The 57671-nt window shown below is 69.5% G+C and carries 49 protein-coding genes, 1 tRNA gene and 1 pseudogene (1 of these 51 running past the window's edge); 21 read left to right on the top strand and 30 right to left on the bottom strand.

Translation table 11 applies throughout. The features are described from left to right. A protein-coding gene (locus ACTWPT_RS08485) for an aldehyde dehydrogenase (RefSeq protein ID WP_443176710.1) crosses the window boundary here: on the bottom strand, positions 1-615 show its 5' end (the start). The gene continues 819 nt to the left of window position 1, outside the view; 615 of the gene's 1434 nt are visible here — the first part of the coding sequence; the start codon lies at positions 613-615; its stop codon lies beyond the left edge, outside the window. Between the two features lie 125 nt (positions 616-740). Next, entirely contained in the window at positions 741-3767 is a 3027-nt protein-coding gene (locus ACTWPT_RS08480; protein WP_443176709.1) for a M14 family zinc carboxypeptidase, read from the bottom strand. Positions 3768-3970: 203 nt separating this feature from the next. Here ACTWPT_RS08480 and ACTWPT_RS08475 point away from each other — a divergent pair, with 203 nt between their 5' ends. Further along, entirely contained in the window at positions 3971-4867 is an 897-nt protein-coding gene (locus ACTWPT_RS08475) for a coiled-coil domain-containing protein (protein WP_443176708.1), read from the top strand. Here the strand turns inward: ACTWPT_RS08475 and ACTWPT_RS08470 are convergent. Further along, on the bottom strand, positions 4849-6150 hold the full coding sequence (locus ACTWPT_RS08470; RefSeq protein WP_443176707.1) for a GH1 family beta-glucosidase: 1302 nt from the start codon (positions 6148-6150) through the stop codon (positions 4849-4851). The genes ACTWPT_RS08475 and ACTWPT_RS08470 overlap by 19 nt on opposite strands. A 90-nt stretch (positions 6151-6240) precedes the next feature. Here ACTWPT_RS08470 and ACTWPT_RS08465 point away from each other — a divergent pair, with 90 nt between their 5' ends. Continuing rightward, a complete protein-coding gene (locus ACTWPT_RS08465) occupies positions 6241-6879 on the top strand; it encodes a TetR family transcriptional regulator (protein ID WP_443176706.1) in 639 nt (212 codons plus the stop codon). A 79-nt stretch (positions 6880-6958) separates the two neighbouring features. Here the strand turns inward: ACTWPT_RS08465 and ACTWPT_RS08460 are convergent, their stop codons facing one another. Further along, positions 6959-7882: an aldo/keto reductase gene (locus ACTWPT_RS08460; RefSeq protein WP_443176705.1), complete on the bottom strand. Its 924-nt coding sequence runs from the start codon at positions 7880-7882 to the stop codon at positions 6959-6961. 150 nt (positions 7883-8032) lie between these two features. On the opposite strand from ACTWPT_RS08460, the gene ACTWPT_RS08455 reads away from it, so the two are divergent. Together ACTWPT_RS08455 and ACTWPT_RS08450 are read left to right on the top strand one after the other, a co-directional pair. Beyond that, the gene (locus ACTWPT_RS08455) at positions 8033-8392 is read left to right on the top strand and encodes a MerR family transcriptional regulator (protein ID WP_443176704.1); all 360 of its coding nucleotides are present in this window, start codon (positions 8033-8035) and stop codon (positions 8390-8392) included. A gap of 36 nt (positions 8393-8428) precedes the next feature. Continuing rightward, entirely contained in the window at positions 8429-9880 is a 1452-nt protein-coding gene (locus ACTWPT_RS08450) for a penicillin-binding transpeptidase domain-containing protein (protein WP_443176703.1), read from the top strand. A 41-nt stretch (positions 9881-9921) separates the two neighbouring features. On the opposite strand, the gene ACTWPT_RS08445 is transcribed toward ACTWPT_RS08450, so the two are convergent. Continuing rightward, positions 9922-11784: an ABC transporter ATP-binding protein gene (locus ACTWPT_RS08445; protein ID WP_443176702.1), complete on the bottom strand. Its 1863-nt coding sequence runs from the start codon at positions 11782-11784 to the stop codon at positions 9922-9924. Between the two features lie 333 nt (positions 11785-12117). Between ACTWPT_RS08445 and ACTWPT_RS08440 the strand changes: the two genes are divergently transcribed. After that, entirely contained in the window at positions 12118-12885 is a 768-nt protein-coding gene (locus ACTWPT_RS08440; RefSeq protein WP_443176701.1) for an AMP-binding protein, read from the top strand. A gap of 48 nt (positions 12886-12933) precedes the next feature. Here ACTWPT_RS08440 and ACTWPT_RS08435 read toward each other — a convergent pair whose 3' ends face one another. The 9 genes from ACTWPT_RS08435 to ACTWPT_RS08395 all read right to left on the bottom strand — a co-directional run bounded on the left by ACTWPT_RS08435 (position 12934) and on the right by ACTWPT_RS08395 (position 23101). Beyond that, a complete protein-coding gene (locus tag ACTWPT_RS08435; protein WP_443176700.1) occupies positions 12934-13938 on the bottom strand; it encodes a 2-hydroxyacid dehydrogenase in 1005 nt (334 codons plus the stop codon). Continuing rightward, on the bottom strand, positions 13935-14570 hold the full coding sequence (locus tag ACTWPT_RS08430; protein ID WP_443176699.1) for a histidine phosphatase family protein: 636 nt from the start codon (positions 14568-14570) through the stop codon (positions 13935-13937). The genes ACTWPT_RS08435 and ACTWPT_RS08430 overlap by 4 nt, the downstream gene beginning before the upstream one ends. Continuing rightward, on the bottom strand, positions 14567-16042 hold the full coding sequence (locus tag ACTWPT_RS08425) for an FGGY-family carbohydrate kinase (protein ID WP_443176698.1): 1476 nt from the start codon (positions 16040-16042) through the stop codon (positions 14567-14569). Before ACTWPT_RS08425 ends, ACTWPT_RS08430 begins: the two co-directional genes overlap by 4 nt. After that, entirely contained in the window at positions 16039-17508 is a 1470-nt protein-coding gene (locus ACTWPT_RS08420) for an FGGY family carbohydrate kinase (protein ID WP_443176697.1), read from the bottom strand. The genes ACTWPT_RS08425 and ACTWPT_RS08420 overlap by 4 nt, the downstream gene beginning before the upstream one ends. Further along, positions 17508-18740: a sugar ABC transporter permease gene (locus tag ACTWPT_RS08415; RefSeq protein WP_443176696.1), complete on the bottom strand. Its 1233-nt coding sequence runs from the start codon at positions 18738-18740 to the stop codon at positions 17508-17510. Before ACTWPT_RS08415 ends, ACTWPT_RS08420 begins: the two co-directional genes overlap by 1 nt. Further along, on the bottom strand, positions 18737-19603 hold the full coding sequence (locus ACTWPT_RS08410; protein WP_443176695.1) for an ATP-binding cassette domain-containing protein: 867 nt from the start codon (positions 19601-19603) through the stop codon (positions 18737-18739). The genes ACTWPT_RS08415 and ACTWPT_RS08410 overlap by 4 nt, the downstream gene beginning before the upstream one ends. A gap of 4 nt (positions 19604-19607) precedes the next feature. Then, the gene (locus ACTWPT_RS08405; RefSeq protein WP_443176694.1) at positions 19608-20702 is read right to left on the bottom strand and encodes an ABC transporter substrate-binding protein; all 1095 of its coding nucleotides are present in this window, start codon (positions 20700-20702) and stop codon (positions 19608-19610) included. A 144-nt stretch (positions 20703-20846) separates the two neighbouring features. Then, on the bottom strand, positions 20847-21815 hold the full coding sequence (locus tag ACTWPT_RS08400; protein WP_443176693.1) for a sugar-binding transcriptional regulator: 969 nt from the start codon (positions 21813-21815) through the stop codon (positions 20847-20849). A gap of 92 nt (positions 21816-21907) precedes the next feature. Next, the gene (locus ACTWPT_RS08395) at positions 21908-23101 is read right to left on the bottom strand and encodes an MFS transporter (RefSeq protein WP_443176692.1); all 1194 of its coding nucleotides are present in this window, start codon (positions 23099-23101) and stop codon (positions 21908-21910) included. Positions 23102-23165: 64 nt separating this feature from the next. Between ACTWPT_RS08395 and ACTWPT_RS08390 the strand changes: the two genes are divergently transcribed. Further along, positions 23166-24155, top strand: coding sequence for a winged helix-turn-helix domain-containing protein (locus ACTWPT_RS08390; RefSeq protein WP_443176691.1), 990 nt, complete (start codon positions 23166-23168; stop codon positions 24153-24155). On the opposite strand, the gene ACTWPT_RS08385 is transcribed toward ACTWPT_RS08390, so the two are convergent. Beyond that, positions 24124-25101 (bottom strand): LacI family DNA-binding transcriptional regulator, encoded by a 978-nt coding sequence (locus tag ACTWPT_RS08385; protein WP_443176690.1) that lies wholly within the window; start codon positions 25099-25101, stop codon positions 24124-24126. The genes ACTWPT_RS08390 and ACTWPT_RS08385 overlap by 32 nt on opposite strands. A gap of 71 nt (positions 25102-25172) precedes the next feature. Here ACTWPT_RS08385 and ACTWPT_RS08380 point away from each other — a divergent pair, with 71 nt between their 5' ends. Together ACTWPT_RS08380 and ACTWPT_RS08375 are read left to right on the top strand one after the other, a co-directional pair. After that, the gene (locus tag ACTWPT_RS08380) at positions 25173-26345 is read left to right on the top strand and encodes a CynX/NimT family MFS transporter (RefSeq protein ID WP_443176689.1); all 1173 of its coding nucleotides are present in this window, start codon (positions 25173-25175) and stop codon (positions 26343-26345) included. Positions 26346-26361: 16 nt separating this feature from the next. Then, entirely contained in the window at positions 26362-27036 is a 675-nt protein-coding gene (locus tag ACTWPT_RS08375; RefSeq protein ID WP_443176688.1) for a hypothetical protein, read from the top strand. Here the strand turns inward: ACTWPT_RS08375 and ACTWPT_RS08370 are convergent. Both ACTWPT_RS08370 and ACTWPT_RS08365 read right to left on the bottom strand, forming a co-directional pair. Next, the gene (locus ACTWPT_RS08370; protein WP_443176687.1) at positions 27008-27538 is read right to left on the bottom strand and encodes a cysteine dioxygenase; all 531 of its coding nucleotides are present in this window, start codon (positions 27536-27538) and stop codon (positions 27008-27010) included. The genes ACTWPT_RS08375 and ACTWPT_RS08370 overlap by 29 nt on opposite strands. Further along, entirely contained in the window at positions 27535-28461 is a 927-nt protein-coding gene (locus tag ACTWPT_RS08365) for an amidohydrolase (protein ID WP_443176686.1), read from the bottom strand. The genes ACTWPT_RS08370 and ACTWPT_RS08365 overlap by 4 nt, the downstream gene beginning before the upstream one ends. Before the next feature lie 297 nt (positions 28462-28758). Between ACTWPT_RS08365 and ACTWPT_RS08360 the strand changes: the two genes are divergently transcribed. After that, positions 28759-29748: a LacI family DNA-binding transcriptional regulator gene (locus ACTWPT_RS08360; protein ID WP_443176685.1), complete on the top strand. Its 990-nt coding sequence runs from the start codon at positions 28759-28761 to the stop codon at positions 29746-29748. 249 nt (positions 29749-29997) lie between these two features. Here the strand turns inward: ACTWPT_RS08360 and ACTWPT_RS08355 are convergent, their stop codons facing one another. Beyond that, on the bottom strand, positions 29998-31377 hold the full coding sequence (locus ACTWPT_RS08355; protein ID WP_443176684.1) for an aromatic amino acid ammonia-lyase: 1380 nt from the start codon (positions 31375-31377) through the stop codon (positions 29998-30000). Positions 31378-31383: 6 nt separating this feature from the next. Further along, positions 31384-31764, bottom strand: coding sequence for a phage holin family protein (locus tag ACTWPT_RS08350; protein WP_443176683.1), 381 nt, complete (start codon positions 31762-31764; stop codon positions 31384-31386). 134 nt (positions 31765-31898) lie between these two features. Between ACTWPT_RS08350 and ACTWPT_RS08345 the strand changes: the two genes are divergently transcribed. Next, positions 31899-32168, top strand: coding sequence for a hypothetical protein (locus ACTWPT_RS08345; RefSeq protein WP_443176682.1), 270 nt, complete (start codon positions 31899-31901; stop codon positions 32166-32168). On the opposite strand, the gene ACTWPT_RS08340 is transcribed toward ACTWPT_RS08345, so the two are convergent. Together ACTWPT_RS08340 and ACTWPT_RS08335 are read right to left on the bottom strand one after the other, a co-directional pair. Further along, positions 32165-32941: an FAD:protein FMN transferase gene (locus ACTWPT_RS08340; protein ID WP_443176681.1), complete on the bottom strand. Its 777-nt coding sequence runs from the start codon at positions 32939-32941 to the stop codon at positions 32165-32167. The genes ACTWPT_RS08345 and ACTWPT_RS08340 overlap by 4 nt on opposite strands. A 58-nt stretch (positions 32942-32999) precedes the next feature. After that, positions 33000-33692, bottom strand: a complete 693-nt coding sequence (locus tag ACTWPT_RS08335; RefSeq protein ID WP_443176680.1) for a hypothetical protein — start codon at positions 33690-33692, stop codon at positions 33000-33002. A 52-nt stretch (positions 33693-33744) separates the two neighbouring features. On the opposite strand from ACTWPT_RS08335, the gene ACTWPT_RS08330 reads away from it, so the two are divergent. From ACTWPT_RS08330 to ACTWPT_RS08320, 3 genes are all read left to right on the top strand, one after another. Further along, positions 33745-34161, top strand: a complete 417-nt coding sequence (locus ACTWPT_RS08330) for an OsmC family protein (RefSeq protein WP_443176679.1) — start codon at positions 33745-33747, stop codon at positions 34159-34161. Between the two features lie 240 nt (positions 34162-34401). After that, positions 34402-35328, top strand: coding sequence for a nucleoside hydrolase (locus tag ACTWPT_RS08325; RefSeq protein ID WP_443176678.1), 927 nt, complete (start codon positions 34402-34404; stop codon positions 35326-35328). A gap of 42 nt (positions 35329-35370) precedes the next feature. After that, positions 35371-35444, top strand: a tRNA-Lys gene (locus ACTWPT_RS08320). A 63-nt stretch (positions 35445-35507) separates the two neighbouring features. On the opposite strand, the gene ACTWPT_RS08315 is transcribed toward ACTWPT_RS08320, so the two are convergent. The 4 genes from ACTWPT_RS08315 to ACTWPT_RS08300 all read right to left on the bottom strand — a co-directional run bounded on the left by ACTWPT_RS08315 (position 35508) and on the right by ACTWPT_RS08300 (position 40293). Beyond that, complete coding sequence (locus ACTWPT_RS08315) at positions 35508-36503, bottom strand: endonuclease/exonuclease/phosphatase family protein (RefSeq protein ID WP_443176677.1); 996 nt, start codon at positions 36501-36503, stop codon at positions 35508-35510. 29 nt (positions 36504-36532) lie between these two features. Continuing rightward, positions 36533-38335, bottom strand: a complete 1803-nt coding sequence (locus tag ACTWPT_RS08310) for a metallophosphoesterase (RefSeq protein WP_443176676.1) — start codon at positions 38333-38335, stop codon at positions 36533-36535. Between the two features lie 8 nt (positions 38336-38343). Next, positions 38344-39381, bottom strand: coding sequence for an endonuclease/exonuclease/phosphatase family protein (locus ACTWPT_RS08305; protein WP_443176675.1), 1038 nt, complete (start codon positions 39379-39381; stop codon positions 38344-38346). Between the two features lie 141 nt (positions 39382-39522). Continuing rightward, positions 39523-40293 carry a GntR family transcriptional regulator gene (locus ACTWPT_RS08300; protein WP_443176674.1) on the bottom strand — a complete coding sequence of 257 codons (771 nt, stop codon included), beginning with the start codon at positions 40291-40293 and terminating at the stop codon, positions 39523-39525. Between the two features lie 146 nt (positions 40294-40439). Between ACTWPT_RS08300 and ACTWPT_RS08295 the strand changes: the two genes are divergently transcribed. Genes ACTWPT_RS08295 through ACTWPT_RS08270 form a run of 6 tightly spaced genes read left to right on the top strand, consistent with a single transcriptional unit; the run spans position 40440 to position 46411 of the window. After that, complete coding sequence (locus ACTWPT_RS08295; RefSeq protein WP_443176673.1) at positions 40440-41729, top strand: ABC transporter substrate-binding protein; 1290 nt, start codon at positions 40440-40442, stop codon at positions 41727-41729. Then, positions 41708-42673 carry a carbohydrate ABC transporter permease gene (locus tag ACTWPT_RS08290; RefSeq protein ID WP_443176672.1) on the top strand — a complete coding sequence of 322 codons (966 nt, stop codon included), beginning with the start codon at positions 41708-41710 and terminating at the stop codon, positions 42671-42673. The genes ACTWPT_RS08295 and ACTWPT_RS08290 overlap by 22 nt, the downstream gene beginning before the upstream one ends. Then, entirely contained in the window at positions 42670-43515 is an 846-nt protein-coding gene (locus tag ACTWPT_RS08285; RefSeq protein WP_443176671.1) for a carbohydrate ABC transporter permease, read from the top strand. The genes ACTWPT_RS08290 and ACTWPT_RS08285 overlap by 4 nt, the downstream gene beginning before the upstream one ends. Further along, positions 43512-44441, top strand: coding sequence for an N-acetylglucosamine kinase (locus tag ACTWPT_RS08280; RefSeq protein ID WP_443176670.1), 930 nt, complete (start codon positions 43512-43514; stop codon positions 44439-44441). The genes ACTWPT_RS08285 and ACTWPT_RS08280 overlap by 4 nt, the downstream gene beginning before the upstream one ends. Before the next feature lie 7 nt (positions 44442-44448). Beyond that, positions 44449-45675: a hypothetical protein gene (locus ACTWPT_RS08275; protein ID WP_443176669.1), complete on the top strand. Its 1227-nt coding sequence runs from the start codon at positions 44449-44451 to the stop codon at positions 45673-45675. Next, a complete protein-coding gene (locus ACTWPT_RS08270; protein WP_443176668.1) occupies positions 45662-46411 on the top strand; it encodes a sugar isomerase domain-containing protein in 750 nt (249 codons plus the stop codon). The genes ACTWPT_RS08275 and ACTWPT_RS08270 overlap by 14 nt, the downstream gene beginning before the upstream one ends. A gap of 98 nt (positions 46412-46509) precedes the next feature. On the opposite strand, the gene ACTWPT_RS08265 is transcribed toward ACTWPT_RS08270, so the two are convergent. From ACTWPT_RS08265 to ACTWPT_RS08245, 5 genes and pseudogenes are all read right to left on the bottom strand, one after another. Next, positions 46510-47037, bottom strand: a complete 528-nt coding sequence (locus ACTWPT_RS08265; protein ID WP_443176667.1) for a phospholipase — start codon at positions 47035-47037, stop codon at positions 46510-46512. A gap of 61 nt (positions 47038-47098) precedes the next feature. Further along, positions 47099-47725 (bottom strand): DUF4429 domain-containing protein, encoded by a 627-nt coding sequence (locus ACTWPT_RS08260; protein WP_443176997.1) that lies wholly within the window; start codon positions 47723-47725, stop codon positions 47099-47101. Next, positions 47702-47893 (bottom strand): annotated as a pseudogene (locus ACTWPT_RS08255) (DUF4429 domain-containing protein); the annotation flags it as partial. The gene ACTWPT_RS08260 and the pseudogene ACTWPT_RS08255, both read right to left, overlap by 24 nt. 68 nt (positions 47894-47961) lie before the next feature. Beyond that, positions 47962-48438: a flavin reductase family protein gene (locus ACTWPT_RS08250; RefSeq protein ID WP_443176666.1), complete on the bottom strand. Its 477-nt coding sequence runs from the start codon at positions 48436-48438 to the stop codon at positions 47962-47964. Continuing rightward, positions 48438-49478 carry an LLM class flavin-dependent oxidoreductase gene (locus ACTWPT_RS08245; RefSeq protein ID WP_443176665.1) on the bottom strand — a complete coding sequence of 347 codons (1041 nt, stop codon included), beginning with the start codon at positions 49476-49478 and terminating at the stop codon, positions 48438-48440. The genes ACTWPT_RS08250 and ACTWPT_RS08245 overlap by 1 nt, the downstream gene beginning before the upstream one ends. 340 nt (positions 49479-49818) lie before the next feature. Here ACTWPT_RS08245 and ACTWPT_RS08240 point away from each other — a divergent pair, with 340 nt between their 5' ends. Then, positions 49819-50568, top strand: coding sequence for a thioesterase II family protein (locus tag ACTWPT_RS08240; RefSeq protein ID WP_397123130.1), 750 nt, complete (start codon positions 49819-49821; stop codon positions 50566-50568). 37 nt (positions 50569-50605) lie between these two features. Beyond that, on the top strand, positions 50606-57671 hold a 7066-nt coding region (locus ACTWPT_RS08235; protein ID WP_443176664.1), incomplete at its 3' end, for a type I polyketide synthase.

Genomic DNA, 57671 nt, shown 5'->3' with positions numbered 1-57671 from the left:
CACGATGTTGAGCACCCCGGCGGGCACGCCCGCCTCGGCCACCCACTCGGCCAGCAGGTACGCGTCCAGTGGCGTCTCCGGCGCCGGCTTGAGCACCACCGTGCAGCCGGCCAGCAGCGCGGGGGCCAGCTTCGTCATCGTGACGAACTGGGGCACGTTCCACGGCACCACGGCCGCCACCACGCCCACGGGTTCGCGCCGCACCGTGACGGGGCCGAACAGTCCGGGCCGCTGCTCCTCCTGCTCGTACGTCTTGCCCAGCTCCGCGTAGTACTGGAGCATGCCGAGCGGCTGCGGGGCCTGCGCGAGGTTGGAGAACGTGATCGGCGAGCCCATCTCCTCGGTGATGAGCGCGGCCATCTCGCCCTGCCGCTCGTTATAGATCGCGGCCAGCCTGCCGATCACCTCGGCCCGCTCGGCGAACGTCATCCGCGGCCACGGCCCGTGGTCGAACGCCTCGCGGGCGGCCGCAACCGCGCGTTCCATGTCCGCGGCCGTGCCCTCCGGCACCCGGCCGACGACCTCCTCGGTATGCGGTGAGACGATGTCGATCGTTCCCGTGCCCGCCGGGGCCACCCATTCGCCCCCGATGAACAGCGTGTCGTGCTGGCGCATGTCGTGAGCCTCCTGCTGACCTAATGCTTGCTTGCCCGAGCAATGTCCCATGCCGACCGAACCATGTTCTGTGGGTGCACGCAAGAGGGGCGCGGCACCAGCGTGCCGCGCCCCTCAAAGCAGGCTCAGCGAGGATCGCCGAGCAGGTGCAGCATGGACCGCGTGATCAGGTCCGTACGTGCCGCCTGGTCGGTGATGCTCTCCGCGCCGAATCCGAGGTAGACGGTGTCCTTGGTGACGATGCCGCCGCCTTCCTCGAAGATCTGGTCCGTACGGAACCAGTTGTTGACCGACGACGAGGAGCCCTCAGGCGCCGCCCCGATGGTCCAGCCGCTGAGGTCGGACTCGAACGAGGTCTCCTCGGCCGTCGCGCCGTCCAGCGTGACCTTGAAGTCGTCGAGGAAGACGCCCGCGCCCTGGGTGCCCCAGTCGCTGATGTAGGAGATGGACAGCTCGACCTGCTTGCCCGCGTACGGAGTCAGGTCGATCTTCCACTGCTGCCAGCCGGCCGAGTTGCCCGAGGCGGCGTGCCACGAGCCGGAGGTGCCGGTCGGCTCGCAGTTCGGGCCCTGGTAACGCTGGGTGAACGGATGGATGGTCCGCCAGCCGTCGCCGCCGCTCGGCGGGTCGCAGCTGCTGCCGGTGACCTGCGAGGTGTGGCCGTTGGCGTCGGGCAGCGTCGTCCAGTCGTCGCCGCCGGCCGTGCGGGCCTCCACGGTCAGGAAGTCCCACTCGGTCTCGGTGTCGTACGACGTCCAGAACGACAGGTCGCCGCTCGTCTTGCCGGTCAGGTCGATGGTCTTGGTCAGCCGCTTCCACGAGACGTCGGCGATGCCGCTGTAGACGTCCCACGCGCCGGTGTGCGGGTCGAACGGGCCGCCCGGGCGTGCCCACTTGACCTGCGCGGAGCTCTCGAACAACGGGAACTGCTGCGCGGGCAGGATGGCCGAGGTGGCCACGAACGAGTTGGTGTGGCTCGGCTCCAGTGTGGCGTTGAAGCCGTCGAACCTGCCACCGTTGCCGGCCAGCGCGAACGGCTGCCCGGTGTCATGATCGGTGCCCGCGTCGTCGAAGAAGACGTAGGCGCCCAGGTAGTACTGCTGGAAGTCGTTGAACACCGGGATGCACGGCGGGTCGTCGTCGACCGGGCACTCGGGTTGTGCGGGGTAGTCCGGCTCGTAGTAGTACGCGCCGTTGTTGTTGGCCGCGTACGACGGGAACTTGCCGGCGTGCAGCAGCTTGCCGCCCTCGTTGAGGTAGTCGCGCACGGCCAGCTCGGTCTCCACGCCGCCCTTCGACGTGGTGCCGGGCACCTGGCCGGTCGACCTCGGGATGATGTCGTCGCCGGTCTCCCACACCACGGCCTTGTAGTGGCTGAGCACACCCAGCGGGTGCGGGGCCTTGCGGCCCATCTTGTCCATGTCGTACACGTCCGAGGTGTATCCGGCTGCCGTCAGCGCGCCGGCGTACTCGTCGGCGTACTTGGCCTCGCTCACGCCCTGGACGGGGCTGATGCCGGTGACGTCCTCGGTGGCCAGGACCAGCACCTTGCCGCCGATGTCGGCGGCGACGGTGTAGGTGAAGTCGGTGCTCTTCTTGCCGATCGAGGAGAACCAGACCTTCACCTGGTCACCGGGCTTGGTGCCAGTGATCTTGCCGCGCATCCAGTGGTAGTAGCGGTTGTAGCCCTTGCCGTAGCGCTCGCCGCCCTTCCACTCCCCGGTCAGGACGGTCTTGGTACGACCATCGTTGACCTGGTAGTTCAGGAACACCGGGCCGAGCTTGCGCTTGGCGTTGACCTGGACGACCTGGTCCTTGCCATGGCTGACCTCGAACGGGTCGAGCACGAAATCGGGGGTCTTGTTGCCCAGGTGGCTCACCGGCTCGGCCGGGTTGACCGCCGACTTCGCGACGTCGAGCGCGAACGGCACGTTCTTCTCGAACTCCGCCTGCACCAGGGCCTCGTCGTCGGGGAAGACGAAGCCGCAGCCGTCGCAGCCCTCGTTCAGCTCCGGCGTCCACGACAGCGTGCCGTACTGGAAGTGCGCCTGGTCGTTGGTGTCGCCGTTCGTGGTGTAGAGCTCGGCGCCCAGGTCGGGGTCGAAGCCGGGGACGGCCGGTTTGTCGTCGGTCCCGGTGAGCGCCTCGTAGATCGGGTTGTCGGCCGTCTCCGTGGCGATCTGCACGCCGATCGGGTAGAGCAGCAGCGGGCCGTAGGAGTGGTAGTTCAGCTGCATCTCGAACCCGACGCGCTTGAGCAGGCCGTCCATGGCCTTGGTCTCCGGCTCGCTGGCCGGGCCGGGGCCGCGGTAGGTGTCGCTGCTCGGGATGCTAGACGAGCCCTCTTCGTCGTAGTGGAAGTTCGTGGGGAAGTTCCTGTTCGGGTCGACGCCGTCGCCGACCGTGATCTTGCTGTCGCCGTTGTTGTCGCGCAGGTTCTTACGCCACAGCCGGTTGCCCTCGGTGAAGGTGAAGTCGTAGCCGTCGGGGTTGGCCACCGGCACGAACCACAACTCGGTCTTGTTGAGCAGGTCCTTGAGCGTGCTCTTGTTCGCGATCACGTACTTCAGCAGCCGCATGTCGATCTCGGTCGAGATCCACTCGCGGGCGTGCTGCGTGGCCGAGAAGAGGGTGGACGGCTTGAGGCCGTCGGGCAGCAGCCGCGCGCCGGTGCTCACCTTGGCGGCCAGGATGTCCTGGCCCTGCAGGGACTTGCCGATGGACTGGAGCTTGACGATGTCCTTGTTGGCGTTCGCGATGGCTTTGAGCTGGTCGGCGATGCCGCCGGGCTCGGAGTAGGACTTCCAGACGGTGTAGCCGCCGGCCGCCTGTGCCTTGGTGGCCTGCAGCTGGGTCTGGCCCTGCGGGTTGCGTACGGGCTCCGGCTTGTAGCCGAGCTTCCTCAGTCCGGTCAGGTCCGCCTGGGCGGCGGTCAGTTCCACGTGCTCCTTGTCGCCCTTGGCGTCATGCTGGACGACGTCGAAGCCTTTCTCTCTGAGCGTCTGGCCGGTGCCTGGCGTGCTTTCGAGCTGGTAGAGCTCGATCTGGTCGCTGGGCGGCAACGGGTCCGCGGAGACTTGGGTGGGGACGGCTACGAGTGAGGTGCCTAAGCCGAGGATTACGGCCGCGGCGAGGGTCGTTGATCGAGACAACGGTCTGCCCCTTCGCAGAGACGAGTTCGATCGCCATCTCAGACCGTTGGAGCGATCTAGGCAAGACCTAAAGTTTTAGATCCGCGTTAATTACGGCAAAGTGTCTCAAACCTCGCCAAAGGTGCGGCAGTTCGGTCGTTCGGATGACAGACATCAAGATCATCTTCTATAGTTTCGGTCCGTCTATGAGGGGAGGGACGGGTGTGAGAATCTGGCGGTTCGCCGTTCTTGTCGCCGTCCTCTCCGGGCTGCTCGGGCTCCACTCGCCGCAGCCTGCGTCGGCCGATCCCAGTCCCGCTGAGCTGCGCAAACTCACCAAGCAGGCAGCCCGGCTCAACGAGCTCTACCGCGGCCAGATCCAGAGCCTGGAGGAGATCAGGATCCAGGCCAAGCGGGCCACCGACACCTCGGGCGACCTGCAGGCCAGGCTCGCGGACGCGCGGGCGGACGTGGGGCGCATCGCCCAGACCGCGTACATGATCGGCCCGATCGACGGCATCCAGCTCTTCGGCATGAAGGCCGAGCCACACCAGGTGCTCGGACAGGCGGCCAACATGACCTACATGGCCACCGAGCGGACCGAACGCGTCAAGGGCATCCAGAAGCTGATCGAGGAGTCCAAAGAGGCGAAGCTCAACGCCAACGACAAGATCGATAAGCTGAAGAAAGAGATCAAGAAGCTGCAGAGCAAGCGCGACGACATCCATCGCCTGCTCAACAAGTACGGCTTCCAGCAGCCCGGCGGCGCGGACAACCTGACCCCGCGCATGATCTCGATACGCGCGGAGATCATGGCGAACTTTCCCATGAAGTACGGCGTGGGTTGTTTTCGCGCCGGCGACCCCGGCGAGCACGGCAAGGGCCGGGCCTGCGACTTCATGATGTCCCGAGGCGGCACCATGGCCGCCGGGGCCGACGCCGCCAACGGCGACGCCCTGGCCGACTGGCTCATCAAGAACGGCCCCAGGCTCGGCGTGATGTACATCATCTGGAAGCAGCGCTACTACGACATCCGCTCAGGGGGCGGCTGGGATCCGATGTCGGACCGCGGCGGGGTCACCGCCAACCACTACGATCACGTTCACGTGTCGGTGTTCTGACGCCGCAGGAAGTCCCTCAGCCACGCATAGGACGCCTTCGGGGTGCGGCGCTGGGTGGCGAAGTCCACGTGGACCAGGCCGAAGCGCTGGTGGTAGCCCTCGGCCCACTCGAAGTTGTCCAGCAGCGACCAGACGAAGTAGCCGCGGACGTCCACGCCCTCGGCCATGGCCTGCCGCATCGCCGCGATGTGGCCCTCCAGGAACGCGATGCGGGCCGCGTCGTCGAGCGTGACCGTGTCGTCGTTGGAGCAGCCGTTCTCGGTGATGAGGATGGGCGGGAGCGCGGCGCCGTACCTGGTCCTGAGTCCGGTGAGGAGCTCCCGCAGGCCGTCGGGGACGATCGGCCAGCCGAACGCCGTCGTGGGGTAGCCGGTGATGCCGGCGTCGGTGAACGGGAGGCCTTCGGAGGTCGGTGCGGCTATGCGGGTGGGGTTGTAGTAGTTGATGCCCAGGGCGTCCAGGGGTGTGGCGATGACGTCGAGGTCTCCGTCGCGGACGAAGTCGAGAGCCGGAACATAGGCCGACAGATCCGGATATTTGCCCAGAAGGAGGGGGTCGTTGAACAGGCGGTTGTGCAGGATGTCGTAGGCGTCGGCCGCCTTCAGATCGGGCTCCTGCTGGGAGGACGGCCAGACCGGGGTGCAGTTGTTCGTGATGGCCACCTGGCCTGCTCCCGCGGCCCGCAGGGCCCGCACGGCCAGGCCGTGGGCCAGGAGCTGGTGGTGTGCGGCCGGGAGGGCGCCGGTCAGCAGGGCCTGGCCGGGGGCGTGCACGCCCATGGCGTAGCCGAAGGCCATGTGCACGAACGGCTCGTTCAGGGTGATCCACAGGGGGACGCGGTCGGCGAGGCGGTGGGCGACGGTGGCGGCGTATTCGGCGAACATTTCCGATATTTCGCGATTCAGCCACCCGCCGCGGTCCTCCAGGGCCTGTGGCAGGTCCCAGTGGAACAACGTGGGCACCGGCTGGATGCCCGCCTCCAGCAGGGCGTCCACGAGCCGTTCGTAGAAGTCGAGGCCCTTGGCGTTGGCCGGACCCGAGCCGAGCGGCTGGACGCGCGGCCAGGCGATCGAGAACCGGTAGGCATTCACGCCGAGACCGGACAAGAGGGCGACGTCCTCGCGCCAGCGGTGGTAGTGGTCGCACGCCACGTCGCCAGTGTGGCCGTCCCTGGTGCGGCCGGGCTCGTGGCTGAAGGTGTCCCAGATGGAAGCGCCTCTGCCGTCCTCGGCGGCGGCGCCCTCGATCTGGTAAGCGGCGGTGGCCGTACCCCAAAGGAACATGTCACGCTCCCGGTAGATGCGAGTAGGGCTCATGTTATCTGAAGCCCAAGTGACTCCCTTTACTTCCTGGTAATACGCCAGGATGGGGGCATGACGAGTATCTTGCGCCGCCGTCCCGCCCAGCGCCGCAGCGTGGAGCGGGTGGAGCGGATGCTCGACGAGTGCGCGTTGCTGCTCGACGAGGTCGGATATGAGGCGCTGACGACGAAAGAGGTGGCGCGCCGGGCCGAGGTGCCGATCGGCACCTTCTACCAGTTCTTCCGCGACAAACAGGGGCTGGTACGAGCGCTGGCGCTGCGTAACCTGGACGCCTTCCTCGAGCGGATCACCGAGCGTATCGCCACGGCCGATCTCGGGCACTGGACCGACCTGGTCGACCTGGCCATCGACGAGTTCGTCGACATGAAGCGCACCACGCCGGGGTTCGCGGTCATGGACTTCGGTGAGGTGCTGACCGCGCCAGGTGGGCCCGCGGTCCCGGGGACCGATCGGGTGCTCGACAAGTCGAAGGACAACAACGCGATCGTGGCCGACCGGCTGCGTGCCCTCACGACGGAGGTGCTGGGCGTCCCTGTGGGGCGGGGGCTCGATCGGGCGCTGGTGGTGGCGGTCGAGGCGACGGACGCGGTGCTCAAGCTCGCCTTTCGCGTCGACCCCCGAGGCGACGCGGCGCTGATCACCGAGTGCAAACAACTGGTCCGCCGCTACCTCTCCGACCACCTCCCGTAACCACCACCGGCACCCGGCAGCCCTGCCCCGGGACCGGGTCGCCCCGTGGCCCGACGGCGACGGCGCAACGCCACGTAGCTCAGCACGGGGCGTCCAGGCGGGCGCGCAGGTCCGGGTCCAGCTTGAGGTCCGCGGCGCCGATGGCCTCCTCCACCTGCGCCATCGTCGACACGCCCACGATCGGGACGATGCCGTCGGCCATCAGCCAGGCCAGGACCACCTGGTTCGGGGTGGCGCCCAGCTCGTTCGCCACCTCTTGGAGCACGGCGAGCCGGCCGGTGGTGCCCGAATGGTCGTAGATCTCGGAGATCGGCCGGTCGGGACGCGTGTAGGCGCCGAACATCAGCGTGTTGTACGCCCACAACGTCATGTCCGGCTCGGCGGCCAGGTAGTCGAGCAGCTCGTCCGTCACCAGCGTGTGCCCCGCCTCCGCGGGCTTGGTGAGCGGTCGCGGCCGCAGGTACGTGTGCCGCAGCTGCACGTACGTGTACGGCATCCACCCGCGTGCCGCCGAGACGTTCCTGGCCCGCTCCAGGCGCCAGGTGGCCACGTTGCTCGCCCCCAGGGCGCGGACCTTGCCCTGCGCGGCGAGCTCGTTGAACGCCCCCAGAGTCTCCTCCAGCGGCACGGACCGGTCCTCGATGTGCGCCCAGTACAGGTCGATGTAGTCCGTCCCCAGCCTCCGGAGGCTGCCCTCCGCGGCCCTGGCGATGACGGGCGCCGACAGGCCCTCGGCGGAGTCCAGGGTTCTGTCGCCGGGGACGGTGGGCCGCGCCCCGGCCTTCGTGCTGATGAAGATCTCGTCCCGGTTGCCGCGGGCCGCCAGCCAGGCGCCGATGGCCTGCTCGCTCTCGTCGCCCGTGCAGCCCTCCACCCAGAACGGGTAGTTGTTGGCGGTGTCGAGCATGGTTCCGCCCGCCTCGTGGAACCGGTCCAGGATGGCGAAGGTGTCCCGCAGGTCGACGCCGGTGCCGAAGTGAATCGTGCCGAGTGCGATGTTCATGGCCTCGACTGTGGGACCTGGAGTGCACTCCATGTCAACCGGTTGACCTGGAGTGCACTCCAGGTGGGAAACTTAGGCCGTGAGCGAGCGTAGCGAGCGAACCAATAGACACAGCACGGACACCGTCATGCGGCCTCCGCAGGAGGTCGCATGACGGTGTACACGCCTGCGGAAGCGGTCGAGGAGACCGGCTTCAGTCTTGACACTCTGCGTTACTACGAGAAGATCGGCCTGCTGGAGCGTGTCAGCAGGAACGCGTCCGGCCAGCGCAGGTTCACTCAGGACGACATCGGCTGGCTGGGCATGCTTCGCTGCCTGCGCGACACGGGCATGCCGATCGCCACGATGCTGCGCTTCGCCGAGCTCGTCCGCACGGGAGACCACACGATCCCGGATCGGATCAAGCTGCTGGAGGAGCACGACCGGCAGGTCCAGGCGCAGATCGCCAACCTGGCCGAGCGCCAGCGCTACATCCACAACAAGATTTCCTACTACCGCAGCGTCATGTAGTCCTGCCTTTGCCGTCCGGCCGGTAAACCAAGATCCATGGCCGGAGCGAGGGTCGGGCGGATCAACATGTCGCTGCGCCGCGTCGCCATGATGGGCGCGGCGATGTTGTTCCTCCTGCTGGGCCACATCACGATCGTGCAAGCGTTCTGCTCCCAGGCGCTCAACGCCGACCGCAGGAACGAGCGGCCGCTGATCGCCAGGTTCGGCCATCCACGCGGCGACATCCTCACCTACGACGGCACGGCCATCGCCACGAGCCGCCCGGCCGGCGATGGCCCGTACCTCTACCAGCGGGTCTACCGGCACGGCAAGCTCTACGCGGCGGTCACCGGGCACCTGTCGCTGTACCGCTCCACCGGCATCGAGCACGCACAGGACGCGGTGCTGTCCGGTGACGACGCCAAGGTCAAGGTTCGCTCGCTGGTCAGGGACGGCGCCGTCGAGGGGGCCGACGTTCGGCTGACGATCAGCGATCGGGCGCAGTGGGCGGCGTACCAGAGCCTCAAGGCGACGGGCGTGCCCGGGGCAGTGGTGGCGATCGACCCGGCGACGGGCGCCATCCTGGCGCTGACCTCGTACCCGTCGTACGATCCGAACGCCCTCACCACCTTCGACCGCGCCCGGCTCACCGAGACGGCGCGGCGGATGCGGCAGGCGCCCGGGCAGCCGCTGCTCAACCGGGCGCTGCACCGGGCGTACCCGCCTGGCTCCACGTTCAAGCTGGTCACCACGGCCGCGGCGCTGGGCTCCGGCGAGTACAACCCGGCCAGCCGGGTCACCGCGCCAGCGCGGCTGCCGCTGCCGGGAAGTTCCGCGTACGTCCGCAACGATCCCGGCTGCCGCGACCCGCGCCCCACGCTCATGTACGCCTTCCAGGTCTCCTGCGACACGGCGTTCGCCACCATCGGGCTGCAGCTCGGCCAGGACATCCTGCGGGACCAGGCGGAGGCGTTCGGATTCAACGCGGAGGGCCTGGCGATCCCGGTGACCACGACGCCGAGCAGGTTTCCTTCCGCGATGAACCGGGCCCAGACGGCCCTGGCGGCCATCGGGTACCACGACGACAGGGCCACGCCATTGATGATCGCCATGCTCTCGGCCGCCGTGGCCAACGACGGGGTGCTGATGCGGCCGTACCTGGTGGAGGAGGTACGTCTGGCGGACGGCTCGGTCATCAACCGGGCTGGCCCCACGTCGTACCGCACGGCGGTGCCGGCCACGCTGGCCAAGCACCTGGCGGCGATGATGACCACGGTGACGCACAGGGGCGGCACCGGAACGGGCGTGGCCATCCCCGGCGTGGAGGTGGCCGCCGAGGCCGCCATGTCGCGGACCGTCTCAGGAGCGGAGGAACACGCGCTGGTCACCGCCTTCGCGCCCGCGGACAAACCCGAGGTGGCGGTGGGGGTGGTGCTGGAGCACCCGGGCTCCAGGGCCGCCGACGTGGCCTCGATTGCGCGGGCCGTGATCCAGGCAGCCCTGGCCTGAGCGCGGGTCAGCGGTAGGCCCTGGCCTGGCGTGGGCGCCGGTCAGCGGTAGGCCCTGGCCTGGAGGGAGTAGAGGTCGGCGTAGAGGCCGTCGAGTGCCATGAGCGCGTCGTGGTCGCCTTGTTCGGTGACTTTGCCGTGGTCGAGGACGTAGATGCGGTCGGCGTAGCGGACGCTGGCCAGGCGGTGGGTGATGAGCAGGACGGTGCGGCCGTCGGAGTGGGTGCGGATGCGTTCGAAGAGGGCGTGTTCGGCTCGGGCGTCGAGTGCGGCGGTGGGTTCGTCGCAGATGAGCAGGTCGGCGTCGCGGTGGAAGCCGCGGGCCACGGCGATGCGCTGCCATTGGCCGCCGGACAGCTCGTGGCCGTCCTTGAAGCGCCGGTCGAGCAGTGTGCGGTAGCCGTGGGGGAGATCGGCGATGACCTCATCGGCGCCCGCCACCCCCGCGGCCGCGTGTAAGGCCTCGTCCCCTTTGTCGGTGCCCATCGTGATGTTGTAGCGGGCGGTCAGCGGCCAGCGGGTGTGGTCCTGGGCGATCACGGCCGTACGCAGGCGCAGGTCTTCCGGGTTGACCTGTTTCAGGTCGGTGTCGTCCCACAAGACCGCCCCGGAGTCCGGCTCGTAGAGGCCCGAGAGGATCTTGGCGAGGGTGGTCTTGCCGGAGCCGTTCTCGCCGACGAAGGCGATCACCTCGCCCTGCTTGATCTCGATGGTCACGTCGCGCAGGGCCGGCTCTTCCGCGCCGGGGTAGGTGAACGTCACCTCTCTGGCGGTGATGCGCTGGAAGCCCGGCGGTAGCGCGGCCGGTCGACTCCCGGACACGCGGTGCTCGGCATCGGCGCAGAACTCCAGGAAGTCGGTGAAGTAGAGGCCCTCCTCGTAGAGGCGGTTGGTGGCGTACATCAGATTGCCCAGCGACTGCTGGGCGGACCTGATCGCCAGGACCGCCGTGCCCGCCACGGCCAGCGGGATCGCGCCGATCGCCAGGAGCACGCCCAGTGCGACGTAGACCAGGCCGGTGCCGAGGCCGCCGAGCGCCTCGCCGGCGAGCCTGGCGAACGTCTGCCGCTTGGCCAGCTTGAGCATGACGTCCTGCTCGGCCTTGGCCACCGCGTCGTACATGCGCAGCAGGAAGCCGCGCATCGTGAACGAGCGAACCTCTGCCGCCGGCTCGCGGTTGGCCAGCAACTCGCCGATGATCCACTTGCGGCGGTTGGCGGGGATGAGGGCATAGAGGGTGGCGTAGCGCATCCTGGCGCTGCGGACCATGGCCCACGCGTCCGGCAGCACCGCCAGCAGGAGCAGCGGGAGCAGCACCGGGTGCAGGACGCCCAGCACGCCGGCCACGGCGGCGATGCCGACGGCGGCGGTCAGCACGTCGACGGCCGCGGACACCACCTGGTCCGCCATGGCCACGCCGCGCAGCCTGGCCCGCTGCAACGCGTCGTGGAAGTCCGGGTCGTCGTAGGCGACCAGGTCGACGCGGCTGGTCAGGCCGTAGAGCCGCTCCTCGGTCTGACGGCTGACCTGCGGGTCCAAGCGTGACTGCGCCCAGCCTGCGCCGGCCTGCACCGCCGTGCGCAGCGCCGCGGCAGTGGCCACCAGGGCCAGGCTGGGCAGCGCGGCCACGACGCGGTCCGGGGTCGGGCCCTCGCTGAAGAGCGCGGTGAGCACGCCGGTCGTGGCCAGCAGCCCGAACGCGGTGAACACACCACCGAGCAGGTTGAGCACGACTGCGGCCACGGTGTCGCGCGGGCTTGCCCGCCACGCCATGCGCATCGCCTGGGCCACCAGCGACGGCAGCCGCCTGGCGATGGTCAGGAAACCCACGTCCGTCAGCTTGTCCGTGTGCGCGTGCCAATCGGAGAAGGAGATCTCGCCGAGCTCCAGCGGCTCATCGGGCATGACTTGAGTGTGCCTACGGGCACCGACAGTTCTCCATAGGTTATCCTCCGTAGTGGATCGTATACTTACGGTAATGTCAGCCGGGTCTACACATTGTCTTCTGCATCGTCGTATGGCCATGTCAACGCATGTGCCGCCCCCTTCCGCGGCTCTACGGTGGGGACGCCGCGCAGCCGAGCGGGCCGGACGTCTTCGGAGGGGTGGGAGTCCGGCTCCGGGCGTGCGGCAGCGGGCTCGGGCCGCGCAAGGCTCGGGCCCGCCCGCCAGAATGCACATGGGCCTACATAGATCGGTGGATGCTGTGCCGCCCGAGGCGGTCGTACGTTGGCGGACATGCAGCCCGACGCCTCGGCCACCGTGATCAACGAGGTGTTCCACCGGGCCTATGAGCGCGGCGACCGGCCGGCGCTCGTCGACCTGCGCGGCGGCCATGTCTACGGCTATCGGCGGCTGGTGACCGAGGTGACCAGGGCGGCGTCCGGGCTGGTGCACAGAGGCGCCAGGCGCGACGAGGTCGTGGGCGTGCACGTTTCGACGGCGGGGGCGCAGACGCTGGCTGTGCACACGGTGCTGGCGGCCGGAGGGGTGGCGGCGCCCATCGACCCCGCGCTCGGCACCGAGGAAATGGCCGCCTGGCTGCGGGCCTGCGACGCACGCACGGTGATCGCCACTCCCGACCTGGCCGAGACGGCGATGTCGGCGGCGCGCGGATCCCAGGTACGACAGGTCGTCTCGCTCGGCGCGGCACACGACGCGATCGACTTCCGCACCCTGCTCACGCTGGAGCCCACCGCGCTGCCCGCGCTCGACGCCGAGCACCAGGACGCCTTGCTGCTGGCGGACGGCCGCCGCATGTCGCACACGGCGCTCCTGGCCAGGATGGCCGAGCTCGACCTGCCCGTACGCCTGGCCGAGTCCGACGTGGTGCTGACCACGTGGCGGCCCGACGGCGGCTGCGACCTGCTGGCGCTGGTCGGCCTCGGCATGTCGAAGGGGGCGCTCGTGGTGGTGTCAGGAGACGGCGGTCTTCCCGTGGACGGCCACGAGTTCGACGTCACCGTGGTGACCGGCCCGCAGCGCACGCTGGAACGCGTGCGCTGAGTATGCGGAGCGGTTACCGATGATCTCTCGGGCTCATGGCCGGGGCGCTCAAGGGGTAGCCGGATGTGCGAGTGGCTCGCCGCGTATGTAGCGGGCCACGTCCGCGGCCACGATCGCGGCCGCCTTCATCGCCGTCTCCTTACTGGCCCCGGCCAGGTGCGGGGTCATCACCAGGTTCGGTGTCGTGAGCAGGCGCGAGCCATGGGGGATCGGCTCCTCGGGGAAGACGTCCATCGCGGCGCCGAACAGCTGGCCCGAGTCCAGCGCGTCGCACAGGGCGTCGTAGTCGAGCAACGCGCCGCGGGCACAGTTGACCAGGACCGAGCCGCGCGGCATGGCGGCGAGCTGCGCCGCGCCGATCATGCCGGCCGTCTCCGGGGTGGCGCGGGCGTGCAGGGAGACGAAGCGGGAGCGGCGCAGGAGCTCCTCCAGTCCCACCTTCCCGTGAACGTCGACGTACGGGTCGTGGACGAGCACGCTCGCGCCGAAGCCCTCCAGCATGCGGGCCACGCGGCGGCCGATCGCCCCGTAGCCGATCAGGCCGACCGTGCTGCCGTCCAGCTCGGGGCCGACGTTGTCGTACTTGTAGTAGTCGCCCCGCCACACGCCCCCGGCCAGGTCGGCGTGCGTCTGCGGGATCCTGCGGGTGGCGGCCAGCAACATGGCGAGCGTGTGCTCGGCGGTGGCGACGGCGTTGCGGCCGGGCGCGTACGTCACCGCGACGCCTGCCCGCGCCGCCGCCTCCAGGTTCGCGTTCACCGGGCCGCCCCGGCTTACGCAGAACAGCCGCAGGTCGGGAGAGGCGTCCAGGACCCGCTTGGTCAGGGGAGCCATCTGCGTCACGCAGACCTCAACGCCGCGCAGCGCCTCGATCAGCTCGTCCTCCACGTCCGACGCCTCGTCCACCTCGCCCACCCGGCCGAACGGCTCCACCGGCCACGGCAGCGTCAGCTCGCGGATGTCCACCTCGCCGGGGACCTCGCGCCTGAGCGCGTCGACGAGCAGGCTGTTCTGGACGAAGTGATCGCCTGCGACAAGGACTCGGGTGGTCAACGAACGGCTCCAATCGGGGAGTTGTACTGCAGCAACGCGGCCCGTCCGCCCTCATCACGCAGACGCAGCTCGGTCAGCGCGCAGTTGTCCAGGCGCGGGAACAACCGCCGGTACTCGCCGAGCGGCACGCCGATCAGCCGGCACAGGGCCAGCCTGATCGCGGTCGTGTGCGCGACCACCAGCACCCGGCCACCTCCCCGCCCGTCCCCCCTCTGCTCGGCGGCGATGTCGTGCAGGGCCGCGACGAAGCGGGCGGCGGCCTCGTGCGGGTCCTCCCCGCCGGGGAGCGGGTGCCCGGCGGGATCGGCTTCGAAGGCGGCGCGTGCCTCGGGAAAACGCTCCGTCATCTCGGCCGCGGTCAGGCCGTCCGCCTGGCCGAAGTCCAGCTCCCGCAGCCGGGGGTCGGTCCGGACCGGCACGCCTGCCTTGGCAGCGCTCGCCTCGGCGGTGATCCTGGCGCGGCTGAGCGTGGAGGCCCACACCGCCGTCAGGTTCGCATGCGCGGCCCATTCGGCGAGCAGGGCGGCCTGGGCGTGGCCGCGCGGGGTGAGCTCGATGTCGCTGATGCCGGCGTAGCGGTTCTCGGCGTGCCAGACGGTCTCGCCGTGGCGGACGAGCACGAGGTCGGTCATCGGGCGGTCCTCTCACGGGCGTGTCGCGCGGCCTGTTCTCGAAGCCAGCCGCGTTGCTCCAGCTCGGCGACGAAGCGCAGGTACGGCTCACGCAGGTCGGTGTGCGACGGCTCCACCGTCGCGCGGGTCCTGATCATCCGGCTGGGGTCGCCGCCGGCCAGGACCGCCATGCCCAGGGCGGGCTCGGCGTTCTCGCGCAGCGTCACGGGACGTCCCAGGACGTCCGCCCTGAGCTGGGTCCAGAACGGGCTGCGGGTGGCGCCGCCGGTGAGGATGATCTCACCGTCTACGGGGGCGCCGATCAGGTCGAGGTAATCGAAGCAGAGCCGCTCGACGAAGGCGGCGCCCAGGAGGATCGCCGCATAACGCTCGACGTCGTCGGCCGGCTCGCCGAGCGTGAAGGTCTCGGCGTCGGGCGCGTCGAACGGGAAGCGCTCGCCGCGCGACACCAGCGGGTAGGTGACGGGCGCGGATGCGGGCCATCCGGTCCCGGTCGCAGGGCTGCCGTCATCCGTCCGTCCCCGGCCGAAGCGGGCGGCGGCCTGGGTGCTCAGCGCCTCCAGGTCTCGGCCGGGCAGGTCGCGGGTCAACGCGCCGGCGCCCGTGCTGGACGCGCCGCCCGGCAGCCACGAGCCGTCCGGAGCGCGGTGCGAGTACACCACGCCGAGCGGGTCGTGGAGCAGTTCCTTCGTCACGCCTTTGAGTACCAGCGTCGTGCCCAGCACCGAGTTCCAGCTCCCGATCCGCGTGGCGCCCGCGCCGAGCTGGGCCGCGCAGCCGTCCGTGGTCCCGGCGATCACCGGCGTGCCCGCAGGGATGCCGGTCTCCGCTGCGGCCTGTGCGCAGACCACCCCCAGCGGGGTGCCCGGCCGCACGACCTCGGGAAGCATCTCCGGAGGCAGCAGGTCCAGCACCTCGGCGGGCCAACGCTCCTCGATCAGGTCCACGCCGGTCTTGAGCGCGTTGCTCAGGTCGGTGGGCACCTCGTGCCCGACCAGCCGTCGGTTCACGAAGTCGTTCTGGTGCGCGGCCCGCCGGGGCTCGGCCCCCTCCGGAGCGTCCCTGAGCAGCCACAGCAGCTTCGGCAGCGCCCAGTTGGGCTGCATGCGGCGGTAGCCGAGCCGCTCCCACACCGCCGCGCCCACCTCGTTGACCCGGTCGGCGTCGGCGCGGCGGTCGTCGTACATGAGCGCCGGGGTCAGCGGCCGGCCGGCTGCGTCCGTGAGCAGGATCGTTCCAGAGGTGGCGGCCACGGCCACGCCCGCGACCAGGGAAGAGGGCACGTCACGCAGCGCCTCACGGGTAGCGGCGGCCAGCGCGCGCCACCATTCCTCGGGGTCCTGCTCGTGGCGGGGCCCGTCGCGGCGGCTGGTCAGCGGGCGGCCGGCCGCACCGAGCACCTCGCCGCCCTCTCCGACGGCCATCGCCCGCACACTCTGCGTGCCGAGGTCGATGCCGATCCACACGCTCATGTACGGCCCCTCATCTCGCCCAGCAGCGGCCACGAACCCGCGTTGGCCTCGCGCAGGGCCAGGAAGTCGGCGAACATCCGCGCGTAGAACGCCTGCCGCCCGGGGTCGGGCTCGACCGCGTCGCGCAGGCGCACGTGATCGGCGGCCGCCGCGGCGACGGACGGCGTGGCGCCCGTCGCGGCCAGGCCCACCAGGTACGCGCCGCGCGCCCCCACCTCGGCGTCGACCGAGCGCCGCACCGGCAGCCCGGTGACGTCGGCGATCATCCCGAGCCAGGCGGTGTTAGCCGACCCGCCCCCGCACACGCGCAGCTCCGTGGGCACGGCGCCGGTGGCCGCCAGGCAGTCCTTGATCACCATGGTGAGCCCTTCGAGTGCCGCCCGCGCGACGTGCTCACGGCCGTGTTCGAACGACATGCCGAGCATCGCGCCCCGCGCGAGGGAGTCCGTGAACGGCGCCCGCTCGCCGGCCGGCGACAGGTACGGCAGGAACGTCAGCCCGCCCGCACCGGGCGCGCTCAACCCGGCCAGTTCTCCGAGCTCCGCCGGTTCTCGCAGCCCCAGCAGGCGGCACGTCCACTGCACCACCTCCGTGCCCGCGAACGTGGGGAACGCCCGCAGGTAGCCTTCGGGCAGCGCGATCGTGATGCCGATCGGCTCACCTTCCAGCGCGGGGGAGTCGACGACGACCTCGGTGCACAGCGTGGTCCCGAGGATGCCGCACGCCTGTCCGGCCGTCACCGCGCCCGCGCCCAGCGCCGTCGCGGCGATGTCATAGGGGGCCATCACGACCGGCGTCCCGGCGGCCAGTCCCAGCGCTGCCGCCGCCTGCGGGCTGAGCTCGCCGGCCGGGCAGGAGCGGACCGGTGGAAGGAGCCGCTCGGCCCATTCCAGGCCGAACATGGCGAGCAGTTCGGGCGAGTAGGCCCGCGCCCGCAGGTCCATGAACGGCGCGGAGGCGTCGGACTCGTCCGTCACCGGCTCCCCGGTCAGTTTCGCGAAGATCCAGCCGCCGCAGGTGAGCATGGCGGCCGACCGGTCCAGCCGGTCCGGGTCGTGCTCGCGCAGCCAGGTCAGGATCGCGTGTGGCAGTCCGGACGCGGCCGAGGAGCCGTTGATCCGGAAGGCCGCCGCGGCCCGTCCGCCCCGCGTCCAAGAGTCCACGATGGCCGCCGCGCGGGCGTCGTTCCACAGGATGGCCGGCCCGGTGGGCTCGAGATCCGATCCGACCAGCCAGCAGCCGTCGCCCTGGGCCGTCACCGCCAAGAAGTCGACGTCCCCGGTCGCGACCTCGCGTACCGTAGCCGCGACCGCGTCCCAGACCGCTGCCATGTCCTGCTCGGCGTGGCCGGGCGCGGGCCTGGACACCATGGTCTCGCGCCGGGAGACGGCCGACTCCGCGCCGGCGGCGTCGTACGCGACCGCCTTGATGACCGTGGTCCCCGCGTCCACGCAGATGATCGCCATCAGGCCCTGCCGTGGGAGGTCCTCGACCGGCGCGACACGGAGTCGACGATCACTGCGAGCAGCAGCACCGCGCCGGTGACCACGAACCGGATGGAGGAGTCCAGGTTGAGCAGGGTCAGGCCGCTGGAGATCGACTGGATCACGATGATCCCGAGCAGCGCGCCGAACGCGGTGCCGCGCCCGCCGAACAGGCTCGTCCCGCCGATCACGGCCGCCGCGATCGCGTTGAGGTTGACGTCGCCCGCGCCGCTGCTCTGGTTGGCCGCCGCGAGCCTGGCCGCGGCCAGGATGCCGCCGACCGCCGCGAACGTCGAGCACAACACGAACACCGAGGTGTAGATCGCCTTGACGTTGATGCCCGCCCGGCGCGCGGCTTCCACGTTGCCGCCCACCGCGTAGACCGCCCGGCCCCACTTCGTCCGCGACAGCAGGTAGTGCATGATCAGCACGAGCGCGACGAAGAAGACGAACATCCAGCCGATGCCGCGGGTCTGGCCGAGGTACCAGACCACGAAGGCCAGCACCGCCAGCAGCGCCACACTCCTGAGCGCCAGCGTGGACACGCTCCTGGCCGACAGCCCCGCCCGGCGCCGCTCCCGGGCGTGCAGGTAACCGCTGGCGAACAGCCAGATCGCGGCGATCAGCGCGAGCGTGTACGACAACCAGGCCGGGACGAAAGCGAGTTGCGCGAAGTTCACCAGCCCCGAGTCGAAGGGCAGGTTGATCGATCCCCTCGTGCCGAGCACGTACAGCTGGAGCCCGAGGAAGCCCAGCAGGCCGGCCATCGTGATCACGAAGCTCGGCACGCCGAACCTGTTGAACAGCTGCCCGTACAGCCAGCCGATCACGGCGCCCATGATGACCGAGGCCGCGATGGCCAGCCAGACCGGCAGCCCCTCGCCCACGAACAACACCGCGAGCACCGCGCCCGAGAGCCCGCTGACCGAGCCGACCGACAGGTCGATCTGGCCCACGAGCAGCACGCATACGATGCCGAGCGCGATGACGCCGACCGCGGCGGATTCGAGGGTGAGGTTCACCAGGTTCGCACTGGACAGGAAGACCGGGTTGAGCACCTGCAGAACCGTCCAGATGACCACCAGTCCGACCACGACCGGGATGACGCCCAGGTCGCCGCCACGGGCCCGCTCGACCACGTCGGCGAGCGCCCCGCGCAGCCCGTCGCGGTTCTGCAGGCGCTCGTCCTGGCGATCCGTGGTGAGTGTGCTCACGACGGCATTCCTTTCTGTGGCGTGTCCATGGCCTCACTCCGTTCGGCGGGCTCGGTCGCCATATGCCGCCGCCTTCCCCCGCTCTGGTCGCTGCGCTCCCGCCGCTCCTCCAGGCGACGGCGCTCCCTCGCGGAGACGGCGTTGTCGGTGGCGCCGGTGATGGCGGCGATGATGTCCTCGGTGGTGACCTCGCTGACGTCGAACACACCGTTGTTGCGGCCGAGCCGCAGCACCGCCACGGTGTCGGCGACGGCCTTCACGTCCGCCATGTTGTGGCTGATCATGATGACGCCCAGGCCGTTCTCGCGCAGCCGCTCGACCAGGTTGAGCACCTCGGCGGTCTGGGCCACGCCGAGCGCGGCGGTGGGCTCGTCAAGGATGATGATCTTCGGGTCGCCGAGCAGCGACCTGGCGATGGCGACCGTCTGACGCTGGCCGCCGGACAGCGCCGCGACCGGAACCCGCACGCTCGGGATCTTGGCGGACAGCTGGCGCAGCAGCTCCCACGAGCGGGTCTCCATGGCCACGTCGTTCAGCCGCAGCGGGCGGATCTCCTGGCCGAGGAACAGGTTCTGGATGACGTTGAGGTTCTCGCACAGCGCCAGGTCCTGGAAGACGGTGGCGATGCCGAGCTTGTGCGCGGCGGCCGGGGTCGGGATGTCGACCTCGCGGCCCTCGAACGTGATCGTGCCGGAGTCCTGCGGGTGCACGCCCGACAGGATCTTCACCAGTGTCGACTTGCCCGCGCCGTTGTCGCCGACGACCGCGACGACCTGGCCGGCGGCGACGTCGAGGTCGATGCCGGTGAGCGCGGCCACCGCGCCGAAGGTCTTGCTGACAGCGCGGAGTGAAAGAACGTTCATCAGCTCATCCATTGATTCCGAGCTCGGCACAACCCTTGGCGTACTCGCCCGTGCAGATCTCGGCGGCCTTCATGATGCCGCTGTCGAACAACACTTCCTTGATGTTGTCCTTGGTCACAACCGTGGGGGTGAACAGCTCGGACGGCGTGTTGTACAGCGTGGTCTTGCCGGCGGGCTTCTTGCCCTGCATGAACTCCCAGGCCACGTTCGCCGACGCCTCAGCCACGATCTTGATGGGCTTGGAGATCGTGTTGTACTGGTCGCCGGCGATGATGCGCTGCGCGGCGGCGGGCTCGGCGTCGTTGCCGGTGATCGGCGGCACCTTCACGCCCGCGGCCTTGAACGCGGCGATCGCGCCGCCGCCGGTGCCGTCGTTCGCCGCGACCACGCCGACGATCTGGTCCTTGAACTGCGTGATCTGGCCGCTCACCCAGGTTTGCGCCTTCTCCGGCTGCCAGTCGGGGGTGTCGTACTCGGCGAGCAGCTTGAAGCCGCTGGGGTCGACCGCGCTGTGGATGCCCTTCTTGATCAGTCCGGCGGCCGCGTCGGTCGGGGAGCCGTTGACCTCGAGGATCCCGCCCTCGGCCTTCTCCTTCTTCAGGTGGTCCACCAGGGACTGGGCGATCATCTGGCCGATCTTCTCGTTGTCGAACGAGATGTAGTAGTCGGCCGGCGTGGCCGGGATCGGGCGGTCGTAGGCGATGACCGGCACCTGCTGCGACTGCGCCGACTTGACGATGGTGGCCGCGGCGGCGGAGTCGACCGGGTCGAGCACGATGGCCTTGACGCCCTGGGCCAGTGCGGAGTTGGCCTGTTGCTGCTGCTTGGCGGCGTCGGAGTCGGCGTTCTGGTAGATGACCTCGCACGTCGGGCACAGCTGCTTCATGCGCGCCTCGAACAGCGGCTTGTCCTGCAGCTCGTACCTGGTCGACGCGAGGTCGGGCATGAGGAAGGCGACCTTGGCGTTCTGCAGATCGCCGCCGCCGCTGGTGGTGGTCCCGCCGGCGGAGCCGGAGCCTGACCCACACGCGGCCAGCACCGAGCCGGCAAGCACTGCCACTGCGGCGAACGCTGAGGTCCGCATCTGAGCTCTGTTCACGGATTCGTTCCTCACTCGCTTCGTCCTCGCGGACGGGTCCTTACGCTCGCTGCCCCCGAGACACGGACATGCCCTCACACAAGGGAAAACCCGTGGTGCGGCACACGTTAGCGCGCGGTCAGAAACTTTGTCCAGCACAGATGTTCAGAGCTGGCGGGCGGCCGCCACCAGGCCCTCGGCGGTCGGGGTGTCGGTGACGAGCTGCTTGAAGTAGCCGCCACGGGCGCCGGCGACGATCGACAGCACCTTCTCCGCGCCCACGGCCACGGCGATCACGGCGGGGATGCGGCGCAGCTCCTCCAGCTTCGTGGCCACCAGTCGCTCGCTGCCCGGATAAGTGATCGGGGCGCCGTCGCGGTCGTAAGCCCGCATACACACGTCGCCCACGGCCTCGCGCAGGCTGTCGGCGTCGCGCGGCATGAGCGAGGGGACCATCTGCCGCATCAGCGGCGGCGAGCCGACGCCGACGATCGCGACTTTGGCATGGGCCCACAGGTCCATGACACGACGCACGGACGGCTCGTGCTGCAGGGAGTAGAACAGCTCCGGGCCCGGCAGGGCGGGCGCATAGAGGTAGGCGGGCACACCGCCGACGCGTTCGGCCAGGATGCGGGTGGTCTCATTGGTCTGGAACCAGGGCTGGGGCTCCTCCTGCCCGCCGACCGCGGGCGCGATCGTGACGCCGGGGAAACGGCCGAGCCCTTCGCGGGCGCACTCGTAGACGGTGCTGCCGGAGGAGACCAGCACGACGTCGCCGGACTCCAGGCCCACGGCGGCCAGCGCGCGGGCCACGCCGGGGGCCAGCCAGGGGCCCAGTGCCGGGCCGCTGACCTTGGGCACCAGGAAGACCCGCTCCAGGCCGAGCGCCTGCGCGACCTCGTCGGCCAGCGGGCCCTCCGCCAACGTGGCGGGACGGTGCACCTTGATCTCGACGATGCCCTGCTTGCGTGCCTCGGTGAGCAGCCTGCTCACCGTCGCTCTGGAGACGCCGAGCCGCTTGGCGATGTCGCCCTGGGTAGCGTCCTCCATGTAGTACTGCTGCGCCGCCGCGTACATCAGCTCATGCGGGAACCTGGCCTGCTGCGCGTCCGGGGCGACGTCGGCGGCATTCATTGCACGCGCTCCTCGTGAACAAGCTTGCTGAACTGATGTGCAACGACTATACCCGTGTGCTCTCCGGAGAGAAGGCTAGTCGTCGATCATGATCAGCGGGCCGGTTGCGGCGCGGGAGACGGGCGCAACACGCCGGCCAGGGCCAGCGCCACCAGGATGCCCCCGCCGCCCGCGACCGCGATCGCGGGGCCGGGCCCGATCGCCTCGCCCAGCGCCCCGACCAGGGCCGCGCCGACCGCCTGGCCGGTCATCAGCCCGGCGGACTGCAGCCCGAACGCCTGCCCGCGCACCTCCTCGGGCACCGCGTCCACGAACCGCCGCTGCAGCCCCAGCTGGTACGCCAGCCCCGCGGTCGCCACCCCCGCCAGCACGGAGGCCCACACGACCTCCGGCCCGAACGCGTAGCCGATCCAGGGGATCCCCAGGAGCAGCGCCAGAGGCAACGACAACCGCTCGCGCAAGGTCGGCGCCGCAAAGCGGCCGACCGCGAACTCGCCGACCGCCATGCCGCCCGCGGCCGCCGCCAGCACGACCCCGGCCTGTCCCTGCCCGCCCATGTACGGCACCACCATGGCCTCGGCCCCGGCCAGGCACACACACGGCAGCCAACCGGCCAGCAATAACCCGCGAACCGGCCGGGCGGCCAGTAGCCGCCGGTTGACCCGCAGCGTCTCCCGTACCGCACCGCCCCGGGCCGCACCCCGCGCCGGCTGGTGCGGGAGCCCCACCCGCAGCACCACGGCGGCAACGACCGACAGGGCCGCGGTGACCGCCAGCGCCCCGGAAGGCCCGGCGAACCCCAGGAACGCGCCGCCGATGGCCAGCCCGACGATCTGCGCGCTCGCGGAGGCGACGTTGAGCACCGAACGCCCCAGCACGAACGCGTCCCCGGGCAGAATCTCCGGCAACATCGCCGCCCGCGCCGCGAAGAACACCGGCGAGAACAGCCCGGTGACCAGCACCAGCGCCAGCAGCGCCCACACCGGCAGCCCCGCGTACGCCAGCAGCAGGCACGTGACCGCCCTGACCAGCTCGCCGGCGATCATCAGCGCCCGCGGCGGCACCCGGTCGGCCAGCGACAGCAGGAACAGCCCGCCGAGGATGAACGGCAGCCACCCGGCCATGTACGCCGCGGCCGACAGTCCGGGCGAGCCGGTCCGCTCGTAGACCAGCACGGCGAGGGCGAGCATCTTGATCATATCGCCGACGATGAGCAGCACGAAGCTGCCGAACAACACCCGGAACTCTCTGACGGCGAACACCTCGCCGAACGTCGCACCCTTCATGGGACCGATGCTGCGAGCGCCACAGCCATCGGGCGACTTTTTCGGATATAACCGAAAGGTGGTCGTGAGCATCGAGGTCACTCCGCAGGACCTGGTGGCCAGTAGGTTCGCCATCTCGCCGCTGATCGAGACCATGCACGCCCAGTGGGTGCTCGCCGGCCGGGCCGAGGCAGGCGTACACGGCCAGTGGGCCATGCGGTGGCGGGAGAAGTACCGGGAGCTCGCGCGTGATCATCCCGCCCTCCGGGCGGCCGGGGCGATCAGCGGCAACATGGGCGACGCGAACGTCGACTTCGTCGCCCCTCCGCCCACGGCCGTGGACGTGCCGTTCGAGGCTGAGCTGGCCTCCATGCGGGCCACGCCGCTGGAGCAGGCGCACGGCGAGATCACCAGGGTGCTGGCCGGGCGGCCGGTTCCCGGCTGGGTCCTTGACCTGCTGCTGGGGCCGCATGTGGTCGTGCGGCTCGCGGATGCGTACGAGGCACTGTGGACGGAGATCGTCTCCCACGAGTGGCCTCGATTCCGGGCGATCCTCCAGCGCGACGTGGCCCAGCGGGCGGGACGGCTCGCCGCCTACGGCTGGCAGTCGGCGTTGGAGGACCTCAGCCCGCGCGTCCACTGGCGGCGCGGCGCGCGCATCGAGCTCGAGATGAGGTCGATCAGCGGGCCGCGCAGGCTCGGCGGCAAGGGGCTGCTCTTCCTCCCGTCGGCGTTCATGCGCACCATCGCCGTCTACCTGGAGGACGCCTGGCCATACGCGATGATCTACCCCGCCAGAGGAATCGCGGCCGCTCCCGCGGCGCCTGACGCGGACCTGTCGTCGCTGATCGGCCGCAGCCGCGCGCTCATCCTGGCCGAGCTCGCCGAGCCGGCCACGACCACGCAGCTCGCGGCCCTGCTCCGGCAGAGCGTGGGCACCACGGGCGAGCACGTCGCGGCGTTGCGCAGGACGGGCCTGATCACCGGCACCCGTACGGGCCGCAGCGTCCTGTACGCCCGCACGCCACTCGGCGACGCATTGATCAAGGGAGCTCACCCGAGCCGCGGGGGATGAGGCGGACCGGGAGCTGGATGTGCTCCGGAGGTCCCACGTCGCCGCGCAAGCGGCGGAACAGCAGCTCGGCCGCCACCCTCCCCATCCAGGACGGGTCCTGCGCCACGACCGTCACCCCAGGCCGGAGCAGGTCGGACAGCTCGAAGTCGTCGAAGCCCACCAGCGCGATCGGCCGGCCCGCCAGCGCCCGCAGCGTGGTCACGGTGCAGCGGCCGTTGCCGGTGAACAGCGCCGTCGGTGGCCGGTCCAGGGCGAACATCCTGTTGAGGTCCGCCCGTACCCCCTCCAACGTGGGCGGCCGCATGGAGACCAGCCGCGGGTCGTACAGGCCGCCGAGAGTTTCGCGGTAGCCGCGGTGCCGCTCGGCGGCGGTGTAGATCGCCAGGTCGTCGCCGAGGAAGGCGATGCGATGATGACCGTGCCCGAGAAGGTGGCGGATCGCCTGCTCGGCCCCGCCCGCGTTGTCGGCGAGCACGGTGTCCACGTCGAGCCCCGCCCCCGGCGGCCGGTCCGCGAACACCACCTTCGTCCCCGCCTCCAGCTCCGGCCGCAGGTACGTGTGGTCGTCCCCGGCCGGCACCACGATGAGCCCGTCCACCCGGCGGGTGAAGAACGTCTCGACCAGCTCCCGTTCCCTGACCGGCTTCTCCCCGGACGAGCCGGTCAGCAGCAGGCAGTCGTGACCGATGACCACGTCCTCCACGGCCCTGCTCAACCCCGAGTAGAACGGGTCGGCGACGTCCTCGATGACCAGCCCGACTGTGGCCGTCCTGCCCCGGCGCAGCACGCGCGCGCTCTCGTTGCGACTGTAGCCCAGCCGGTCGATGGCCGCGCGCACCCGCTCGGCGGTGGCCGGGTGCACCCCGGGCTCGCCGTTCACGACGCGCGAGACGGTCTTGAGCGCCACGCCCGCGGACGTGGCGACGTCCTTCATCGTCGGTCTCACGCCAGGATCATGTCTCACCAGGTAGGGGGCAGACAACGTTGTCAAGGCGGCCCGTGCGAGAGTGTTCCCCTATGTCGTTGAGATCCGCCGTGCTCGTGGCCGGGTTCGTCCTGGCCGCGCTCAACCTGCGGCCCGCCATCGCGGGCGTCTCCCCGCTCCTCGACGAGATCATGGACGACGTCGGTCTCTCGCCTGCGGGCGGCGGCGCGATCACCACGGTCATGGTGATCTGCCTGGGCGTGTTCGGCCCGCTCGCGCCACTGTTCGCGCGGCGTATCGGACTCGACCGCATGCTGCTGGCCGGGCTGCTCGTCATCGCCGTCGGCGTCGCGCTGCGCGGCCTCGACGGCGCGCCGGTGCTCTACCTCGGCTCCGCCCTGGCCGCCACCGCGATCGCCGCCATGAACGTCGCCATGCCCGCCGTAGTCAAGCAGCACTTCCCGGCCAGGATCAACCTGATGACCGGCGTCTACGTCTCGGCGGTGGTGGCCGGCGCCGCCACCGCCTCCGCCGTGATGATCCCCGTCGAGAACGCCACCGGGTACGGCTGGCGCGGCGTCTCGGCGCTCCTGGCCGTGCCCGCCCTGCTCGCGGCGTTGCTCTGGCTGCCCCAGGCCCTGGCCAAGCAGGCCGGGCCGCAGAACGGGCCCAGGCCGTTCGGCATTGTCCTGCGCAGCCGCGTGACCTGGTACATCACCGGCCTCATGGGCCTGCAGTCGCTCACTTTCTACGTCGTCCTGGCCTGGCTGCCGACGATCTTCCTGGACCACGGCCTGCCCGCCGACCAGGCGGGCTACCTGCTCAGCCTCACGAACCTGGTCCAGGTCGCCGCCTCGCTCGCGGTCCCCGTGCTGGCCGGGCGGCGGGCCTCGCAAGTGCCCTACGTGGTCGGGGCGGGCGTGCTGACCGTGATCGGTTACCTCGGCGTGCTGCTGGCCCCGTTGACCGCGCCGTGGTTGTGGATGATCGTGCTCGGCGTCGGCCAGGGCGCGTCGTTCGCGCTCGCGCTGCTCATCATCGCCCTGCGACCGGCCGACCCCGCCACGGTGACCGCGTTGTCGGCCGTGGCCCAGTCCGTCGGGTACGTGATCGCGGCGCTGGGGCCGATGCTGTTCGGGCTCCTGCGGGAGCTCTCCGGAGGCTGGTCGGTGCCCCTGATCGCGGTGCTGGGAGTGCTGGTGGTGCAGATCTTGGCTGGGTGGTTCGCCGGACGTCCTGCTACCTTAGGTAAGGCTAACCTTTAGGGGAGGGTGTTCCAGCGTGCTGACCGAGGCGCTCCAGCGCATGGCCGACGGGCGCGGCGGGGTGATCGGGGTCGAGCCCGGGCTCGTCATCGCACCCGGGGCCGCTGCCGAGAGCTGGACGCCGGTCGCGGAGCTGCTGCGGGAGCCGTACACGCTGCTGGACGGGCTGATCGACGAGACGGCCGGGCGCTGGAACGCGCCACGCCACGTCGGGGCGGCGCTGTTCTGGAAGACCTTCGCGTACTGGCACACGCTGCCGATGGCGCTGGGGTGGGCGCTGGACGGGCGGGTGCCGATCATGCGGCGGGCCGACACCTATTTCAAGCCGTCCGACGCCGGGGTGACGATCGCCGCCACCCGCGTGATCTGGGACTCGGGCGCGGGAGCCATCGGTGACGCGCTGGCGGAGTCGCAAGAACCCCTGGTCAAGGCCATCAGCGCCCGAGCCAAGGTCGGGGAGCGTACGCTGTGGGGCTCCACGGCGGAGGCGCTCGCCCATCCGCTGACGGCCATCGTGCCCGGTGACTACATGAAACTGCTCAAGGAGATCGGCCGGCCGGTCGATGGGCTGGTGGAGCCCACGGACGACGGCTACTTCCGCAGGACCTGCTGTCTGTGGATCACACTGCCCGACGTGGAGCCCTGCGGAAGCTGCTGCGTCCTCAGGCCACGGCGTCGTCCAGCGGCCTGAGCTCGTCGGCGTAGCTGACGGAAACGCGGCGCATGACGCCGGTGCCGTCGATCGAGTACTGCCCCAGCCGCCACAGCGGTGGCGAGTAGGCGTGGATGGACACGCTCTGGTCCACCGCGCCGGTCAGCCGGTGGATGTGGTCGGGCCCGAACGAGAACGACTGGCCCTCCGGCATGACCGTCTCCAGGTGCTCGCCGCCGATGCGCGGGTTGCACTCCAGGAGGGCGCCCTTGACCACGTGCACGGCCCCAGAGGAGATGTCGTGGTCGTGCCAGCCCGTGTCGTCCTCGGGACGCCAGCACAGCACCCAGACGTCCACGTACGCGTCGCGGTGCAGCGAGGCGTAGTGCCGGCCGCCGTCCTCCGGGAACTCCACGAGGTCGCGCCACTCCTCCGGGCGGGCGGCCAGCCGGTCCACCAGGTCGCGCAACTCGCGCCGGTCGAGCGTGCGATCAGGGAGCGCGGCACAGGTGCCCCCGTCCTGGATCTGGTTCGTGTTCATGTACGAGGCTCCTCCCTGCTCAACAGACGACGGGGGTTGGTCACGCGGATGGCATGGGTGGCAGCGGCCCCGAGGCCGGGGTCGGGTGCGGTGGCGTAAGGGGCGTCCGAGCCGTTGACGACGACGTCGATGCCGAGCTCGCGGACGATCGCGTCGATCGCGCGCGGGCCGTAGGAGGAGGTCTCCACGAAGACGTTCCTGTCGACCAGGCCGCGGCCGGTCCCGCCCCTGGCGATCAGGCGTTCCGCGTGCAGCGGCGCCAAGCCCGCCAGCAGCGCGAAGCACACCCGCAGCCGCGGGTGCCTGGGCCTGACGACGGCGTGGAAGTAGTGCCACGCTTGGTGCATCTGCTGGACGTACGGCACGAGCGCCGGCCACCACGCCGGCAGGCCGTCGGGGGCTTTCGCCGGACCCGGGTGCACGAACAACGGCAGGTCCCGGTCCGTGAGCACCTCCAGCAGCCGGTCGTCCGGCAGGGCGGTCGCGGGGATCTGCAACCCGCAGATCTTCCTGGCCGAGCTTCGCTCGGCGGGCTGGGATGGATGTCCTCGCTTCGCTGCGGATCCATCCCAGCCCCGGTCGAGGTCCTTGGCCAGCCGCTCGGGGTCCGGCTCGCTGTGGCAGGTGGCCGCCCAGGCGCCGAACGGCCCGCCCAGCGCCAGCGCGCCATCGTGGTAGGCGTCGAGCACCGGCCAGCACTCCTCCGGCGGCAGGAACTCGATGCCGAGCGGGCTCGACATCGACACCAGCGCCAGTTCCAGGCCGGTGGTGTCGCGGTGCTCGTGGTCGGCGGGATTCACCTCGTACGGAGGCTCGCCGTCGAGAATCAACGTCCACCCGTCGAGGCGGGGCGGCGAGGTGCGGGCCCGGAGCGCGTCGATGAAGGACCCGGTCCACAGATGTTGATGCACGTCGATGCTCACGCCCACACCTCCCTCTATTTCCTACAAGTATTGCAGGTAAACCTGCTCACCTGCGAATCGAGGCTGTGAACCGCTTCAGTGATTCGTTTCAGTGAACCGCTTCACGCGGGGATCTGTCAATGGCTCGCCCGGCGCAGCGGCACCACGGCCGGCGTCGTGAACACCAAGGTCAACTCCGCTGACCAGGCCGGCGACGATTATCCTCACTGCCTTCAAACGGGGTAGGTAGGAAGGCATACCCGACAGGTCTATGTCGGGAAATCCGATTCTGTCGGTGCGACGCAATAGGCTGGCGGAATGCCTCGCAAGAGAGCCACGATCCGTGAGGTGGCCCAGGCCACGGGTCTGTCACCCGCGGCGGTCTCCTACGCACTACGCGGTCTGCAGGTGTCCGAGGAGACGATGGAGCGCGTGCGCGCCGCGGCGGCCGAGCTCGGCTACGAGGCCGATCCCATCGCCAGGGCCCTGGCCAGCGGGCGCACGGGCATGATCGGGCTGCTCTGCGGCTCGCTCGAGGACCTGTGGCAGCAGTCGCTGGCGGTCGGCATCAGCAGGGGGTTGCGGGAGAAGGACCGCTACGCGCTGATCCTCGACGCGGTCGGCGACCCCGCCAGGGAGCGGGCCCTGGCCCAGCAGCTTCGGGACCAGCGGGTGGACGGGATGATCGTCCAGCCGCTCGACCCTTCTGCCGCGTTCTGGAAGGAGTTGTGCGAGTCGCTGCCGGTCGTGGCGATCGGCGACTCGCTCGCCGGCACGGCCGGTGAGGTGATCTTCGACAACCGGCGGGGGGTGACGCTGGCGCTGGAGCATCTGCGGGCCCTGGGGCACCGCAGCATCGCCGTGCTCACCCCGACCAGAGCCAGCACACCCGACCGCCCCGCCGACGTGCACGTCACGGCCGAGGCCGAGCGCCTGGGGCTGGACATCGAGCTCACCACCGCCCCGCACGACCTGGCCGGGGCCACCGCGGCGGCCCGCGACATCCTCGCCGCGGACAAGCCGAGCGCCGTGTTCTGCTTCGCCGACTCCATCGCGTACGGGGTGTACGCGGCGGCGCAGGACCTGGGACTGTCGGTTCCCGGCGACGTGTCGGTCATGGGATACGACGCCCACCCGATGTCGGGGCTGCTCACGCCGGGGCTCACGACCGTGGACTGGGACATCGACGGGATCGTGCGGGCGGCCGTGCGGCTCATCTCGGCGGCGACCGACGGCGCCACCCGCCGGCGCCGTATCGTCCAGGCCCCCACCCTCAGGGAACGCGGCTCGGTGGCCCGGCTCTCCTGACCCGCCCCGCCTGGGCGCCCACCCCCCGCGCCGAGCCGGCCACATCCGCCGGGCCTGCCCGTTGGGCCCACCGGTGTGCTCGCCCTCTACCTGCCTGCTGGCTCCACGCCGCCGCGTGTATGGCCGGCACGGCCTGACGGTGGGCACGGTCTGACGGTGGGCACGGTCTGACGGTGGGCGGTGGCGTTCGCCGGGCGGAGGGTGGGTCCATGTGCGTGGATGGCGCCGGGCGTGTGGCGCTCGCGGCGGTCAATGCGTGAGGTGGGCGGTGGAGGTGGTCAGGGCGCGCCGTGCTTCCTCCAGGTCGTCGGTGAGCGGGCGGTCCGGGGGAAGGGTGTTGAGCGCCCGGGTGGCGGCGGCGCGCTCGCAGGCCAGCACGAGCTCCAACGGCTCCAGGCACCTCAGGGCGTGCCGGGCGGCCTGGGTGGCGAAGCCGGCGTGGTCCTCGACCCCCAGGGAGATCACCGCGGTGCCGGTCGTCACCGGGTTCGCGAGGTGGCGTAGCTCGGTCAGGGCGTCCTGGGCCACGTACTCGAGGATCAGGACGCCCGAGGCGCCGGGACGGTCGGCGAGGAAGGGGTGGCGGCCGGTGTAGGCCGGGTCCATGAGGGCGGCCAGGCGGGCCGTGCTGAGCTGGGCCGTCTGCACCAGCGCGGCGCGCAGCGCGTCCAGCGCCAGGGCGACGGGAGAGGAGTGGAAGTTGCCGTTGTGCCAGGCCAGGGAGCCGGCCATGAGGGGGTTCTCGGCCGCGGCGTTGAGGTCGATCTCGACGGTGGCGGCGGCCCGGTCGAGGGCGTCCACGGCGGCGCCGTGCACCTGGGCGAAGGCGCGGAAGCCGTACGGGTCCTGTATGCGGGCGGCCTGCTCCTTGGCGAGGAGCCCGCGCAGGCGCGCGGCGACGGCGGCCTGCCCTGGGTGCGGGCGGGCCTCCTGTACGGCGGCGGCCAGCGGCTCGGCCGAGGCCCCGATCGCGGTGAACGACAGGGCGGCGACGTCGACGGCGGCCCCGAGCAGGAGCCGCAGGCGATGGCAGGCGATCGCGGCGTCGGCCAGGGTGGCGGCCCCCGAGCTGATGAACGGCAGCGCGTCGCCCGAGGTGAGGGGATAGCGGGGAGGCGGGGTCACTTCCTCCCGGTCGGCCGGGGCCTCGTCATGGCGTGCCGGTGCAGGCTCGCTGTGCCAGGGGAGTTCACCGAGCAGGCACAACGCCGTGGTGGCCAGGGCCGTGAGGTCGCCGGTGCCGATGGCGCCGTACGTGCGGATCGGCGGCGTGAATCCGTGGTTGACCGCGTCGGCCAGCACCGGGAGCACAGCAGGGTCGATGCCGGAGCCGCCCGCGAGCAGCTGGTTGAGCCGGACGACGAGCATCGCCCGGGCGCGGGCGGGCTCGACCGGCGGCCCGGCGCCGCACGCGTGGCTACGCAGCACGTCCAGGCCGGGCGCCTCGATCATGACGTCCTTGCCGGCGCCGACTCCGGTGCTGCGGCCGTACACCGGGCCCGTCAGCTCCTGAGCGGTGACCCACGCGGCACGGGCCCGATCGAGGGAGGCGATCGAGACCCGGGCCCGGCCGTAGGCGGCCTCGTGGACCTGCGCGCAGGTCAGTCCGGCGCCGTCGAGCAGCACCATCGAAGGTCAGTCGTTGTCGGGGATGAACAGCCCCAGCAGCCAGCTCACCACGCTGACGATGATCGCGCCCCAGAACGCGGCCGGGTAGAAGTTGTCGACGTGGAAGGGGATGTCGAACTGGCCCGAGATCCAGCTGGTGAGCAGCAGCATCGCCGCGTTGATCACAAGGAGGAACAGGCCCAGCGTCAGGACGATGATCGCGCAGCCTAGGGCTTTGACGATGGGTTTGACGATCGCGTTCACGATGCCGAAGATCAGCGCCACGAGGAGCAGGACGCCCCAGTATGTGGCCGAGTTGGTGGGAGCGTTGACGTCGATGCCGTCGATGAACTGAACGGCTACCCAGAGCGCCGCTGCCGCCGCGAGGGTTCTGATGATGAATCTCACGCTGGTTGATCCTCCCACTTGCGATCGGCGCCGCGGTAGAGGCGCAGTCAGAACGATGCCCGGTCGTCACTGTTGGTAGTCACCGGTTATCGCTGCCCTAACGCGGGGAAGAGGCGTGCAGGGGAGGGAGCGAGATGGACGCGAACGGGCTCGAGTCGTTGCCGGCGAACGAATTGCATGATCGTGCGGTGCGGTACGCCGTACGCCACGGCGACCTGGGGTTCCTGTGGGACTTGCTGAAGGTGATCCCAGCCGCTGAGGCCGCCACCGGTCACGAGACCGACGCCGACCTCACCAAGGTGTCCGCGTTGCTCAGCGACGCCATCGCGGCGGGGGAGGGCGAGCTGGGGGAGGCGCTGCGCCCGGTTTATATCGAATACCTGCGTAGACATCCCGACGCCTAGCCCGCCATGCGGGCCTCCGCGCCGCTGTACGCCGCGAAGCCCGGCGTGCTGAACTCCTGGCCGTCCCGGGCCACGATCAGGGTCTGGTACGGGCCGGACTCGGCAAGGCCGGTCGCGTAGCGGCGGGCCAGGAGCGGGCCCATGGCGTAGATGGCGGTGGCGTACGCGTCGGCCACACCCAGGTCGGGGCCGATCACGGTGACGAAGCCGAACCCCGCCTGGGCCTGGCCGGTGCGCGGGTTGACGACGGGCACACCGCCCGAGGTGGCGATGCCCAGGTCGTGGGCGAAGACGACCTTGCGCACGATGTCCTTGCGCGGGTCCCGGACGCCGATGCGCCAGCGCTTGCCGGGGGCGGCCGAGCCGCGTACCCGGATGTCGTTGCCGGCGCTGAGGCGGTGGTCGCCCGCGCCCGCGTTGCACAGGGCGCGGGACAGGCGCTCCAGCGCCCATCCCTTGATGTAGCCGGACGGATCGGTCACGCCGTTGATGCGGGGCTCGAACCAGCCGTCGGTGGCCTCGCTGAGCTCCTCGCAGCGGTGCAGGACCTCGATGAGTTCGGGGATCTGCCTGATCGTCTGGCCTCGGTTGAGCCGGCCGATCTGGCTGTCCTCCTTGACCGGGCTGAAGGTGTCGTCCACCCACCTCAACCACGCGAATGCGTCATCCAGCAGGGGCGTCAGCTCGCGTGCCGGGAGGGCGGTGCGGATGTCGACGCTGACGGGCATGCCCATGACCATTTCGACACGTGCGCTTCCGGGGAAAGTCGTCACCTTGCCTCCTTGTCCGCAGACCACCGTTGCAGAAGACGCGTAATGTGGAGCTAAACCCTTACCGGGATTTGAAATGAATTTGTGACTTCGGGATAGCAAGGCGTGACAACGCGCCGCCGACGTACCGCTTGAACTGCCGCGGGCCGGCCACCACCACGTCGCGCTCGGCGAGGTCGGGAATCTCACGACTCAGGCCCGAAGCGCTCAACCGCTCCTTGGCTCGCGGATCGTGCTCCTTGCCGACAACGAGGATGAGCCCATACCTGGCCTCCAGGTCCCTGAGCTCGTCGGTGGGGTGCTCGGTACGGTAGATCGCGACCGTGTCCGTGGCGCCGGCCAGGCGGGCCCGTAGCGCGGCCGGGTCCAGGCCGGTGGCGATCAGCAGGGAACCCCTGGTCGTGTGGCGGACTTGGTGGCTCCAGACCGCCATCACGGCCGCCATCGCGTACAGGATGAGGGAGCCGGCGCGGCTGAGGTCCGTCACGTATGCGGTCGAGCCGAACTGGTGCGCCACCAGCAGCGCGCCCGCCAGGTAACCGCCGAGTCGCAGGCGCTGCTTGGCTTCCTCGGTACGCAGGTAGTCGGCGGCCTTGACGCTGAGGAAGCCGAGCGCCACGAGCAGTCCTGCGGCGGCGTAGGCAGTCGGGGTCCACGGGTAGCCGAAACTCGGCTGGATCGCGCCGAACTCCGCTACCGCGACACCGCTCCAGAACAGGACCGGGCCATGATTCGCATTCGCCTGGCTTGCCATGCTGACCACGATGCTGAACGAACATGAAAGGTTGCTGAGTAAGGTCTGAAACATGGCTAATGTGCGTGTTGAGCGGACCGACGATGGCGGGTTCCGGGCTGTGAACGGCCGCGGAGCCGAGGTACGGATCGGCGGTGGGAAGGACGACGGCGTGTTCTCGCCGGTGGAGCTGTTGCTGGCGGCGGTGGGCGGCTGCAACATCGTGACCGTCGAGCCGCTCACCGCCCAGCGTGGTCACCGGCTGCTGAGGCTGGCCATGACCGTCGAGTCCGAGAAGGTGGAATCGAACAAGCTGGGTCCGGTGACGGTCACGTACGACGTGGAAGTGCCGTCGGAGAAGGCCGATGAGGTGTTCCGGGCCGTGGCGGGGCGGGTGCACGACAAGTACTGCACGGTGAGCAGGTCGCTGGGAGAAGGTACGGAGGTGAGGCTTGAGCTGTCCCGGCCAGACGAAACAGAGTCGGATTAAACAGATATTCGACCCCGTTATGACGCGACCGTTGCATTCGTCTCGGTAGCGTTGTAGCAGGTCAGGAGCTCTGCGACTGGCTGAGGACTTTCACCGAAGCGGACGCGGAGGGGGACCGCGGGCCGCTAGTGCGGGACCGCCGACGTTTTTGGGGGAAAGCGTCGGCCTGGACCGCCGCCGATCGGGCCGGGCAGCTTTGGGGGAACTGCCCGGCCCGATCTATGCGTATCCTCCGTTTCCGTGAAGAAAGTTCTCATCGACTGCGACCCCGGCATCGACGACGCGCTCGCCCTGGCCCTGGCCGCCGGATCCCGTGACGACTTGGACCTGGTGGGTGTCACCACGGTGGGCGGCAACGTCGACCTTCCGCTGACCACGGCGAACGCGCTGGCGCTCAGGGAGTTCCTCGACCTCGGCGACGTGCCGGTCACGGCGGGCAGCGCGGGCGCGCTGCTGCGGCACACGGTGCGCGCCACCGCCGTCCACGGAGTCACCGGGCTCGGCAACGCGGTGTTGCCCGCCCCGCTGCGCGGCCCGGCCGATGGGCACGCGGTCGACTTCATCGTGGACACGCTGCGGGCCGCGCCCGGCGAGATCACGCTGGTGGCGGTGGGGCCGCTGACGAACGTCGCCCTCGCCGTCCGGCGTGAGCCGCGCGTCGTCGAGTGGGCCCGCGAGCTGGTCATCATGGGCGGCTCCTACACGCGCGGCAACCACAACCCGGCCGCGGAGTTCAACATCTTGGCCGACCCGGAGGCGGCCGCGATCGTGTTCGACGCAGGTTGGACGGTCAAGCAGCTGGGCCTCGACGTGACGCTGTCCGCCGTGGTGACCATGGAGGTGCTGGACCGCATGCGGCCGCTCGGGCGGCTGGCCGAGTTGCTGGTGCCGGCGGCGCAGTCGTACAAGGCGGTGACCGCCGAGAGCGGGCCGGCCATCCACGACGCGTGCGCGGTGGCGTACGTGCTGGATCCGTCCCTCTTCACCTGCGTCCCGGCAGTGGTGAACGTCGAGACGACCGGGGCCTACACGCGCGGGATGACCGTGACGGACTTCGAGGTCGCCGACCGGCGGGCGAACGCGCTGGTGGCGACCTCGCTGGACGTGAAGAGGTTCTGGGACCTGGTGTTGGGGGCGTACGAGCGGCTGGCCGCCCGGCTCGGTTGACGTACTGGGCACTGGACGGCGGCTGATACAGTTACACCTGTTGCGCCGCTAGCTCAGTTGGTCAGAGCAGCTGACTCTTAATCAGCGGGTCCGGGGTTCGAGTCCCTGGCGGCGCACCTCACGAAAACCCCAGCTCGGGGCACCGAGCTGGGGTTTTCTTTGTCCTCAACGCGTGAAGATCAACCGATCAGGACCGGCACCGTGCCGGTCATCACCCGGTGATCAGAGCAGGAACCTGCCGGGTACGCGGGCGTCGCCGGGATGCCCGTGCAGTCGGTGGGGATGGCCAGAGAGTCGCCGGAATAAGGTCCAGCGATCCGGTCCTCCCTGACGAAGATCAGATCGATCTTCGCGTGAGGCTCGACAGCGGCGCACGGCGGCGCGTCGCCCGGTGTTCCCGTCGCGGTCCACTCGCCATATCCGAGGCACTGGGTGGGATCGTTGTCGTCCAGTTCTCTGTAGTTCCCGGTGTTGTTGCCGTTGTTCGCTGTGTTCAGGGAGCCGGAGTACCAGTTGTTGAGCCGGCCGTAGTCGGGTTGCGCGTTGAAGTCCCCCGCGATGATGACGGTTTCCCCGCCCGCGCGGTAGGCCTCCATCTGATCCAGTACGAAGTTCAGTTGGTTCACGTTGTGTTTCTGGCCGTTGCCGGCGATGTCGTTGCTCGTGGTGATGTGCGTGGTGCAGAACCGCGCACCCGGTGTGGTCAGCAGTCCGGCGCACAAGAGGTTCCGTTGCTCGCGTGTCCCGTCCGGCGGGAGGGTGAACCGGCTGGCAGGGCCCAGTGGTTGCTTGCTGAAGATGGCGTTGCCGAAGTCTTCGTTGCCGTTGCACACGCCGGAGGTGGGCCCGAGGATCGTGGCGAACCGTGAGTAGTTGGTCGAGTCGTTGGGCCAGCCCGCCGACCTGAGCGCGTCTTGGATCGCCTTGTACTGGCCCCAGCAGAGCTCGTTGAAGGCCACCAGATGCGCCTCACGGTTGAGAATCGAGGCCACGGCCCTGGCGACCATCCCGTCGGTCGCCGAACCGTGATGCATCTTGTTGCCGGCGACGTTCCAGTGCCAGACGTTGAAGGTCGATGGCACAGCGGCCGATGCTGCAGCGCCCGGTGAAAGCGCGATCACCGCTGCCCAGAGCATGATGGAAAACAATCTTCCTAAGTGCTTGAGGGAAACCACGGTGCTCCTTTGGACAGAGTCGTTGCGATTCAGCCGGCGGGGGTGCCATCCGTTGCGATGCCGATGACCATGCGGTCGCTGTACGTTCGCCGTTCGGTCCGGACGACGCGCAGGTCGGCGTCGAGCACGGGGAAGATGTGCACAGGTGTCAGCGTCACCCGCGCCTGGCCGCTTTTGCCCCGGTCGATGTCGATCTCCAGGTGGCCGTAGTGCTTGCCACCCGAGGTCAGCCGTGGTGTGCCCCCGGCGTTCTCCCACACCTCGGGCTCACTCTGGTCCGCCGTCCACCGGCTGAAGCCGTTGTAGTTCAGGAGCGGACTGTCCAGCGTCGGCCCGTCGCGGCGAACCCCGCGCAGACCGTCGCCGGAAACGCCGACGTCGTAGTAGTGCACTCCGACGCCGTCTCCGTCGGCGTCGACGAAGCTCCGCTCGAACATCTCGCTGTGACCGGAGATCACTGCCGCCACGCCGTACCGCTCGAAGAGATCGTGGTAGATCCGCATCGGTGTGCCCCCCTGGCCGGAGGTGAGCGCGTGGTTCATGGGCAGGCCGTGCTCTCCGCTGCTGTAGGGCGCATGATGGAACTGCACGAGAACGATCTGGCCCGCGGCACGGGCGGCGCGCAGCTGTTCCTCCGCCCAGGTCCACTGCCGGCTGCCGGGGTTGAAGGCGGACAGGTCACGTCCACCGGCCGCCTCGTACTCGGCGCGGGTGAAGTTCTCCTGGGTATCGGTTCCCGGGCCGGTGTACTGCCGGCCGGTCAGTTTCACCGAGGGAGGATAGGCGGCCGCGCTGTCGTCGGGCTCGCCGTTGTTGCTGTCCAGCGTGAGCACCGTGACCGGTCCGTAATCGACGCGGTAGTAGTTGTCGCGGTGCTCGGGCGTGCCGTTGTCGGGGGCGTCGAAATAGGCGTGATACTTCGCGCGGGATCGCACGACCGGCGTGCGGTCCTGAGGCGTGCCGTACCCGCCGTTGAGTGCTCCGAAGCTCTCCCAGTTTCCGAAGACAGGCAAGATCGGAACGCTGGTCAGCAGGTCGCCGCCGGCGCCTGCGGTGTGGCGGAAGAACTCATCCCATCCGGGCTGGTATCCGCCGCCCTGGACGAGATCGCCGGTGAAGAGCACCGCGTCCGGCGCGCGTTCCTCCACGGTAGCCAGGTTGACGCGCAGTCCCTCGTCCTCCGTGAGCGGATATCGCAGCACAGGGGAGCTCAGCAGGGTCGTCGTGCCATAGGTGCGATCCCAGAGAGATCCCGGGGCGGCGGACGGACGCCCCGTACTCCCGGTGGCGAGCGCGCCTGGCGCCCACTCGCGCCGTTGCACGCGGCCGCGCGGCTCGGTCTCGGAATCGGACATCGCGATCAGTCTGATGTGCTTCCAGCGGTCCTTCGCCGGCGCGGTCTGGAAGGTTCCGCGGTGCGGTACTCCGCCCTGCTCCACGGTGTAGTGGTAGCGGCTGCCCGGCCGCAGACCGTCGATCCTGACGCTGTGCTTGTGGTTTTCCTGTCCTCGCAGCCACGATCCCTTGTCCAGGCCCGGGATCTCCTGCGCGAGCTCGAGGTCGGTGTAGGCCAGCTCAGACCGCAGATCCCCGGCGACCTCGTAGGTCCTCGGGCCACCGATGCCCGGCCCGAGAACGGTCAGCCGCCCCGGCCTGCCGTCCTCGGTGAACCACGTGAGCGTGACCCCTGAGGAGCTCGGACTCTGCAGGTAGGGGAGGATGCGGAACTCCGACTGTGGCTGCGCCGCCGCTGCGGGTGATCCGAGGACGCCGATGGGCAACAGGCCCGTCATCAGCGCCATGGCCGCGTACGCCGCTTTCCTCTTGCGCATCATGCTCCTCAGTGCCGCAACGTCACTTCGCCGACGACGATGCGATGGTCGGAGTGCGGGGTCGAGATGACCCAGCCTGACCCGGCGTCGACCTTGAAGTGACGGTGGTCGACGAAGATGAAATCGATCTTCCGGTTGCTCTGGTACGGGCGGTTGTAATCGTCGGGGAGGCCGTCGGCGCCCATGGTCCACTCGCCTTGGCGATGCGGGCAGTCCTCGATCCCGAGGACCCACCGCCGGATGTTGCCGCGCCAGCGCGGGTCCTCGCCGTCGACCTCGTCGAAGACGCCCCGGCCGTCGCACTTGGCGTAGAAGAGATCGAGTGAGGGCAGGAAGGGCAGTTCGTTCAGGTCTCCGAGCAGAGCGACCGGCATCCGCCTGGCCATCGGGGTGATGGTGTCCGCGATCAGCTTCGCCTGGGCGTAGTTGATGGACCGCCCGTAGAAGGGGTCTTTGGTGATGTCGGGATTGTTGGGGAAGCTCGTCTCATTGATGATGACCAGCGGCACCTCGGTGTGCGTGACGCAGGCGCGGACGACGGCGGCGTCCGGCACGGCGACGTCGCCGCAGACGAGTTTGCGGTACCTCTCGCGGTAGTGGTAGCCGAGGTCCAGGTAGGGGGTGTCGCCGAACATCACCCGTTGGGAGGGGTGCTTGCTCAGCAGACCCATGACGTACCAGCCATCTGGGTTCACGACCGGGTCGTAGCAGTTGGGGATCTTGTAGTTCGTCACGACGACCTGCTCGGAGAGCCCCTCGTAGCCCGGCTTGGCCTTCAGCCGGTCCCTCAAGGCGACCCACTGTGTGTAACACATCTCGTTGAGGCCGATGATCTCGGGCTTCTGTTCGGAGATCTTCGCCACCGCGTCGTCGACCGGTGCGCCGGTGCTGCCCTTGTTGAAGCCGTTGCCGGCGAAGTTGAAGTCGAGCATCCGGATCTTCCGGTCGCTCTGCGCGGCTGACGGTGTGACGCTCGCGTTTGCCGCGAGGGGCGTCGTCAGGAGCAGGGCGACAGCCGTGGCAACCGCAGCGATGGGACGTCTCATGACCACCCTCCAGGGTGAAGACGATGACCGGCATTCCTGTCTAGACCGGTATTTTCCGCGGAACGTAACACCGCAGTGGAAGGCGTTGCAAGAGGGGTGTGTGGGAACCGCGCGTCTTTTGCGGTGGTGCGGAGGGCCGGGTCAGCGGCCGGCTGACCGGCTGACGTGCATCTGGATGGCGTAACGGTCGCCTCGGTAGAGCGACCGGCCGAATTCCACGACGTTACCCATGGTGTCCACGGCGGTGCGCTCCACGAGGAAGGCGGGATCGTACGCCGGCACCTCGAGTTGCTTCGCCTGTGCGGGGCTGAGCCGGGCGATCGAGACGGTCTGCTCGGCGGTCTCCAAGCGGACACCGAACACCGTGCCCAGCACCTCGTACAGGGAGTCGTCCCGGCCCATCTCGGCCAGCAAGGTAGGGAAGCGTGCCGCCGACAGGTTCGTCCGCTCCAGAGCCATGGCGATGCCGTCGGCGGTGCGCACCCGCTCGATCGAGTGGACAGGATCGCCGGGTGCGACGCCGAGGCGGGCGGCGACGTCGCGTGGCGCGGGCCGGGTGCGGGTCCGGTAGCTCTTCGCACCAGGCACCATGCCGCGCATGCGCATGTCCTCGCTGAACGAGCGGAAGATCTCCGAGTGGACGAGCGTCGGATGCTGGACGAACGTGCCGCGGCCCGCCACTCGGCGCACCAGGCCCTGGGACTCCAGTTCGACCATCGCGTTGCGCACGGTCATTCTGGCCGCTCCGAAGCGTTCGGCCAGCACACGTTCGGACGGCAGGAGCTCGCCGTCGCGGGACTCCAGCACCAGCGCCGTAAGGACGTCTTTGATGCGCTGGCCTTTCGGCCGCCCGTCGTTGGCAGTGAAGACTTCGGGCGCGACATTCCTGGGTTCGTGTCGCGGCCTTGGCACCCCGCCGGCTCCTCATCTGTCGGGTCGGATGCCTCATCCTACGAGCAGTTTCGCCTGGGGCGTCCACGGTTGAGGCATTGACATTCGGTCTATACCAGTATTAGCGTCCGCGCCATGGTGCGATCAACCGATCCAGGGAGACCCGAATGTTTCGCACTCGTCGCAACGTTGTGGCCGCGCTCGGCCTGCTGACCATCGGTCTCACGGCCTGCGCGCCGAGCGCCCCCGAGAGTGGGGCCCCCAGCGGAGCCGCGCAGGAGATCACCCTTGACGTGTGGGGTTGGCGTCAGGAGGACGTGGCCGCCTACGAGAAGATCTTCAAGATCTACGAGGACGCCCACCCAGGCGTGAAGGTGAAGTATGTGCCGTACAAGTCCACGGAATACGACACCATCCTGCGTACAGGGCTCGCCGACGCCAACGGCCCCGACGTAGCGCAACTGCGCTCCTACGGTCTGCTGCAACCGCTTGTCGCCGCGGGCAGCCTTGTGCCGCTCGATGGTGAGGTCAAGGAACTGGCCGCCTTCCCCGAGACGGTCCTGGACGGTGCGCGCGGTGTGAGCGACAAGCGCGTGTACGGTGTGCCATTCGCCATCCAGACGCTGCACGTCATCTACAACAAGAGCATTTTCGACAAGAACGGCATAGCCCCACCCGCGAACTGGCAGGAGATGACGGCGGCCTTCGACAAGCTCGCGGCCGCTGACGTCATCCCGCTCGCGGCGACGGTGACGGACACCTGGATGCTCCCGATCCAGCAGGAGATCTTCGGCGCCACCACCTATGGCGGACACGACTACCTCAAGCGCATGCTGGCCGGCCAGTCGAAGTTCACCGACCGCCCCTGGGTGGACTCACTGACGACGTGGAAGGGCACCAGCAAGTACTGGGGCCCGCAGTTCGCGGGCACGAGCTACACCGACGCCCAGGCCCTGTTCACCTCGGGAAAGGCGGCGATGTTCCCGGGCGGGGTCTGGGAACTCGCGGCTTTCGCGAAGGCCGATCCCAACCTGCAACTGGGCATCTTCAACGTCCCGGCGGCACCCGGCGCCGCGGTCACCGAGACCCTCGTCCCCGGCTTCGTCGACGGTTCGTTCGGTGCCTCGGCCAAGTCGCCTGACAAGGCGGCGGCTCTGGACCTGGTCCGCTGGATGGCTTCCGCGGAGTTCGGGCAGGCCTTCTCCAAGGAACTGCGGCAGATCTCCGCAGTGCCCGATGTGGCGCCGGCGGACCCTCTCCTCGCGCAGGCGCTGACTGCGTACAAGGCCAACCCCGGCCCGTACGTCACCTATGCCTACTTCTCCGGAGGCACGCCGACCGCCTGGGACCTGGCGTCGGAATCGTTGTCGAAATTCGTCCTCGGTCGCTCCACTGCCGAGGAGGCGGCCAAGCACATCCAGCAAGGTGTCGACCAATGGTTCAAGCCGACGCAGTGAAGCCAGGAGTGCGGTGGCCGGCCCGCGAACGAGGAGGGTATGGCGCCAACCGCGTTTCCTGGCGCTGGATAGCGGTGTTCTGCCTGCCTGCTCTCGCGCTCTACGGGCTCTTCGTCGTCGTCCCCCTCGTGACCGCTTTCTACTACGGCCTCTTCCGGTGGGAAGGTATCCGCCAAGCGGAGTTCGTGGGCCTGGGCAACTATGGCGAAGTGCTGACCCGCTATCCGCTGAGCGAGGAGATCCCGACCGCGCTGTGGCACAACGTGCTCTTTTTCGTGGGCACCATGGCCATCCAGAACACCATCGGCCTCGGGCTCGCTGTTCTGCTGTATCGCAACCCCCGCGGCAAGCGGTTCTTCCAAACGGTTTTCTCGCTCCCCTACCTGATCAGCCCGCTGATCGTCGGTTACATCTGGTCGTTGTTGCTGAGTCCGGCATTCGGCCCGGTCAACTTCATCCTGCGCACGGTCGGGCTGGAGTCGTGGGCGCGACCGTGGCTGGGTGAACCGGACACCGCGCTGCCTGTCCTCATCCTCGTCAACGCGTGGCAGTGGGTCGGAGGTCCCATGCTGATCTTTCTCGCCGCGCTGGGTGGCATTCCACGCGAACTGGAGGAAGCGGCGGCCATGGACGGAGCCTCCGCCTTCCGGACCTTCTGGAGTGTGCGCTTCCCGCTGCTCATGCCGGCGGTGGGGGTCATCACCGTGCTGACGTTCATCGGGTGCTTCAACATCTTCGACCTGGTCTACGCCCTGGGCGGATCGGACGGAGGTCCGGGAGGCGCGATGGACGTGCTGGGCCTGCTCTACTACCGCACAGCTTTCGAGGGCGGCACGAACGCGATCGGCGAATCCTCCGCCCTCGCCATGATGATCTTCGCGTGTGTGTTCGGGGTCTCCGTTGTCCTGGAACGGTTTCTGCGCCGCCGAGAGGTGACCCTGTGACCGGGCCGGCGGCACAGGTGCGCCGGCGGCGACTGCCGGGGCTCGCCGCCCAGCTCATGTTGTGGATCTACGCTGCGATCGCCTTCGGGCCGCTCGTCCTGGTGGCGCTCGGGTCGTTCCGCACCAATGCCGATATCCTGCAGCGGCCCGTGGGCCTGCCGGACTCGGTCGATCTGGCCAACTATCTTCGTGCCTGGGAAACCGCCTCGATCTCGACCTACTTCACCAATTCGATCCTGGTCACCGTGGGTGCGGTCGCGTTGTGCGTGGCGGTGTCCGCGATGGCCGCCTATGCACTGTCCCGCTGGCGATTCCCTGGTCGCGCCCTTCTGGCGGCGTTCTTTCTGTCCGGGTTGATGATCCCGGCCAAACTCGGGTTGTTGCCGGTGTTCTACATGTTCCAGTCCATGGGACTGATCGATACCCGGCTCGGCCTGATCCTCCTCTACGCGGCGAGCGGCGTGCCCTTCTCGATCTTCGTGATCATGGGGTTCATGCGCGGCCTGCCGACCGAACTGGAGGAAGCCGCCCGACTGGACGGCGCAGGCGAAGGACGGTTGTTCGTGTCAGTCGCGCTACCGCTCATGCGGCCCGCACTGGCCGTGGTCACGGTGTTCCAGTTCGCGCCCACGTGGAACGATTTCTTCTATCCGCTCGTCCTGCTGAGAAGCAGTGACATGTACACCGTCCCGGTTGGGCTGACCCGCTTCTTCGGCGAGTTCGCCACCGATCGCGCAGCGCTCTTCGCCGGACTGGTGATCGCACTCGTGCCGCTCGCCCTGATCTTCGCGTTCGCCACGAGACAGATCATCGCCGGATTGACGGCAGGGATGTCCCGGTGAGAACACACCAGACCTTCGTCTGCATTGACGGGGGCAAATCCGAGCTGCGCCTGCTGGCGATCGACGGGGAGCGCCGTGAGTACGCCGTAGGCCCCGGCCTGACCTACCACCCGCACGAGGACGGTGTCGCAAGCATCCTCGACAGCGTCCAAGAGGCCTCGTCCAGGCTGGCACATCCCGTGGCTCCGGCAGCCGTGATCGCGGGGCTCACCGCGGTGCCAGGCGATCCGGCTCACCGACGCCTGCTCACCCGACGGCTGGAGGAATTCTTCCGCTGTCCGGCGCTGGTGGTGGAAGACGGCCTGCTGGCTCATGCCGGTGCGCTCGCCGGGGTAGGCACGGTGATCTGCGCGGGCACCGGAACTACTGTTCTGGGCATAGGAGAATCCGGCCGAGAAGTCAAAGTCGACGGCTGGGGTCCTGCTCTCGGTGACCGTGGCAGCGCCTACGCCATTGGTCTTGCGGGCATGCGAGCGGCGACAGCGGCGCATGACGGCACCGGACCCGCCACCCAGCTCGCCCACCGGTTGACGGGCGAACTCGGCGGGACGGATCTGGCGAGCTTGCAGGCGTTCTACCGGGACGCCGAGCTGGTCGCGCGCATCGCGAGGTTCGCCCGCGCTGTCGTGGAGGTCGCCGATGGCGACGAAGTGGCCGGCACGATCTGCGATGAGGCCGCGGACCATCTCGCCGTGGCCGCGGCGACGGCGGCCGCACGGCTGCCGGAGGTGGGCAGCCGGGTCTCGTGGAGCGGTCGGCTGCTCGAACTCGGCGGAATCCTGCAGACGAGGCTGGCCGCCGCACTCGCCGATCGTGGGTTGGAGCTGGTGCCGCCGCTGGCCGGCCCGTTGGAAGGCGGGCCGGTGCTCCTCCGGCAGGAGGAGCCCTACCGATCTGTGTTGTCACGGCTACGTATCGAAACCTGAGGTGGACATGAGAGTTGGACACGGCGTCGATCACCTTGAGATTGTCGCCGGGGAGGCGATGGGAGGATACGCCGACCGGCTTCACGGGCTGTCCGGCGTCCTCGACCCTCTCGAGATCCATGCCGTCACCTTCGCGGACGGGGAGCGCAGGTTCGCCCTCATCGTGGCGGACCTGGTGTGTGTGAACAGCGACGTCGTGGAGCGCATCCGGGCCGCCGTGCGCGAGTTGGGCGTCGACTCCTGCTGGGTCGCGGCGACCCATACGCATGCCGGCCCGGAGGCGGGCTGCAGTCCTGGCGGTGCCCCGACACCTCCGGAGCTCGCCGAGCGTATCGTGTCAGCCGCACTGCGGGCCGCCGCCGCCGCGTTCATGGACGAACGCGACGCCACGGTCCACACGGACCGCATACAGGTTCCAGATCTTGCCAGCCGTCGGCACCTCCCGGAGTGGCGAGCGATCGATATACCGGTGGACGTGATCGTGGTCAGCTCGGCGGGCCGGGTAGTCGGCGCGGTCGTGGTTTGTCCTGTGCATCCCACGGTCCTCCCGGCTGACAACCACCGCGCCAGCGCCGACCTCAGCGGAGGCATCAGGCGCGCGCTCCGCACAGACGCGTGCTGGGTGGTGGTGGCCACCGGGGCTGCCGGCGACATCAGCACCAGGCACACCCGGCGGGGACGCGATCAACACGAGATCGACCGGCTCGGCACACTCGTGGCCGCTCGCCTCCACCGCACGGTTCATCCTGCGGACGCACCGGAGAACGCGTCGGTGGTTCCGGCGGTGTCCACACGTGTCCGGCTCGCAGCGAAAAGGCCAGAAGAGGCGGTGGTCTCCGGTGGCAGCGGTGTCACCGACGAGCGCGGCCGAAAGGTCCTCGAACAGGGGCGACGGATCGCCCGCGACTTGATGGCTCGTGATCACTCCGAGCCCTATGAGATCGAGGTGCAGGCGGTCGGCCTGGACTCCGTCACGCTGGTGGCCGTGCCCGGAGAGCTGTTCTTGGAACTGGGAGAGAAGATACGCGCCGCGGCAGCCGCGCCTGGCATCGACGTCGTCGTCATCGGCTACGCCAACGGCTACCTCGGATACCTGCCGAGCCGTGACACCCCCACGAGCTACGAGACCTTGGTCAGCCCGGTCACCGAGGGGAGCGGCGAACTCGTCGTGGCAGCCGCGATCGACGCGGCCGGGAAAATCATGAACCGGAGGAAAAGAGATGGCCGAGTCTGAATTCGCGGCCCAGGCCCCGGCCCTGATGAGCCGGGTGCTGAGCACGCAGATGCCCGCCATGCGGGAGGCGGCCGATCTGGTGGCCGACTCGCTGGCCGCAGGCGGTGTCCTTCAGGCGTTCGCCACCGGACACTCGAGGATCGTGACGCTCGAACTCACCGGACGTGCCGGCGGGCTCGCGCCTGTGGGCATGCTGAGCATCAAAGACCTGGTGATGTTCGGCGGAGTGGACCCGGGGGAGATCCTGGACCCGACCTACGAACGGGTTCCCGGCCTCGCCGAGCGGATCTACGAGCTCGCGCGGCCCGACGTGATCGACCCCTTCCTGATCGTGTCGAACTCCGGCATCAACGCGGCCATCGTCGAGATGGCGCAGCTGGCACGCGAGCGGGGGCACCGCGTGATCGCCATCACCTCCCTAGCCCACACCCGCTCGCCGTCCGCGCGGCACACCGCCGGACCTCACCTGGCCGATCTCGCCGACCTGGTCATCGACAACTGCGCTCCCATCGGGGACGCCTGCGTAGAGCTCACACCGGAAATCCGCATCGGTGCGGTTTCCTCGTTGACCGGGGTGCTCATCGCCCAAGTGCTCACCGAACTCGTGTGCCGCCGCCTGATGGACCGGGGAGCCGACGCGCCGGTGTTCGTGTCAGCCAATCTCACCGCTGGTGACAACCACAACGCGAGTCTCTGGGAGCGGTATGGCCGGCGAGTGCGCCCCGTGGAACCTTGATGGTCGCGGTCGCTCGTCTGGCCCTACCGCCTGGCGAGTCCCTGGCGGCGCACCGCAGAGCGAGGGCGGGGACGCGACGGCATCCCCGCCCTCGCTGTTCAGGCGTTCTGGGCGGCGTTCAGTTCGGCCTGCTGCTTGACTTCCTGGATCTGCTCCTCGGTCACGACCAGGCTGCCGAACTGCTTGACCGCCTGATAGTAGGTCCAGGCGAGTCCGTCGCACGTGGATTTGGACACCCCTGAGTACCGGGCGCAGACGCGTTTCATATCGAAGTAGAATGCGTCATCAATTCGTGACTTGTTCGCCGGGAATTGGTTGACGGACTTGTAATTGCGGTAGCCGAAATCGTGCCGCCGGCACGGCATGCGGAAATCGTACCCGAGCGGTTGGTCGGGGCTGCTCGAGCACAGGTCGGTGGACCAGTTGAAGGCGTAGTCGGCCCAAGCCCCTTGGTTCTGCCAGGCCGAGAGCCATGCGTCGGCGCTGGTGGTGGTGGGCTGGGAGAAGGCGGACAAGGCGGCGAGCTTCTGCTCCAGGGTGACCGCTTGGGCGGGTAAAGCGAGTCCGAGTACGGTGCCCAGGGAGAGGGCGAGCATGACGAGGGCGCGTCTGACCGTGCTGACCATGAGTAACCTTCTTCTCTGCTCGGGAGCCGGTGCGTGTCATGGCAAGATTCGCCTGACGCCCTCACGATGAAGCGAAAAGCGCGGAAATGCAGAAGCAGATTGTGCTCAATTTTTCGCCGGGCTTCGCCGAAGGTCGCTCTTTACAAAGGGTCAATGGCGTTGATAGTGCCTGGCTCAGCGGTAGTAGCCGCGACGGGTACGCGAGCCGGCGCAGGACCGCGTCGTGCGTGTCGTCGGCACCCGGCGAAGGAGGAGGCGGGAGCTCGGGCACGTTACGCGGCAGCCGGGCGAGTACCGCCGCGGCCACCAGGGCGGTCGCGCCGCCATAGCGCTGGACGCCCCACGACACGCAGCGCTTGTCCTTCTGCGGCGGCTTGGCCGGGCCCTCCCCCTTGATCCGCAAGCGCAGCGTGCCATAGCCCATGCCGGCCTGCGGCTTCCACTCCACGCCGGAGATGTCCGACAGCGGGTATTCCTGCGGCCCCGCCTTCTCTTTCTTGTCGTCGGCGAACCCGGTCCACTCCAGGCGCACGCGGTCGCCGTCGAAGAACACCGTGCCGTCGCCGGCCATGGCGGTGATGGGCACGTCGGGGCCGGGTAACAAGTAGTCCTCACAGGGACCGGTCGGCGTCTGGTGGACCGTCAGCGTGTCGCGGACCTCGTCGGCGAAGTATTCGGCGGCGCCCACGCGATTCTTGGGGACGGCCAGCCGGTACGGGTCCGCGGGCACCCCCAGCGCGCCCGCCACCACGTCGGACAGCGGATCGGCCCCCTTGCGCAGCCGCAACCGCAGGTGCCCGCCCTTGCGGGCCGGCTCGAACGCCACCCCCGCCAGGTGGCCTGACTCATATCGCGCTTGACCAGCCCTTACGCGTCAGACCGGGTCGGGGTTCGCTGCCGCCTGCCCACCGGAGGTCGGGGTTTTCAGGTTAGGACCCTGCCCAGCCGCCCCCGGTGGAACACCAGCGGCTCGCCGTCGCTGTCGTTGGTGGTCAGCGCGACCACTCTGGCGAGGACCAGTTCGTGGTCCCCCACCACGTGGCAGGACTCCAGCTCGCAGTCGATCCAGGCGACCGCGCCGTTGATCGCCGGATGGCCGCCCTCCCGCACCGACCATTCGATCCCGGAGAACCTGTCCGCCCCCTTGGACGCGAACGACCGGCACACCCGCTCCTGCCCGGCGCTCAGCATGCTGATCGTGAACGCGCCCGCGGCCCGGATGTGCGGCCACGTGGTCGAGGTGTGGGCGGCGCAGAAGCTCACGATGGGCGGGTCGAGGGAGACGGAGGTGAAGGAGTTGACCGTGAAACCATACGGTTCGACGCCCGACAACGCGGCGATCACGACCACACCCGTCGGATAGTGACCCAGCACCCGCCTCAGCCGCAGACTTTCGATCATCACTGCGCTTCCCAACGCTGCTTGAGCCGGTCCAGATACCGCAGCCCGTCCAGGACGGCGTCCGTGTCCGGGACGAAGTCGACCAGGCAGGCGACCTCGTCGATGCCGATCTCCTCGAGGGACCGCAGCGTCGCCATGCCGTCGTCGACCGTGCCGAACAGGCCGCCCGTCTCGAAGTACCGCTCGAACGAGATCTCCAGGAGGAAGTCGATGTCCTCAGGATCCATCGACTCCGGGTCGATACCCGGCATCAGCTCCTCGGCGGCCTTCAGCACCAGGCCGAGCGAGCTGCGCAGGTAGTCGGTGAAGGGCTGGTGGATCACCTCACGCACGCGGCCGCGGTCCTCGCCGATGAAGGTATGCAGCATCAGCGCGACGTGTCCGGTGCCGTCGTGCGACCTGGCGTAGTGCTCGCGGTAGTCGGCGACCTTGCGTACGAGGTCGTCCAGGCTCTGGCCGAGCAGGTGCGTCAGGATGCCCACGCCGAGTTCGCCCGCCTGACGGAACGTCTCCGGGTTGCCCGAGCTGGTGAGCCACGTGGGCAGCTCCGGCTGGACCGGAGCCGGATAGGAGCGCAGCTTGACCGACTCGCCCGCTCCGTCGACCAGCTCCACCTCCTCCTGCCGCCACAGCCGCCGCACCGTGTCGATCGTGTCCATCGTGACCTGCCGGCGATCGGCGTAGCTCTCGGGCCGCAATGCGAAGTCGACCACATGCCAGCCCGGCGCGAAGGACACGCCGACGCGGCCGCCGGACAGGTTGTCCACCACGGCCCATTCCTCGGCGATGCGCACCGGGTGGTGCAGTGGGGCCACGACGCTTCCCGCGCGGATCGCGACGTTCTCCGTCACGGCGGCGATGGCCGCGCCCGTCACAGCCGGATTCGGATAGAGGCCGCCGAATTCATGGAAATGCCGTTCTGGAGTCCACACGGCGGAGAATCCATGGGTGTCGGCGAACCTGGCCCCCTCCAGCAGCAACCGGTAGCGGTCGGTTCCCGTCGTGACGTCGTCGGCGAAATAGAATAAACCAAAGTCCACCGGTCTCTCCTTAATTGCCGCGCTGGCGCGCGATTTCCGGGTGGCGGAGAGCGCGTCCCCAATATCGGCACCAGTATTCGCCGCGCCAGAACGGCGTGGTAACCCCTAAGGCCCATTAGACGTGCTCGTGGACACGTCGGGGCCTGCGCGGTCAAGCCCCTATCGCCCCCTGGGACGGTGTGGCAGAACCGCGTGGTAGGGGAATGCGGGCGACGTTAGGGGGCGAATCGAGTAGCTATGCCGCCGCCTCGTGGGTTGCAATGAAGCATGACCGGGGCCGGGGTATGGGCGCATTCCTGGACGTCCGGATGAGTGCGGACACCTAAGGAAGGAATTTCCAGTGATCACCGAAACCGGAGCGTGGGTGCGGCGGTTCTTCCCCGCACCGGCATCCGCCACCCGTCTGATCTGCTTCCCGCACGCGGGCGGCTCCGCCTCTTATTTCCACCCGGTCGCCAAACAGCTCTCGCCGCGGCTGGACGTCCTGGCGGTGCAGTATCCGGGCCGGCAGGAACGCCGCCACGAGCGCTGCATCGACGACATCGGCACCCTCGCGGACCGGGCCGCGGCGGAGATCCTCCCCCTGGCGGACCGGCCCATGGCCTTCTTCGGGCACAGTATGGGCGCGGTGGTCGCGTTCGAGGTGGCCAGAAGGCTGATGGCCGAGGACGTCTCCCCGCTGGTGCTGTTCGCCTCCGGCCGGCGCGCGCCCTCGTGCGTACGCGTCGAGACGGTGCACAAGGAGGGCGACCAGGCGCTGCTCGCCGAGGTGCGGCGGCTCGGCGGCACCGACGCGCGGATGCTGGACGACCCGGAGCTGGTGAGCATGATCATGCCCTCGCTCCGTGGCGACTACACGGCCGTCATGACCTACCGATGCCGGCCCGGGGCGCGGATCGACGCGCCGATCATCGTACTGACCGGCGACTCCGACCCACACGTGTCGCTGAACGAGGCGCGGCGCTGGAAAGACCACACCAGCGGCCTCTTCGACATGCACGTCTTCCGCGGGGGCCATTTCTATCTGAACTCCCACGCCGCGGGCGTCATGCGGAAGATCACGGAAAACATCCCCGCCGTTCCGGCGTAGGTCCCTTTTCGGCAGCACGAGGAGTACGAGGCGAGAAATGGCTGCGAACGACACCAAGCTCATCGAGGCCCTGCGTTCCTCATTGAAGGAGACCGAACGCCTGCGGGCACAGAACCGCTCTCTCGCTGAAGCGGCACGTGAGCCGATCGCGATCGTGGGAATGGCCTGCCGGTATCCGGGCGGGGTGGGGTCGCCGGAGGATCTGTGGGAGCTGGTGGCATCCGGCCGGGACGCGATCGGGGAGTTCCCCGCTGACCGTGGGTGGGATCTGGAGGTGTTGTACGACCCGGATCCCGATGGGCGGGGGACGTCGTACGCGCGGCACGGCGGGTTCCTGTATGACGCCGGTGAGTTCGACGCCGGGTTCTTCGGGATCTCGCCGCGTGAGGCGCTGGCGATGGATCCGCAGCAGCGGTTGCTGCTGGAGGCGTCGTGGGAGGCGATCGAACGGGCCGGGATCGATCCTGACGGGTTGCGGGGCAGCCGGACCGGTGTCTTCGCCGGTGTGATGTACCACGACTACGCCCCTCAGGTGTCTTCTGTGCCGCAGGAACTGGAGGGGCTGATCGGCACCGGCAACTCCGGGAGCATCGCCTCGGGGCGGGTGTCGTACACGTTCGGGTTCGAGGGCCCGGCGGTGACGGTGGACACGGCGTGCTCGTCGTCGCTGGTGGCGTTGCATCTCGCGGCGCAGTCGCTGCGGTCGGGCGAGTGTGACATGGCGCTGGCCGGGGGTGCGACCGTGATGGCCACGCCGGGGACGTTCGTGGAGTTTTCGCGGCAGCGCGGGTTGTCGCCGGACGGGCGGTGCAAGGCGTTCTCCGCGTCGGCCGACGGCACCGGCTGGGCCGAGGGCGTCGGCATGGTGCTGGTGGAGCGGCTGTCGGACGCGCGCCGGAACGGGCACCGGGTGCTGGCCGTGCTGCGGGGGTCGGCGGTCAACCAGGACGGGGCGAGCAATGGGTTGACGGCTCCGAATGGTCCTTCGCAGCAGCGGGTGATCCGGCAGGCGCTGGCCAATGCCGGTCTGTCGGCGGCCGACGTGGATGCGGTCGAGGCCCATGGGACGGGCACGACGCTGGGCGATCCGATTGAGGCTCAGGCGCTGATTGCCACGTATGGGCAGGAGCGGGAGCGGCCGCTGTGGCTCGGGTCGTTGAAGTCGAACATCGGCCATGCGCAGGCGGCCGCGGGTGTCGGTGGCGTGATCAAGATGGTGATGGCGATGCGGCACGGGGTGTTGCCGCAGACGTTGCACGTGGGTGAGCCGTCGCCGCATGTGGATTGGTCGGCGGGGGCGGTGGAGCTGCTGACCGAGGCCCAGCCCTGGGCGGAGCAGGACCGGCCGCGCCGGGCCGCCGTCTCCTCCTTCGGCGTCAGCGGCACCAATGCCCACGTGATCATCGAAGAGGACGAAACCGCTGACGTCGCCGCTGGTGACGAGGTGGCTTTGCCGGTCGTGCCGTGGCTGGTGTCGGCCAAGTCGGTGGAGGCGTTGCGGGCGCAGGCGTTGCGGCTGGCGTCGTGGGTCTCGGATGAGACGTCGATCGTTGACGCCGCCTGGTCGTTGGCGGCCGGGCGTGGTGTGTTGGAGCAGCGGGCGGTCGTGGTGGGTGGCGATCGTGAGGAGTTGGTGGCGGGTCTGCGGGCGCTGGCGGAGGGTGCGGAGGCTCCTGGGCTGGCTGTTGGTAGTGGTTCGGGTGGTCGGCTGGCGTTGTTGTTCGCTGGTCAGGGCAGTCAGCGTGTTGGTATGGGTCGGGAGCTGGCCGAGGCGTTCCCGGTGTTCGCGGCCGAGCTCGATGAGATCTGCGGGGTATTGGATCCGCTGCTGCCGCGCCCTGTGCGTGAGGTGATGTTCACCGATCCCGAGGGTGTGCTGAACGAGACTGGTATGACGCAGCCGGCGTTGTTCTGTTTCGAGGTTGCCCTGTATCGGTTGCTGACCTCGCTGGGGGTGCGGGCTGATGTGCTGGTGGGGCATTCGATCGGGGAGATCGCCGCGGCGCATGTGGCCGGGGTGTTCTCGTTGGCTGATGCGTGCACGTTGGTGGCGGCGCGGGCGCGGCTGATGCAGGCGCTGCCGGAGGGCGGCGCGATGCTCGCTATCGCGGCGCCTGAGGAGCAGATTGTGCCGCTGCTGGATGAGCGGGTCGGCATCGCGGCGGTCAATGCTCCTGGCGCGGTGGTGATCTCGGGTGCTGAGGAGGCGGTCGCGGAGATTGAGCGGCGGGTGGATGTGCGGACGCGGCGGTTGCGGGTCTCGCATGCGTTCCATTCGCCGTTGATGGAGCCGATGCTGGCCGACTTCGAGCAGGCGATCGCCGGGCTGACCTTCCACGAGCCGACCATCCCGATCATCTCGAATGTGACCGGCCGGGAAGCCGAGCCGGGTCAGCTGACCAGCCCGGGCTATTGGGTGGAGCACGTACGGCAGGCGGTGCGCTTCGCCGACGGCGTGGTCGCCGCCGGGGCAAAGGTGTGGGTCGAGGTCGGGCCGGACGCCACACTGACCGCTCTGGCGCAGCAGAGCATCGAGGACGGGACCTTCGTCCCGGCCACCCGCAAGGACCGTGACGAGGCGCGCGCGTTCGTCCAGGCCTTGGGCCGGCTGCAGGCCCGTGGCGTGGCCGTCGACTGGGAGGCGTTCTTCGCTCCGGCCCGTCCCGCGCTCGTGGATCTGCCCACGTACGCCTTCCAGCACCAGCGTTACTGGATCTCGGCGCGGGCCGGGAACGGTGACGTGGCCGTGGCGGGGCTCGCGGCGGTCGATCATCCGCTGCTGGGTGCGGCGACCGAGGTCGCCGGTGGCGAGTCCGTGATCTTCAGCGGCCGGCTGTCGGTGGACACGCAGCCCTGGCTGGCCGACCACGCCGTCAACGGCACGATCCTCCTCCCCGGCACGGCGTTCCTTGAGCTGGCTCTTCAGGCCGGAAACGACGTGGGCTGCCCGCTCGTACAGGAGCTCACGCTGCAGGCGCCGCTGCTCCTGCCCGCCGACGGCGGCCGCCAGGTGCAGGTGCTGGTCGGCGGAGGTGACGAGACCGGCGTGAGGCCGATCTCGATCCACTCCCGCGCCGACGGCGACGCTCCAGGCACGTGGGTGCTGCATGCCGACGGGGCGGTGGCCACCGCCCCGCTCGTGCCGGTGGCCGGGCTGGAACAGTGGCCGCCGGCCGAGGCCGACGTGGTGGACGTGTCCGACGCGTACGACCTCCTGCTGGACATGGGGTACGAGTACGGGCCGGTCTTCCAAGGGTTGCAGGCGGCGTGGCGGCGTGGCCAGGACGTGTTCGCCGAGGTCGCGCTGCCCGAGCAGGCGCATGCCGACGCGGCGCGCTTCGGGCTGCACCCGGCCCTGCTGGACGCCGCGATGCACGCGCAGCTGATCGCCGGGGACGGGCAGACCGTGCTGCCGTTCTCCTGGACCGGAGTGCAACTGCATGCCGCCGGGGCGAGCGGCGTGCGGGTACGGATCACCCGCATTCACGACACGTCCATCGCGCTGAGCATCGCGGACGCCGACGGGGCGCCGGTGTTGTCCGTCGAGTCGCTCGCCGTACGTCCCATCACGGCCGGCCAGCTCACCAACGGTCACGCCGAATCGCTGCTCCACGTGGAGTGGAACCAGATCAGGCTTTCCGACGCCGGGACCGGGGAGCTGCCCGACCTGGCCTCGGCCATGGACGCGGAGTCGGTGCCGGAGTGGGCGTTGCTGAAGGTCCCCGTCACCGACCCGGAGATGGATGCCCCTGCTGCTGTTCGGCGGGCGGTTCATCAGGTGCTGGCGTCGGTGCAGGAGTGGTTGGCCGATGAGCGGTTCGCGTCGTCGCGGTTGGTGGTGGTGACGCAGGGTGCCGTGGCGGTGGGGCCTGATGAGGGCGTTGACGTCGGTGTGGCTCCGGTGTGGGGCTTGGTGCGGGCGGCCGAGGCGGAGAATCCTGGCCGGTTCGTGCTGGTGGATGTGGACGGCACCGAGGAGTCCTGGCAGGCGGTGGGCTCGGTGGCGGCGTCCGGGGAGCCGGAGGCCGCGGTTCGGTCGGGTCGGGTGCTGGTGCCGCGGTTGGGCCGGGTCGCCGGTGGTGGCGATCGCGGTCCGGCGTTCGGGCCGGACGGCGCGGTGCTGGTCACGGGTGGCACTGGTGGGCTGGGTGCGCTGGTGGCCCGGCATCTGGTCAGTGCGCATGAGGTGCGGCGTCTGGTGCTGGTCAGCAGGCGTGGACCGGATGCCCCGGGTGCGGCCGAGTTGGCGGCCGAGCTGGTGGAGCTGGGTGCGGAGGTGTCGGTGGCCGCGTGTGACGTCGGTGACCGGGATGCCGTTGCCGAGCTGATCGCGTCTGTCCCCGAGCTGACCGGGATCGTGCACGCGGCAGGGGTGAGCGACAACGGGCTGGTGCGGTCGCTGTCGCCGGAGCGGTTCGACGCGGTGCTGGCGGCGAAGGCGGATGCGGCGTGGCATCTGCACGAGTTGACGCGGGATCTGGATCTGGCCGCGTTCGTGCTGTTCTCGTCGGCCGGTGGGTTGGTGCTGGCGGCAGGGCAGGCGAACTACGCGGCGGCGAACGTCTTCCTGGACGCGCTGGCGGTGCACCGCCGCTCGATGGGCCTGGTGGCGACGTCGCTGGCGTACGGACTGTGGGATGCCGACACGGGTCTGAGCGGATGGCTGAGCGAGGCCGACTTCGAGCGGATGCGGCGCCAGGGGTTGCCGGCGTTGTCGGTGGACGAAGGTCTGGCGCTGTTCGACGCAGGGGTTGGCTCAGGTGAAGCGGCGTTGGTGCCGCTGCGGGTGGACACTTCGGCGCTGCGGGGCCGGGGTGAGAGCCTGCCCGCGCTGCTCCGCGGCCTGGGGCGGAGTCCGGTACGGCAGGTGGCGCGGGCCGCCGGTTCGGGGCTGGCGCGGCGGCTGGCCGGGATGGAGCCCGGAGAGCGGGACCGGGTGCTGCTGGAACTGGTCCGGCAGGAGGCGGCCAAGGTGCTGGGGCACGCCTCGGCGGAGGCCGTACCACCTGGGCGTGCCTTCCAGGAGCTCGGCTTCGACTCGCTGACGGCGGTCGAGTTCCGCAACCAGCTGATCACGGCCACCGGGCTGCGGCTCCCGGCCACGCTGGTCTTCGACTACCCCACCGCCGAGGCGGTGGCGGAGTACCTGGCGGACGAACTGGGCGACGGGCCCGCCGAGCAGACTGTGGTGACCACTGCGTCGGTGGTCGACGAGCCGATCGCGATCGTGGGCATGGCCTGCCGGTATCCGGGCGGTGTGGAGTCGCCGGAAGGGCTGTGGGAGCTCGTCGTCTCCGGTATGGACGCGATCGGGGAGTTCCCGGCCGATCGTGGCTGGGATGTGGAAGGGGTGTACAGCCCGGAGCCGGGCACGCCCGGGAAGACGTATGCGCGGCAGGGCGGGTTCTTGTACGACGCGGCCGAGTTCGACGCCGGGTTCTTCGGGATTTCGCCGCGTGAGGCGCTGGCGATGGATCCGCAGCAGCGGTTGCTGCTGGAGGCGTCGTGGGAGGCGATCGAGCGGGCCGGGATCGATCCTGACGGGTTGCGGGGCAGCCGGACGGGTGTCTTCGCCGGTGTGATGTACCACGACTACGGGCTCGGCACTCCGGCGAACACCAGTGGTGGCAGCCTGGTGTCCGGCCGGGTCTCCTACACGCTGGGTCTGGAAGGCCCGGCGGTGACGGTGGACACGGCGTGCTCGTCGTCGCTGGTGGCGTTGCACTGGGCGGCGCAGGCGCTGCGGTCGGGTGACTGCGACCTGGCACTGGCCGGTGGCGTGACGGTCATGTCGACACCCGGCATGTTCATCGAGTTTTCCCGGCAGCGTGGGCTCGCGCCCGACGGCAGGTGCAAGTCCTTTGCCGCCGCGGCGGATGGCGCCGGCTGGAGCGAGGGCGTCGGTGTGCTGCTGGTGGAGCGGCTGTCGGACGCGCGCCGGAACGGGCACCAGGTGCTGGCGGTCGTTCGCGGGTCGGCGATCAACCAGGACGGGGCGAGCAATGGGCTGACGGCTCCGAATGGTCCTTCGCAGCAGCGGGTGATCCGGCAGGCGCTGGCCAATGCCGGTCTGTCGGCGGCCGAGGTGGATGCGGTCGAGGCGCATGGCACGGGGACCGTGCTGGGCGATCCGATTGAGGCGCAGGCGCTGATTGCCACGTATGGGCAGGAGCGGGAGCGGCCGCTGTGGCTGGGCTCGTTGAAGTCGAACATCGGCCATGCGCAGGCGGCTGCGGGCGTGGCGGGCGTGATCAAGATGGTGATGGCGCTGCGCAACGAGATGCTTCCCAAGACGTTGCATGTGGGTGAGCCGTCGCCGCATGTGGATTGGTCGGCGGGGGCGGTGGAGCTGCTGGCCGAGTCGCAGCCGTGGCCGGTGAACGGGCATGCGCGCCGGGCTGCGGTTTCGTCGTTCGGGATCAGTGGGACGAACGCGCACGTGATCATCGAGCAGGGGCCGAGTGCGGATGTCGAGCCTGAGCCGGTGCCTGTGCCGCCGGTGGTGCCGTGGCTGGTGTCGGCCAAGTCGGTGGAGGCGTTGCGGGCGCAGGCGTTGCGGCTGGCGTCGTGGGTCTCGGATGAGACGTCGATCGTTGACGCCGCCTGGTCGTTGGCGGCCGGGCGTGGCGTGTTGGAGCAGCGTGCGGTCGTGGTGGGTGGCGATCGCGAGGAGTTGGTGGCGGGTCTGCGGGCGCTGGCGGAGGGTGTGGAGGCTCCTGGTCTGGCTGTTGGTAGTGGTTCGGGTGGTCGGCTGGCGTTGTTGTTCGCTGGTCAGGGCAGTCAGCGCGTTGGTATGGGTCGGGAGCTGGCCGAGGCGTTCCCGGTGTTCGCTGCCGAGCTCGATGAGATCTGCCGGGTGCTGGATCCGCTGCTGCCGCGCCCTGTGCGTGAGGTGATGTTCACCGATCCCGAGGGTGTGCTGAACGAGACCGGTATGACGCAGCCGGCGTTGTTCTGTTTCGAGGTCGCCCTGTATCGGTTGCTGGAGTCGTTCGGGGTGCGGGCTGATGTGCTGGTGGGGCATTCGATCGGGGAGATCGCCGCGGCGCATGTGGCCGGGGTGTTCTCGTTGGCTGATGCGTGCACGTTGGTGGCGGCGCGGG

The sequence above is a fragment of the Nonomuraea sp. 3N208 genome, assembly GCF_052245935.1.
GTDB lineage: Bacteria > Actinomycetota > Actinomycetes > Streptosporangiales > Streptosporangiaceae > Nonomuraea.
Note: the sequence above shows the minus strand (reverse complement) of the source record. Positions and strands in the feature narration are given on the sequence as shown.

Excerpts from the sequence above, each read along its gene's own strand:
- ACTWPT_RS08250 (WP_443176666.1), bottom strand. The coding sequence starts at position 48,438 with ATGATCGAAAGTCTGCGGCTGAGGCGGGTGCTGGGTCACTATCCGACG.
- ACTWPT_RS08420 (WP_443176697.1), bottom strand. The coding sequence starts at position 17,508 with ATGGCGATCATCTGCGTGGACGCGGGGACCACGGTCATCAAGGCGGTC.
- ACTWPT_RS08400 (WP_443176693.1), bottom strand. The coding sequence starts at position 21,815 with ATGAATGCCGCCGACGTCGCCCCGGACGCGCAGCAGGCCAGGTTCCCG.
- ACTWPT_RS08470 (WP_443176707.1), bottom strand. The coding sequence starts at position 6,150 with ATGTTCCTTTGGGGTACGGCCACCGCCGCTTACCAGATCGAGGGCGCC.
- ACTWPT_RS08430 (WP_443176699.1), bottom strand. The coding sequence starts at position 14,570 with ATGACCGACCTCGTGCTCGTCCGCCACGGCGAGACCGTCTGGCACGCC.
- ACTWPT_RS08355 (WP_443176684.1), bottom strand. The coding sequence starts at position 31,377 with ATGGTGCTGCTCGACGGCGCCGGACTGACCTGCGCGCAGGTCCACGAG.
- ACTWPT_RS08335 (WP_443176680.1), bottom strand. The coding sequence starts at position 33,692 with ATGGCAAGCCAGGCGAATGCGAATCATGGCCCGGTCCTGTTCTGGAGC.
- ACTWPT_RS08345 (WP_443176682.1), top strand. The coding sequence starts at position 31,899 with ATGGACGCGAACGGGCTCGAGTCGTTGCCGGCGAACGAATTGCATGAT.
- ACTWPT_RS08460 (WP_443176705.1), bottom strand. The coding sequence starts at position 7,882 with ATGAACATCGCACTCGGCACGATTCACTTCGGCACCGGCGTCGACCTG.
- ACTWPT_RS08370 (WP_443176687.1), bottom strand. The coding sequence starts at position 27,538 with ATGAACACGAACCAGATCCAGGACGGGGGCACCTGTGCCGCGCTCCCT.
- ACTWPT_RS08310 (WP_443176676.1), bottom strand. The coding sequence starts at position 38,335 with ATGCGCAAGAGGAAAGCGGCGTACGCGGCCATGGCGCTGATGACGGGC.
- ACTWPT_RS08395 (WP_443176692.1), bottom strand. The coding sequence starts at position 23,101 with ATGAAGGGTGCGACGTTCGGCGAGGTGTTCGCCGTCAGAGAGTTCCGG.
- ACTWPT_RS08275 (WP_443176669.1), top strand. The coding sequence starts at position 44,449 with ATGAGAGTTGGACACGGCGTCGATCACCTTGAGATTGTCGCCGGGGAG.
- ACTWPT_RS08465 (WP_443176706.1), top strand. The coding sequence starts at position 6,241 with ATGACGAGTATCTTGCGCCGCCGTCCCGCCCAGCGCCGCAGCGTGGAG.
- ACTWPT_RS08450 (WP_443176703.1), top strand. The coding sequence starts at position 8,429 with ATGGCCGGAGCGAGGGTCGGGCGGATCAACATGTCGCTGCGCCGCGTC.
- ACTWPT_RS08360 (WP_443176685.1), top strand. The coding sequence starts at position 28,759 with ATGCCTCGCAAGAGAGCCACGATCCGTGAGGTGGCCCAGGCCACGGGT.
- ACTWPT_RS08425 (WP_443176698.1), bottom strand. The coding sequence starts at position 16,042 with ATGAGCGTGTGGATCGGCATCGACCTCGGCACGCAGAGTGTGCGGGCG.
- ACTWPT_RS08290 (WP_443176672.1), top strand. The coding sequence starts at position 41,708 with ATGGTTCAAGCCGACGCAGTGAAGCCAGGAGTGCGGTGGCCGGCCCGC.
- ACTWPT_RS08440 (WP_443176701.1), top strand. The coding sequence starts at position 12,118 with ATGCAGCCCGACGCCTCGGCCACCGTGATCAACGAGGTGTTCCACCGG.
- ACTWPT_RS08380 (WP_443176689.1), top strand. The coding sequence starts at position 25,173 with ATGTCGTTGAGATCCGCCGTGCTCGTGGCCGGGTTCGTCCTGGCCGCG.
- ACTWPT_RS08330 (WP_443176679.1), top strand. The coding sequence starts at position 33,745 with ATGGCTAATGTGCGTGTTGAGCGGACCGACGATGGCGGGTTCCGGGCT.
- ACTWPT_RS08445 (WP_443176702.1), bottom strand. The coding sequence starts at position 11,784 with ATGCCCGATGAGCCGCTGGAGCTCGGCGAGATCTCCTTCTCCGATTGG.
- ACTWPT_RS08305 (WP_443176675.1), bottom strand. The coding sequence starts at position 39,381 with ATGAGACGTCCCATCGCTGCGGTTGCCACGGCTGTCGCCCTGCTCCTG.
- ACTWPT_RS08295 (WP_443176673.1), top strand. The coding sequence starts at position 40,440 with ATGTTTCGCACTCGTCGCAACGTTGTGGCCGCGCTCGGCCTGCTGACC.
- ACTWPT_RS08410 (WP_443176695.1), bottom strand. The coding sequence starts at position 19,603 with ATGAACGTTCTTTCACTCCGCGCTGTCAGCAAGACCTTCGGCGCGGTG.
- ACTWPT_RS08270 (WP_443176668.1), top strand. The coding sequence starts at position 45,662 with ATGGCCGAGTCTGAATTCGCGGCCCAGGCCCCGGCCCTGATGAGCCGG.
- ACTWPT_RS08455 (WP_443176704.1), top strand. The coding sequence starts at position 8,033 with ATGACGGTGTACACGCCTGCGGAAGCGGTCGAGGAGACCGGCTTCAGT.
- ACTWPT_RS08265 (WP_443176667.1), bottom strand. The coding sequence starts at position 47,037 with ATGGTCAGCACGGTCAGACGCGCCCTCGTCATGCTCGCCCTCTCCCTG.